Source organism: Stenotrophomonas sp. PI_27, from assembly GCF_027854495.1.
GTDB lineage: Bacteria > Pseudomonadota > Gammaproteobacteria > Xanthomonadales > Xanthomonadaceae > Stenotrophomonas > Stenotrophomonas pavanii.
Genome location: NZ_JAJNOF010000004.1, coordinates 55,248 through 112,649, shown reverse-complemented (window position 1 = coordinate 112,649; position 57,402 = coordinate 55,248). Strand labels below are relative to the sequence as shown.

Below are 57,402 nucleotides of genomic sequence, written 5' to 3'. Positions count from 1 at the left end.
CCGCACTGGTGCTGGAAAAGAAGGCCGTGGCGCTCAATCCGCGCGGCCAGCTCTACACGCCGAACAACATGGCCGAGCGGCTCTCGATGCGCAATTTCATGGAGGAGCTGCGCGGCGCCGGGGTACAGACCGGCGGACCGCCGCCGCTGGGGCCGCGTGACCGGCAGCTGTTCGCCGCCGAACTGGACCGCTGGCTGGCGCGTCGCCCCGGTCGCTGAGCGCCTGGCCGCCCTCGGGCGGCAGGCGCAGGCGGCGCCCGCTGCTGAAAACCCGCCGCGCCCCGTCCAACGGGTCGTCGAAGGCCAGGCCCTGCGCCAGCAGTTGCAGCGGCGCCTCGGCCGCGTCCGCAGGGCGTTGACGAAGCTGCGGGTACAGGTCGTCGCCCACGATCGGGGCGCCCAGCATCGCCATGTGCACGCGCAACTGATGCTTGCGGCCGGTTTCCGGCAGCAGGCGGTACCGCCAGATCGGGCCGTCGGCCTCGATCAGCTCGATCCGGCTGCGCGCGTTGGGCTCGCCGGGCCCTTCGGCCATGCGGAAGAAGGGCTCGCCCGGTACCACCCGGCTGTCGCGCTGCAACGGAAACGCGACCCCTGGCAGCGCCGGCGCCAGGGCCTCATAGGCCTTTTCGATGCGTCGCTCGCGGAACAGCCGCTGGTAGGCATCGCGCGACGCCCGCTGGGTCGAGAACAGCACCAGCCCGGCCGTCAGCCGGTCCAGCCGATGCAGCGGCACCAGATCGGTGTTGCCGGTGCGGGCCACCAGTCGCGCCAGCAGGGTCTCGCGCACATGCGCGCCGGCCGGCGTCACCGGCAGGAAGTGAGGCTTGTCGGCCACCAGCAGGTGCGCGTCCAGATGCACGATGGTCTCGGCGAAGGGAATCGACGGCTCGTCGGCCACCTCGCGGAAGTACTGGATCTCAAGGCCTACCTTCCACGGCGTATCCGGCGCAAGCACCCTGCCCTGCGCGTCCAGCACGCGGCCGCGCGCGAAGCGATCCTGCCATTGCGCGCGCGTGATGCGCGGGAAACGCGCACACAGGCCCTCCAGCAGGGTGGCCCAGGGGCCAGGCGGCAGCTGCAACCGGCTGGGCAAGCACATCGCATCCACTCCGACCACGGGGAAAGAGCACCAGAGTGCCACCGTTGACGGCCTGCAGACAGCCCAGCCACGGACACCCCTGCGGCAAACCTCTATCATTGTCGTCTTTAGTCCACGGATCCCCCATGGCTCTTACCGCCACCATCCGCAAGGCCGAACTGCAGATCAGCGACATGGATCGCGGCTATTACGCGACCCACAACCTGACCCTGGCCCAGCATCCGTCCGAAACCGACGAGCGCCTGATGGTGCGCCTGCTCGCCTTCGCGCTGAACGCCGGCGACCGCCTGGAATTCGGTCGCGGCCTGAGCACCGACGATGAGCCGGATCTGTGGGAACACGACTACACCGGCGACATCCTGCAGTGGATCGACCTGGGCCATCCGGACGAATCGCGCATCCGCAAGGCCAGCAACCGCAGCCGCCAGGTGCAGGTGGTCAACTACGGCGGCAATGCTTCGGAGATCTGGTGGAACAAGCAGGGCAAGGGCCTGGCACGTTTCGACAATCTCTCGGTGGTCGATCTGGACGGTGACTTCGTCGAGCGCTGGGGCCAGCAGATCCAGCGCGCCATGCGCTGGAGCGTGCTGATCCAGGACGGCGAGGTGCAGCTGCTGAACGATCAGAACCAGTTCGACGTGATCCCCAACTGGCGCAAGCGCGCCCAGGCATGAGTACGATCCGTTGCGACGTGGTGGTCATCGGTGCCGGCGCCGCCGGGCTGATGACCGCGATCACCGCCGGCCAGCGCGGCCGCCAGGTGCAGGTGATCGACCATGCCAACAAGGTCGGCAAGAAGATCCTGATGTCCGGCGGTGGTCGCTGCAACTTCACCAACACCGGCACCACACCGGCCAATTTCCTGTCGGCCAACCCGCACTTCTGCAAGTCGGCGCTGGCACGCTACACGCCCTGGCACTTCATCGAGCTGGTGCACAAGCACGGCATTGCCTATCACGAAAAGGAACTGGGGCAGCTGTTCTGCGATGTCTCGTCCAAGCAGATCGTGAAGATGCTGGTCGACGAATGCCAGGCGGCCGGCGTACAGATCCGGACCGACTGCAGCGTGCAGCGCATCGAGCACGGCAGCGATGGTTTCCGCGTGCACACCACGCAGGGCCTGTTCCATTGCGCCTCGCTGGTGGTTGCCACCGGCGGCCTGTCGATTCCCAGCATGGGCGCCACCGGCTTTGGTTATGAGGTGGCCCGCCAGTTCGGCCACCAGGTGCTGCCGACCCGCGCCGGGCTGGTCCCGCTGACGCTGAGCGGCAAGCACCAGGAGCGGCTGGCCGACCTCAGCGGCGTCGCACTGCCGGTCGAGGCGCGCTGCAACGGAAAGAGTTTCCAGAACTTCATGCTGCTGACCCACCGTGGCGTGAGCGGCCCGGCCATCCTGCAGATTTCGTCGTTCTGGCAGCCCGGCGATGCGCTGGAGCTGGACCTGTTGCCGGGCCAGGATGCGGGCGAGTGGCTGCGCCAGATGAAGCGCGAGCGGCCCGCCGCCGAGCTGCGCACCGTGCTGGGCGACGTGATGCCCAAGCGGCTGGCGCAGCGCCTGTGCGAGCACTGGCTGCCGGACCGCCCGGTGCGTCAGCTGGACGAGCCGGTGCTGCGCCAGGCCGCGCAGCTGCTGGGCGCGTTCCCGCTGGTGGCCAGCGGCACCGAAGGCTACCGCACTGCCGAGGTCACCCTGGGCGGCGTGGACACGGCCGAAGTGTCATCCTCGACCCTGGAGTCCAAGCGCGTGCCCGGCCTGCACTTCGTCGGCGAGGTGCTGGACGTGACCGGCTGGCTGGGCGGCTACAACTTCCAGTGGGCCTGGGCCAGCGGCCACGCTGCCGGCAGCGTGGTGTGAACCACATCGCCGTTCGATGCGTGCCGGGGGCGCGCGCATGGACGGTTCGCCGCGCATCGTGTATCTAGATTTGCAGATTGGGGAGCAGTGCATGCAGAACGCGAACGACATCACCATCCGCCTGCTGATTGTCGATGACAGCGGCGAAAACGCCGAAGCCATCGTCAGCACCCTGCGCAACAGCGGCATCGCGGTACGCCCGTGGCGCCCGCAGGATGCGGCAGAGCTGGCCCAGGTGCTGGCCAGCCAGGCCATCGACCTGGTGCTGGCCTCGCCCTCCCAGGGCATCCCGCTGCAGCTGGCCGCCCAGCACATCGCCGCCAGCGGCAAGGACATTCCACTGGTGCTGCTGGCCGAGCGCATCGACGAGGACGAGCTGGTGCAGGCCAGCAGCCACGGCATCCGTGCCCTGGCCCTGCGCCAGCGCCCCGAGCACCTGCTCGCCGTGGTCCGCGACCAATGGGTCGATCTGCAGGCGCGTCGCGGCCTGCGCCGGATCGAGGCGCAGATGCGCGAGACCGAGCGCCGCTGCGACGCACTGATCGCCTCCTCGCGCGACCCGATCGCCTACGTGCATGAAGGCATGCACATCCGTGCCAACGACGCTTACCTGGAGATGTTCGGTTACGAGCACTTCGACGACATCGAGGGCATCTCGCTGCTGGACATGGTCGCGGCCCAGCACGTGGAGGGCTTCAAGCAGCTGCTGAAGGGCCTCAGCCGTGGCGAGGCGCCGCCGCCGCAGTACCAGCTCGACGCGCGCCACCAGGATGGCAGTGCGTTCCCGGCGACGATGGAATTTGCCGCGGCCACCTACGAGGGCGAGTCCTGCCTGCAGGTGGTGCTCCGCCGCCGCATGGAGTTCGACCCCGAGCTGGCGCGCGAGGTCGAGGACCTGCGCCAGCGCGACCAGGTCACCGGCCTGCTCAATCGCCCGACCTTCATGCTGCAGCTGGAAAGCGCAGTGGCCCAGGCCGGGCGCAGCGAAGGCCAGTTCGGCCTGCTGCTGATCGAGCCGGACCACTACGCACGCCTGCTGCCGGACATCGGCCTGGCCTCGGCCGACACCCTGATCGGCGCCCTTGCCGGGCTGCTGGCCGACGTGGTCGGCGAGGACGCGCAGCTGGCCCGCTTCGGTGAACACAATTTTGCCGTGCTGCAGGCCGGGCCCTACGCGCAGACCGTGGCGCTGGCCGAGCGCATCCGCGAGGCCTACGCCGCGCATGTCTTCAGCATCGGCGCACGTTCGGCCACGGTAACGGTCAGCATCGGTGGCGTGCAGGTCGGCGAGAAGATCGCCAGCATCGGCCAGGTGCTGGCGCGCGCCAGCGAATGCACGCAGGCCGCCGCCGAGCTGGGCAATACCTGCCGCATCTTCGATCCGGCCGCTGCCGACCGGGTCGAGGAAGAGCGCGTGCTGCGCTGGGTCGCCCGCATCCGCGAGGCACTGGCCGGCGACGGCTTCCAGCTGCACTACCAGCCGGTGCTGAATCTGCAGGGCGAGCCGCTGGAGCTGTACGAGGCCTACCTGCGCCTGGAAAACAACGGCGAGCTGCTGAGCCCGACCGCGTTCCTGGGCATCGCCGAGGAACACGGGCTGCTGGCCGACATCAACCGCTGGGTGGTCTCGCAGGCGATCGCAGTGCTGGGTGAGCGCGCACGCGCGGGCCATGCCACCCAGGTGCTGGTGAAGGTCACGCCGGAATCGTTCGATGACCCGCAGATGATCGCCACCCTGCGCCGCGAGCTGCAGGCGCAGGGCGTGCCGGGCGAACGGCTGTGGCTGCATGCGCCGGAAGCCAAGGTATTCACCCACCTGCGCAGTGCGCAGCAGTTCCTCGCTGAAGTGGCACCACTGGGCTGCCGCATCGGCCTGGAGCAGTTCGGTTCGGGCCTGGACTCGTTCCAGCTGCTGGCCCACTTCCAGCCGCAGTTCCTCAAGCTGGACCGCGGCTTCACCAGCGATCTGGCCGCCACCCGCGAGAACATCGACCGCGTCAGCCAGATCACCGCGCGCGCGCAGGAAGCGGGCATCCGCACCATTGCCGAGTTCGTCAGCGATGCCAACTCGATGACCCTGTTGTTCAGTGCCGGCGTGGATTACGTGCAGGGCGACTTCGTCGGCCCGGCACTGCCGGAGATGGGCTTCGAGTTCGGGTGACCGAGGAAGCGCCGGCCGCTGGCCGGCAGCCTTTGGTACCCAGGGTTGCCGGCCAGCGGCCGGCACTACCCAAAGAAAAGGCCGGCGTTCGCCGGCCTTTTCGCTGATCAGGTCATGTCGACCAGGTTGTCGATCTTCACGTCCGGATCGACGTCGGCCTCGTAGTCGACGCCGTCCACGCCAAAGCCGAACAGGCGCAGGAAGTCGGCCTTGTAGCCGGCCAGGTCGCTGATCTCGTACAGGTTCTCGTTGGTCACCTGCGGCCACAGCGCAACAACCTTGCCCTGCACGTCCGCGGCCATTTCCTTGTAATCGGCGCGCAGGCGGCCCTCGTCATCGACCAGCGCAACGGTGTGGCCGTCGCCATCGACCAGGTCGTGGCGCAGGCGTTCGACCGCCGTGCCATCGGCCTTGCCGCCGTAAAGGATGTCGTACAGCACGTCGAGCTGCTCGATGCAGCCTTCGTGGGTGCCCTTCTCCTTCATCACCTTGAACAGCAGCGACAGGTACAGCGGCATCGTCGGAATCGCCGAGCTGGCCTGGGTCACCACGGCCTTCAGGACCGACACGCGCGCATCGCCGCCGATTTTCGCCAGCTTCTCGCGCAGGCCCAGCACCTTCGTATCCAGGTCCTTCTTGGCGGCGCCGATCGAGCCGTTCCAGTAGATCGCCTGGGTGATCTCTTCGCCCACGTAGGTGAAGGCCGTGGTGGTGCAGCCATTGGCCAGCACGCCCGCATCGGCGAGTGCGTCGATCCACATCTGCCAGTCCTCGCCGCCCATCACTGCGACGGTGCCGGCGATTTCTTCCGGAGTCGCCGGCTGCAGGGTGGTTTCGGTGATCACTTCCTTGTCGGTATCCAGGCCACGCAGGGTGATCGGTTCGCCGATCGGCTTCAGCGTGGAACTGATGATGTCGCCGGTCTTGGGGTGCTTGCGGCGAGGTGCGGCGAGGCTGTAAACGACCTGGTCGACCTGGCCCAGGTCGGCCTTGATCATCTCGATGGCCTTGGCCTTGACCTCATCGGAGAAGGCGTCGCCGTTGATGCTCTTGGCGTACAGGCCGGCTTCGTCAGCGTACTTGTGGAACGCGGCCGAGTTGTACCAGCCCGCAGTGCCCGGTTTGGTTTCGGTGCCCGGGCGTTCGAAGAAGATACCCAGCGTGGCGGCGCCGCTGCCGAACGCGGCAGTGATCCGTGCGGCCAGGCCATAGCCGGTGGAGGCACCGATCACCAGCACCCGCTTCGGGCCGTTCTGGATCGGCGGACGCGCGCGGATGTAGTCGATCTGCTGCTTGACCGCGGCCTCGCAGCCGGTCGGGTGGGTGGTGACGCAGATGAAGCCGCGGACGCGCGGTTTGATGACCATGGATACCTCGGGTTGGCAGATGCGGCGCACGGGGCGCTCAGCAGGAATATGGGCGCGCCTGCGCGCGCGAACCGCAGGATCGTAGTGCGCGGGGGACGATTGCACAACCGACGCTGGCGTAGGGTGGGGTTTGCTTTGCAGGGCTGCAAGCCCTGCACACAAAAAACCCCGCGTGCGCGGGGTTCTCTGTGTGCGGCATGCAGCAGATGCTTACGGGCGACGGGCCAGGGCCTCGACGTCCTTCGCCTTCGGCAGCAGGTCCTGCTTGCTGACGCGCAGGAAGCCGATCGTCAGCATCGGCACCGCGACCAGGATCGAGGACAGCACCACGATCACCGCACCGATCATGTGCGTCTCGGCCAAGCCTTCCATCGACGCACCGCCGTACAGGTACAGGGCAAGCGCCGACAGGAAGAACATCACCGCGGTGATCACCGTACGCGACAGCGTCTGGTTGATCGAACGGTTCAGCACCTCCATCGAGTCCACGCGCAGGCTGCGGAAGTTCTCGCGGACGCGGTCGAACACCACGATGATGTCGTTGATCGCAAAGCCCATCACCGACAGCAGGCCGGCCAGCACGGTCAGGTCGAACTCACGGCCCAGCAGGGACACGTAGGCGACCGTCACGATCAGGTCGAACATCGCCACGATGCTGGCGGTGACCGCGAACTTCCATTCGAAGCGCACCGCGATGTAGATCAGGAAGCCGGCCAGCATGAAGATGGTGGCGTACAGGCCGTTCTTCGCCAGGTCCTTGCCGATCTGCGGGCCGACGAATGCGGTACTCATCACCGTGGCCTGGTTGTCGGCGCTGGACAGCACCTTCACCACGGCCGCGGCGGTGGCCTTGTCCTCGGCAGCGGCATCACCGGTGCCCGGCGCATGCTCGCCGTGCGGCGCCAGGCGGATCAGCAGGTCGGTGTTGCCACCGACGCTCTGCACCTGGGCACCGTCGAACCCGTTCTGCTCCAGCTTGGCGCGGACCTGCTCGACGTCCACGGCCTTCTCGAAACGCGTTTCGATCAGGGTGCCGCCGGTGAAGTCCAGTGCGTAGTTGAAGCCCTTGATGCCGATGATGGCGACCGAGGCCAGGAACACCACGATGGTGACTGCCATGGCGACATGGCGCCAGCGCATGAAGTCGATCTTGGTGTCGTTCGGGAGGATGTGCAGCGGAAACAGTTTCATTGTGCGTGTCGTCCCGTCAGATGGCCACGTTCTGGAGCTTCTTGCGACGGCCGTAGATCAGCGTCGCCAGCGCACGCGACACGGTGATCGCAGTGAACATGGAGGCGAAAATACCGATGATCATGGTCAGCGCGAAGCCCTTCAGCGGACCGGTACCGAATGCGAACAGCGCCACACCGACGATCAGGCCGGTCAGGTTGGCGTCGAGGATGGTGCCCGAGGCACGCTCGTAACCGGTCACGATCGCGGTCTTGCCCGGCACGCCGGCGCGCAGTTCTTCACGGATACGCTCGTTGATCAGCACGTTGGCGTCCACCGACAGACCCACCGACAACGCCAGGCCGGCGAAGCCCGGCAGGGTCATGGTCGCGCCGAACAGCGACATCACCGCCACCACGATCAGCAGGTTGAACAGCATCGCCGCCGAGGTGATCACACCGAACATGCGGTAGTAGATGCTGAAGAACACCAGGGTGAACAGGAACGCGAACACCACCGCGCGCATGCCGTTCTTGACGTTCTCGGCGCCCAGGCTCGGGCCGACCACGCGCTCTTCGACGAAGTCCATCGGCGCGGCCAGCGAGCCGGACTTCAGCAGCTTGGCCAGGTCCTCGGCTTCCTTCTTCTGCAGGCCGGTGGTCTGGAAGTTCTTGCCGAACACGCCGTTGATGTTGGCCACCGAGATCACTTCCTCGTTGACCTTGAAGCCACGCACTTCCTGGCCGTCGACGACGGTCACGGTCGGCACGCGTTCGGTGTAGACCACCGCCATCGGCTTGTTCACGTTGGCGCTGGTGAAGTCGAACATGCGCTGGCCACCGACATTGTTCAGCGTCACGCTGACGGCCGGGGAGCCACTGTTCGAATCGGTCACCGCCTGCGCGCCGACCATCTGGTCACCGGTGACGATCACGCGCTTGTTCAGCAGGATCGGGCCGCGGCCGTCACGCTGCTGGTAGACCTTCGCTTCCGGCGGGATGCGGCCGGAATTGATGGCGTCCTGCGCATTGCCCTCGACCACCGCGCGGTACTCCAGGGTGGCGGTGGCGCCGATCATGCGCTTGGCTTCGGCGGTGTCCTGCACGCCCGGCAGCTGCACGACCACGCGGTCGGCACCCTGGCGCTGGATGATCGGCTCGGCCACGCCGAGCTGGTTCACGCGGTTGCGCAGGGTGTTGATGTTCTGCTCGATGGCGCCGTTGGCGATCTGCGTGATCTCGGTCTCCGGCACGGTGACCGTGATGCGGTTGCCGCTGACGTCATAGCCGAGCGTCGGCTGTGCCTTGACCAGGGCGGCACGGGCACGCTGCGCGGCGTCGTCACCGGCGGACGGGCTCAGGTTGGCCACGATGCTGTTGTCCGCACGGCGCTCCACCGACTGGTAGGCGATGCGGGCGTCACGCAAGGTGCTGCGCACGTCTTCGGTGTAGGCATCCAGGCGCTTGTCGAGGGCGGCCTTCTGGTCGACCTGCAGCACGAAGTGCACGCCACCCTGAAGGTCCAGGCCGAGCACCATCGGGCGACCGCCCAGCCGGGCCAGCCAGTCCGGCACGGTCGAGGCCAGGTTCAGGGCCACCGTGTACTTCTCGCCGACGGTGTCGCGCAGGGCATCGCTGGCCGCGGACTGCGACTTCAGGTCCGGCAGGCGGACGATCAGGCTTTCCCCTTCCTTTTCGGCACCGATGGCAGTGACACCGGCCTTCTTCAGGTCGGCCAGCACACGGTCGCGCAGCGCATCGTCGATCTGCCCGCCACGGTTGGCGGTGATCTGGATGGCCGGGTCCTTCTGGTAGATGTTGGGCAGCGCGTACAGCGCACTGAGCGCCAGTACGATCAGGATGACGACGTACTTCCAGCGTGGAAATTCGAGCATTGCTTGGGTCCCGCGCGGCGCCATCCCCGGCGCCGCGGTTGTGCTTCGGAAAGGGAGTGGCTTACTTGGCCGAATCCAGGGTGCCGGTCGGCAGCACGCTGCCGACAGCGCCTTTCTGCACGCGGATGCGCACGTTGTCGGCCACTTCGACGGTGATGAAGTGGTCGCCGATGTCGGTGACCTTGCCGGCGATGCCGCCGTTGGTCAGCACTTCGTCGCCGCGCTTGATCTTTTCCAGCATCGCCTTGTGCTCCTTCTGCCGCTTCATCTGCGGGCGGATCATCAGGAAGTACATGATGGCGATCAGGATGATCGGGAACAGCAGCGTGGTCAGGCCCATGCCCTGCGGTTGGCCGCCGGCGGCCTGGGCGTGGGCGGCGGGAATCAGGAAAGCAAGCAGGTTCATCGTTGGTCCTTTGGTTGGGCGGCGCCCCGGCACCATCAGGTGCCACGGTCGCGACCGCGGATCTGGGTCAGCCTTGAAGTATGCCACGGCCCCGGGCGTTCGTCCTTGGGCCGTTTGGCAGGGGGCGTCCGGGTTACAGCGGCGGGGCCACTGCCCCGCGTGCCGCGTAGAAGGACTCGCGGAAGGCCAGGAAGGTTCCCGCCTCGATCGCGGCCCGGATGTCGGCCATGAGCTTTTCGTAATAGAACAGGTTGTGCAGGGTGCCCAGCATCGGCGCCAGCATCTCGTTGCAACGGTCCAGGTGGCGCAGGTAGGACCGGGTGTAGCCGCCGGTGCAGGCCACGCAGCCGCAGCCCGGCTCGATCGGGTCCATGTCGCGCGCGTACTGCGAGTTGCGGATGCGGACGGTACCGAACGAGGTGAAATAGTGGCCGTTGCGGGCGTTGCGAGTCGGCATCACGCAGTCGAACATGTCCACGCCGCGGGCCACGCCTTCCACCAGGTCCTCCGGCCGGCCCACGCCCATCAGGTAGCGCGGGCGGTCGCCCGGCAGCTCCGGGTCCAGGTGGTCGAGCATGGCGTTGCGCTCGTGCTCCGGCTCGCCCACGGCCAGGCCGCCGATGGCGTAGCCGTCGAAGCCGATCGCCTGCAGGGCATCGGCCGAGCGGCTGCGCAGGTCGGTGTGCACGCCGCCCTGGACGATGCCGAACAGGGCCGCGTCGTTGCCCAGCTCGTCATGCGCGTTGCGGCTGCGCTGGGCCCAGCGCAGGCTCAGCTCCATCGAGCGGCGGGCGACGTCCTCGGTGGCCGGGTACGGGGTGCACTCGTCGAAGATCATCACGATGTCCGAATCGAGCACCTTCTGGATCTTCATGCTCTCTTCCGGCCCCAGGAACACGCGGGCGCCGTCGGTCGGCGAGGCGAAGGTCACGCCCTGCTCGGTGATCTTGCGGCGGTGGGCCAGCGAGAACACCTGGAAGCCGCCGGAATCGGTCAGGATGGGGCCATCCCAGCGGCAGAAGCCGTGCAGCCCGCCGTGGTCGGCGATGATGTCCAGGCCCGGGCGCAGGTACAGGTGGAAGGTGTTGCCGAGGATGATCTCGGCGCCCAGCGCGCGCACCTGGTCCGGCAGGATGCCCTTGACCGAGCCATAGGTCCCCACCGGCATGAACGCCGGCGTTTCCACCGTGCCACGCGGGAAGGTCAGGCGGCCACGGCGGGCACGGCCGTCGCGGGTCTTGAGCTGGAACTGCAGTCGGGACATGGAGCGGTCGTTCAGGCAAATAGTCGCCCATTGTCTCCCAAAACCGGGGCGGCCGCCCATTCAGGCCTGAACGGACCGGCTGTGGAGCCACGCCGTGCGTGGCTTTCCTCCCGGGTTCCGGCAGGTCCGCACCCACCGTGCGCACCCACCACAGGCAGATGCCGCAGGCGCCCTACCCCGCCTGCGGGAACAGCAGCATCGCGTCGCCATAGCTGAAGAAGCGGTAGCGCTGCCCGATCGCGTGCCGGTAAGCCTCGAACACGCGCTCCTTGCCGGCGAACGCGGAAATCATCATCAGCAGCGTGCTTTCCGGCAGGTGGAAGTTGGTCACCATCGCGTCGACGCTGCGGATGCGGTAACCCGGGGTGATGAAGATCTGCGTTTCACCCGCGAACGGCAGCAGCTCGCCATCGCGCATCGCGCTTTCCAGTGCGCGCACCACGGTGGTGCCGACGCCGATCACGCGGCCGCCGGCGGCGCGCGTGCGCCGCACCTGCTGGACCAGTTCGGCGCCGACGTTCAGCCACTCGCGGTGCATCACGTGGTCTTTCAGGTCATCGGCGCGCACCGGCTGGAAGGTGCCTGCGCCGACGTGCAGGGTGACGTGGCCGAACTCCACGCCCCTGTCCTTCAGTGCGGCCAACAGCGGTTCATCGAAGTGCAGGCCGGCGGTCGGTGCCGCCACAGCGCCGACTTCGCGCGCGAACACGGTCTGGTAGCGCTCGCGGTCGTCCACGCCCGGCTCGCGCTGGATGTACGGCGGCAGCGGCAGTCGGCCGGCGTGCAGCAGCCACTGCTCCAGGGATTCGGGCACATGGAACTGCAGCACATAGAACTCGCCGTCGCGGCCCAGTACTTCGGCTTCGCCACCGGCATCGAGCGCGATGCGGCTGCCGGCCTTGGGCGACTTGCTGGCACCGACCTGTGCACGCGCCTGCTGGCCGCCGAGCAGGCGTTCGATCAGGATTTCCACGCGGCCACCGCTGGCCTTCTGCCCGAACAGGCGCGCCGGGATCACCCGGGTGTCGTTGAACACCAGCAGGTCGCCCGGCTGCAGCAGCGACGGCAGGTCACGCACCTGCAGATCGGTGAAGGCCGCAGGGGCCGGCGGCACCAGCAGCAGGCGGCTGGCGGAACGTTCGGCCAGGGGAGCCTGCGCGATCAGCTCGGCCGGCAGGTCGTAGTGGAAATCGGACTTCTTCAAGGCAGTGGGCGGCAACAGGTCGACAATGGCGCGCATTGTACGTGCAGCGTCCGCGAGCCGGCGTGCTTCACGGCGAACGTCGCGCAAAATGCTGCTATGCAGCAGGTTTCTGCGGGGTTATCGCGCAAAAAAACAAGTGCTAGCATCGAGTTGGAAGTCCGCTGCACGAGCCTGCCCCCAAGCGCGCGTGATGACGCGCGTTTTGCTTTTGAAGACCCGTGCGACCCATCGTTTCAGGAGATCTGCAATGAGCTTCATCGAACGCCTCGCCCCCCTGCGCGACCAGCCCGGCACCCGCCTTACCACCGGCCTGGACGACGCGACCCTGACTGCCCTGTCCGCCCGCCACCCGCAGCTGGTCGCCGCAGTGGACGCCGCCGCCGAGGAATTCGCGCGCGTGCAGGCCGACCTGGGGCCGCTGCTGGCACAGGACGAACAGGCGCAGGTCGATGCGATGCAGGACGGCTTCGTCAACTTCTATGCCGACGATGCGGTGACCCCGTACGTGGCGCTGGCCGCGCGCGGCCCGTGGGTGGTCACCCTGAAGGGTGCCGTGCTGTACGACGCCGGCGGCTACGGCATGCTCGGCTTCGGGCATACCCCGGACGCCGTGCTGGAGGCGATGGCACGCCCGCAGGTGATGGCCAACATCATGACCCCCAGCCTGTCGCAGCAGCGCTTCATCACTGCGCTGCGCGCCGAGATCGGCCACCGCCGAGGCGGCTGCCCGTTCGCCCGCTTCATGTGCCTGAACTCCGGTTCCGAAGCAGTTGGCCTGGCCGCGCGCATCGCCGACGTCAATGCCAAGCTGCAGACCGACCCGGGCGCCCGGCATGCCGGTGCCACCATCAAGCGCGTGGTGGTCAAGGGCAGCTTCCATGGCCGCACCGACCGCCCGGCGCTGTACTCCGATTCCAGCCGCAAGAGCTACATGCAGCACCTGGCCAGCTACCGCGGCGAGGACTCGGTGATCACCGTGGCGCCGTACGATGAGGCCGGCCTGCGCAAGGTGTTCGAGGACGCTGCACGCAACCAGTGGTTCATCGAGGCGGTGTTCCTGGAGCCGGTGATGGGCGAAGGCGACCCGGGCCGTTCGGTGCCGCCGGCGTTCTATGCCGTGGCCCGCGAACTGACCCGTGCGCATGGCAGCCTGCTGCTGCTGGACTCGATCCAGGCCGGCCTGCGTGCGCATGGCGTGCTCTCGGTGGTCGATTACCCTGGCTTCGAAGGCCTGGACCCGCCGGACATGGAGACCTACTCCAAGGCGCTCAACGCCGCGCAGTACCCGCTGTCGGTGCTGGCAGTGACCGAACATGCCGCGCAGCTCTACCGCAAGGGCATCTATGGCAACACCATGACCAGCAACCCGCGTGCGCTGGACGTGGCCTGCGCCACCCTGGCGCAGCTGACCCCGCAGGTGCGTGCCAACATCGCCGAACGTGGCGCCGAGGCCGTGCGCAAGCTGGAGCAGCTGAAGACCGAACTGGGCGGGCTGATCACCAAGGTGCAGGGCACCGGCCTGCTGTTCTCCTGCGAGCTGGCGCCGCAGTTCAAGTGCTACGGCGCCAACTCCACCGAGGAATGGCTGCGCCAGCACGGCATCAACGTGATCCACGGTGGCGAGAATTCGCTGCGCTTCACCCCGCACTTCGGCATGGACAGCGAGGAGCTGGACCTGCTGGTGGGCATGGTCGGCCGCGCCCTGCGTGAAGGCCCGCGCCGCGAGCAGGCTGCGGCGGCGTAAGCACCCGCTTACGTTGAGCCGAAGGCAGCGGCAGGAGCCGCTGCCAACGTCGCTGGCGACGGCCCGAAGGGTGCCGGTCAGGACGACCGGCATAGCCATGCTCGACTCAGCCTTTGCCGCGATCTGAACGAAGCGCAGCCGAGCATGGCTCGGCGCTACAGAAGGGCTCATAATCCAAGGACACCCCGTCCCTGACCGCTCTGCGGTCGGCGACGGGGCGTTTTCGTTTCCGCACCAAGAGACAAGAACCCCCATGAAGTCGATCTGCGTCTACTGTGGTTCCAACGCTGGCAGCAAGCCGGCCTACACCGAACGCGCCATTGCCCTGGGCGATCGCATTGCCCGCGACGGCATGCGCCTGGTGTATGGCGGGGGCAACGTCGGCCTGATGGGCACCGTGGCCAATGCCGTGCTCGCCGCCGGCGGCGAGGTGACCGGCGTCATTCCGCGCCAGCTGGCCGATTGGGAAGTGGCCCATCGCGGCCTGACCGAACTGGAGATTGTCGGTTCGATGCATGAGCGCAAGTCGCGCATGTTCGATCTTGCCGACGGTTTCGTCGCCCTGCCCGGCGGCTTCGGCACCATGGAAGAAATCTTCGAGATGCTGACCTGGCGGCAGCTGGGCATCGGCAACAAGCCATGCGCATTCCTCGATGTGGAGGGCTTCTACGCCCCGCTGATCGGCATGATCGATCGCATGGTGGAAGAGCGCTTCTTGCATCCGGACCAGCGCCAGGACCTGTGGTACGGCTCGGACATCGAGGACATGCTGGCGTGGATGCAGAACTACCAGCCGGCCCAGGCCTCGAAGTGGATCGACGAGAAGCGTCGCTCCGCCCTGCGGTGAAGCAACGTCGCGCGGCGGCTCAGGCCACCGCGCGCGCCTTCGGTGCCGGGCGGCCCAACAGGTAGCCCTGGCCATAGTCGCAGCCGAGCTCGCGCAGCGTCTGCCGCTGCGCCTCGGTTTCGATGCCTTCGCCGATGGTTTCAATGCCCAGCGTGCGTGCCAGCGACAGCACGCCTTCGACCAGCGCACGCGTGCTCTGCACTTCCGGCCCATGCAGGCCGGCAATGAAACTCTGGTCGATCTTCAGCGTGCTGATCGGGAAACGGTGCAGGTAGGACAGCGCCGAGAAGCCGGTGCCGAAGTCGTCCAGCTGCACCTGGATGCCGCGCTCGCGAAGGCCCTGCAGGATGCGCAGCGTGTGCGGACCATCGTCCAGCAGCGCCACCTCGGTGATCTCCAGGCGCAGGCGACGCGGATCGGCACCACATGCGTCGAGCAGGCCGAACAAGCGGCCGCTGAACTCGGCCGAGCGGAAGTGGCGGGGCGACACGTTCACCGAGACATAGCTCTGCCCGCCTTCGGCCAGGCCGGCGATGACCTGCTCGTAGATCAGCCAGTCAACCTGTTCGATCAGGCCGCTTTCCTCGCCCAGCTCAAGGAATGCGCCCGGCAGCAGCAGGCCGCGGCGCTCATGCTGCCAGCGCAGCAGTGCCTCATGGCCCACCACTTCGCCATCGGACAGGCGCACGATCGGCTGATAGAACGGCACGAAATCGCGGTTGTTGATCGCACGGCGCAGGTCGGCTTCCAGGTCGAGGCTGCGCATGGCCTGCTCACGCATGTCCTCGTCGAAGATCGCGCAGCGGTCATGGCCCTGCGCCTTGGCCCGGTACATCGCCGCATCGGCGTCGCGCAGCAGTTCCTCGCCGGTGCGGTAACGCGGATTCCACAGCGCGATGCCCAGGCTGCCGGACGGGAACAGCTCGCGTCCGGCGATCCATATCGATTCCTGCAATGCCAGCAACAAGCGCTGGCCGAAATCCAGCGCCTGCGCCAACCCTTGCGGACAGTGCAGCAGCACCGCGAACTCGTCGCCCCCCAGCCGCGCGACCACGTCCTCCGGGCCGGCCATCGATACGATGCGCTTGGCCACTTCCACCAGCATGCGATCACCCGCAGCGTGGCCAATGCTGTCGTTGACCAGCTTGAAGCGGTCCAGGTCGAGGAACAGCACGGCGAACACCGGCCCTCCCTCACGCTTGGCCAGCGCCAGCGCATCCTGCAGGCGATCGAGCAGGTGCAGGCGGTTGGGCAGGCCGGTCAGCGCATCGTGCATGGCCTGATGGGTCAGGCGCTGCTCGGCCCGCAGGCGCTCGCCGATCTGCCCGAGCAGCTTTTCGTTGACCTCGGCCAGCTCGCGGGTACGTTCCTCCACGCGCTTTTCCAGCTCGGCATGCGCCGATCGCAGCCGCTGCTGGTCGCGCTGGCGCGCCAGGCCGGTTCCGATGTTCTGCGCGACGAAGGTCAGCAGGCGCTGGTCGTGCACGCTGAAGACGCTGTTCTCGCTGTAGCTCTGCACCACGATCGCGCCGACCACCTCGTCATCGCGCAGCAGCGGCACGCCCAGCCAGCAGTGCGAACGTGCGCCGGACTCGCGCACCTCGCCGCTGGCCAGCAGCGCATCGATCTGCGCGCGCGAAGCCAGCAGGGGCCGCCGGTTGCGCACGACGTACTCGGTCAGGCCGCGGCTGAAGGACCGCGGTGCACGGCTGGCGTTGTGCTCATCCACCGAATAGACGAAGTCCAGGCCGTTGCCGGCTTCGTTCACCAGCGCGATGTAGAAGTTGCGCGCATCCAGCAGGCGCCCGACCACACCGTGTACCTGCCCGTAGAACTGGGCCAGGCTGTCGGCCGACATCGCCATCTCGGCGATGTTGTACAGCGCAGTCTGCAGCTGCTCGGCGCGACGGCGCTCGGCCACTTCCTCCTGCAGGCTGTGGTTGGCGCGCTGCAGCTCCAGCGTGCGCCGCTCCACCTGCTGTTCCAGCCGGACCTGCGCCTGGCGCCGATCCATCGCGGTCTGCACGTGCTGGGCAACAAAGCCCAGCAGTGCCCGCTCGGCCTCGCCATAGCGGGCCGCAAGCTCATAGCTCTGCACGACGATGGCGCCGCATACCCGGCCATCGCGCAGCATCGGCACGCCCAGCCAGTCCAGGCTCTCCGGGCCGCGCTGCGGATCGTGCTCCTGCTCGACCACGCGCGCCAGCAGCTCGCGCGAGGGGCCGCTGAGCGGCTTGCCGTGACGCAGCAGGGCCACGGTCAGGCTGCGCGGCATTTCTTCGGCAGCATGGCTCTGCGCAGGATCGGCGACGAAGTCGTCGACCTGGTCGGCAAAGTACAGGAAGCGGATCTGGTCGCGGACATCGTCGTATTCGACGATGTAGCAGTTTTCCGCGTACATCAGCGTGCCAAGCACGCCGTGCACGTGGCGCAGCATCTCCGACATTTCCAGGTCGGCGCCGGCCAGATCGGCAATCTGGAACAGCGCCTGCTGCAACCGTTCGGCCTCTTCCAGCGCCTTGATCTGCCCGGCCTGGCGGCCACGCTGCAGGGCCAGTTCAATGGCCTGCCGCGCCAGCCCCCACCAGGCCGCCGATGGCACGGCGCCTTCCACCGACAACTGCAGGCGGGCGCCGTCATAGTCCCAGCCATGGCAGCCGTCACCGACGCCGGGCGAAGCGAACGCGCCGGCCGCCACGACCGCCGGCCAGCCCCCCTGGCCGCGCCCCAGCTGAGGGTCGTCCCAGCCAACGCGGACCACGGCCGAATCCGGCAGCAGCGCATGCAATGCGCGCACCAGCGCCGTGCTCAGCACGGCCTCGTATGGTGGCTCTTCCGCCGGTTCAACGTGCGTGGACAAATGACAATCTCTTGGCGCCGTCTGTGCGTCGCCTCCCCTGAGCCGCCGAGCATAGCGCGCCACCCGGGGGGCAATGGAAGCCCGTAAACCCCGAATCGTGCGCCCGTACGTTTTTCCTGCTGTCCGCAGCCGCTTCCACGCCATGAACCTCGCCCTGCCCGCCCCCGTCACCGGCTATGCGCCACCGCCCGCAGGCCTTACCCTGTACGCCGTGGAAGCCAGCGCACTGCCAACCGATGAAGCCTTGATGCTGGCCTGGGCCGGTGGTGACCTGCGCGCGTTCGAAAGCCTGTACGCCCGCCATCGCAAGCGCCTGTTCGGCTTCCTGCTGCGGCAGCTGCGCGACACCGCGCTGGCCGAGGAGATCTTCCAGGACGTCTGGCAGCGGGTGATCAGCGCGCGCGCCGGCTGGCAGCCTGAAGCCGCATTCAGCACCTGGCTGTTCCGCATCGCCCACAACCGGCTGAACGACCATTGGCGCGCGGCGCGCCATCGCCCTGCCGCACCGGCCGACGCCGACCTGCGCCTGGCCGCGATCGAGGATGGACAGACGCCGGAAGCAGAGCTTTCCGAATTCGAACAACGTCGCCGCATCCAGCGGGCGATGGAGCAATTGCCGCCCGAGCAGCGCGAAGTGCTGCAACTGCGGCTGGATCAGGAACTGAGCCTGGAGGAGATCGGCCAGATCACCGGCGTAGGCCGGGAAACCGTGAAATCGCGGCTGCGCTATGCGATGGACAAGCTGCGTGCGGGATTGAACGCATGAACCGAGACGAACCGCTGACGCCGGAAGAACGCGAGCTGGCGCGCCTGCTCGGCCGCCGCGCCGAACAGGGCCCACCGGCCGCGCTGGACGCGGCGATCCTGGCCGCCGCACGCGCTGCCGTGGACGCGCCGCCCGCCGATGCTGTTGCCTCGCCGGAGGCGCCACGCGCGCCGCGCCCGCGTCCGCGCTGGCCAGCCGTATTCGGCATCGCCGCCTCGATGGTCTTTGCCATCGGCATCGCCTGGCAGCTGCGCCCGGAGCCCCCGCCGGTTCCTGCGGCTGAAGCCGGGATCGCAGCACCCCCTGTGGCAGCCGATGACGCGGCCGCGACGCAGCGCGCGGACAGCCGTGCCGCCGATCAATCCACCGCTGCCGCTGTGGAACCCGCACCGGCGCAGGCAGCCCCGATGGCCGCGCCGTCTGCTGCACCGGCACCCGCAACGCCGGCCGTCGCGCACGCGCCAGAACCTGCACCGGCCCAGGCCGCCGACGCTCCAGCACCGCCCGCGCAACCAGCAGCGCGAGCCAAGGCGGCGGACGTCGCCGCCGATACCTCGTTTGCCGCGCCGCCTCACGCACCGGAGGCCGCACCGGCGCCGGCAGCGGCACCGCCCGCACCTGCCGCACCTGCCGCACCGGCGGCTTACCTGGTGCCTGCGCCGGTGTTGGCCCCAGCGCCGGAGGGCGCGCTGAAAGCTCGCAGCGCCGAAGCGGCTGTGGCCAGCGCTGCCGATGCCGAACGGGCCCAGTCACTGGATCGGGTCGAGGTCACCTCGATGAAGCAGCCGGCCCCGAGCCGCTCCGCACCGGGCGTCATGCGCCGCGGCAGCGACGCCGGACTCACTGCCGATGCCGTGCAGGCCGAAGTGGACGCCGATGCCAGGCTGCCCAGGCGGCAGTGGCTGCAGAAGATCCGCGCGCGCCGCGACGACGGCCAGCGCGACCTGGCCCGCGCCAGCCTGGAGCGCTATGTGCAGCAGTATCCGGAGGCCCGCCTGCCGCGCGACCTGCGTCCACTGCTGGACGACTGAAACGGGCGAGCACCTGTGGCAACCCCGTAGAATGGCGGGAATGCTCGATACCCTTGCCCAGCCGGTCAGCCACACGCTGGAAGTCAAACACAGCCGTTTCATTGCACACGCCGCGCCGATCGACGGTGCTGCGGCGGCACTGGCGTTCCTGCAGCAGGTGGCGGTCGCCGATGCGACCCACAACTGCTGGGCCTACCGCCACGGCCAGGACTACCGCTCCAGTGATGATGGTGAGCCCGCCGGTACGGCCGGGCGTCCGATCCTGGCCGCGATTGACGGCCAGGGCTTTGACCGGGTGATGGTGGTGGTGACGCGCTGGTTCGGCGGTATCAAGCTCGGCGCCGGCGGACTGGTGCGCGCCTACGGCGGCGCCGCTGCGGAGTGCCTGCGCATCGCGCCGCGCCTGCCGCTGGTGGCGATGGCCCGGCTGCAGCTGCTGGCCGGGTTCGAGGAGCTGGGGACCCTGCATGCCACCCTGCCCGCTTTCGGTGCCGAAAAGCGCGATGAACGGTTCGATGCCAATGGCGTGTGCCTGCGGATTGAATTGCCGGCAGATCAGGTCGACGCATTGAAAATCCGACTGCGCGACGCCACCCGTGATCGTATCCGCATACAGGACGACCACCAGGATGACTGACAAGGACGACGCCGCCGCCTCGCCCCCGCCGCTGCGCCGCCTCGGCAGCCTGCGCACGCTGTGGCCGTTCGTGCGCCGCCACAGTGGACTGTTCACCGCCTGGCTGCTGGCCCTGGCGGTATCGTCGGCGGCCACGCTGAGCCTGCCCCCCGCCGTGAAGCAGATGATCGACCATGGCTTCAGCAGTGGGGGCCAGATCAACCGTGCCTTCGCCCTGCTGATGCTGGTAGCGGTCGTGCTGGCACTGGCAACGGCCGCGCGGTTCTACTTCGTATCGCTGCTGGGCGAAAAGGTCGTCGCCGACCTGCGCAGCCGCCTGTACGCACACCTGATCCAGCTCGGCGCCGGCTTCCATGACCGCAGCCGCAGCGGCGAGCTGGTCTCGCGCCTGACCGCCGACAGCGAGCTGCTGCGCAGCGTAGTCGGCTCGACCATGTCGGTAGCCCTGCGCAGCAGCGTGACCGTGGTCGGCAGCCTGGCGATGCTGTTCGTCACCAGCCCGCGGCTGGCCGCGTGGTCACTGCTCGGCATCCCGCTGGCGGTGCTGCCGATCATCATCGGCGCGCGCAAGCTGCGCGCGGTTGCGCGCAGCAGCCAGGACCGCATCGCCGATGCCAACAGCCTGGCCAGCGAGACGCTGGGCGCGGTCCGCACGGTGCAGGCGCACGCACGCGAGCCCTACGAGCGCGGCCGCTTCGACAAGGCGCTGGGCGATGCCATCGGTGCCGCGCGCCGCCGCATCGGTGCGCAGTCGCTGGTCACCGCCAGCGCCATCCTGCTGGTGTTTGGCGCCATCGTCGGCGTGCTGTGGCTGGGCGCGCACGATGTCATCGACGGGCGCCTCAGCGCCGGTACGCTGGGCCAGTTCGTGCTGTACGCGCTGATCGGCGGCGGCTCGGTCGGCGCCCTGGCTGAAGTGTGGAACGAGCTGCAGCGTGCGGCCGGTGGCATGGGCCGCATCGGCGAACTGCTGCAGGAAGACATCGAGATCCGTGCGCCGGCGCAGCCGCATGCGCTGCCGCAACCGCTCCGGGGTGAAATCCGCTTCGACGAGGTGGTTTTCCACTATCCGCAGCGCCCGGACCAGGCCGCGCTGGACCACTTCAACCTGCATGTCCGCCCGGGTGAGACCGTGGCCCTGGTCGGCCCGTCGGGCGCCGGCAAGAGCACGGTGCTGTCGATGCTGCTGCGCTTCCACGACCCGGCCAGCGGCCGCATCTGCGTGGATGGCATCGACGTGCGCCAGGTCGACCCGGCCGAACTGCGCGCGCAGCTGGCGCTGGTGCCGCAGCAGCCGACGCTGTTCGCGGCCAGCGCACGCGACAACATCCGATACGGCCGCCTGCAGGCCAGCGACGCCGAGGTCGAGGCGGCCGCACGTGCGGCCGAGGCCGATGGTTTCCTGCGCGCATTGCCGCAGGGCTACGACAGTGAACTGGGTGAGCGCGGTGCCCGCCTGTCCGGCGGCCAGCAGCAACGCGTGGCAATTGCCCGCGCGCTGCTGAAGGATGCGCCGATCCTGTTGCTGGACGAGGCCACCAGTGCACTGGATGCGCAGAGCGAGCATGGCGTGCAACAGGCACTGGAGCGCCTGATGGCTGGCCGCACCACGCTGGTCATCGCCCATCGCCTGGCCACCGTGTTGAAGGCCGACCGCATCGTGGTGATGGACCAGGGCCGCATCGTGGCCGAAGGCACCCATTCGCAGCTGCTGGCCCAAGGCGGACTGTACGCTGAACTGGCACGCCTGCAGTTCATCGATTGATGACGGCCGGCTAACATCGGCCGGACCAAGCTGGCCTCGCGTCAGCAGCATCCGCTGAAGGAGGTCCACGATGTCGTTCCGTCAGTTCCCTGCCGTCGACAGCAATGGCGAAAGCCACATCATCATCGAGTTCAAGCCCGAGGCGAATGGCAGCGGGCACCATTCGGAAGCCACGCCGCGCTATGAACTGGATGATGGCCGTCATCTGGTGCGAAACGGCCGCGAGTTCACCACCAGCGGTGGTGAGCTGAGGCTGACGATCTAGCACTGCCACCCCGCCTGATGGGTGCCCACCTGGGTGGGCACTGGCTTTATCGCCCGCTCTGGTAGGTGTCGCCCCTGGTCGACACGCTTTTTGCCAAGGGCAGTCGAGCATGACTCGACCCTACAAAAAGCGTGATCAATTTTTGACCAACCATCTTGACAGCCTTGCCCGCCAAGGGCCGCGCGCGGTTATCCACATGTTTGCTCAGCATCCATCCACACCGCCTGTGGATGAATGTGGTCAGCCCAACACGCGGCCGATGCCGCTGGCATCCACCTCGGCGGCCGCCCGGGTGATCGCCCCCGGATCGCTGCCGGCCACGAACCCGAGGCGGAAGTGCACCTCGCCACCGGGCGTGCGCGAGGAATGGATCGACGCCAGGCTGACGCCATGCTGCTCGAACACGTTCAGCAGCGCACGCAGCGAGCCGGGCCGGTCTTCCGGCAGGTGCACCGACAGCGCGTTGCGCTCGGTCAGGTCAGCCAGCAGATACCCCACGCGTTCGAAGGTGTAGTTGCCGTCAGCCAGCGCCTGCTCGCCGAAGGCACTGCGATTGGCCGACAGCAGCTGCTCGCGGAATCCAGCCCGCGCGCTGTCATCGCCCTGCGCAACCTGCGCCCGCAGCGCCTGCAGCTGGCCGACCAGCCGTTCCAGCATCGGCGCCACGTAGGGATTGCCGAACTGGATGTCTTCGTAGATCGCCGGATTGAGCGACAGGATGCGCGCGATGATCGCGGTATCCAGTTCGAACGACGCCGACCGGTACGGCATCATCGCGGCCAGGTCGCCCAGCTGCGGCTGGTACTGCCGCAGCACGCCGGCCTGGGCCAGATGGGTGGCATGCACCATCGCCTGCACCAGCGCCATCATCTGGTCGTGGTGCTGCGGCGTGGCCCGCACGCACTCGGCCTGCAGCGCCGCGCACAGCGTGTCGACCCAGGGCTGCCAATGCTGAAGCCGGGCTTCGCAGACCACCATCACCCGGCCCTTCAGCGTCGGTGCTTTCGGCGGCGCGGTCATCGGATGCAGGCCGACCACTTCCGCCTGCGAGGCCAGCATCGCCTGCACCGGTGCTTCCTTCACCGAAGTCACGTCCAGCCACAGGCGGTCTTGCTCGCGCCCCGCCGACTGCTGCACGTACTGGGCGATCAGCGCGGGCGTGTGCCGGATCGGTGCCGAGAACACCAGCACATCGGCCTGCGCCAGCAGGTGTTCCGGCGTGTGCGAGCCCGGGTCCGCGGGATCATGGCCGATCACCTGCAGCTGCATGTGCTGCTGGAAGAAGCGGCTCAGCCAGCGCCCGTAGGCGCCAGCGCTGCCGATGATGCCGACCGTGCGCGGCGTGCGGGGATCCAGGCCGCTCATGCCACGCGTTCGGCGCGGAAGCGCGTTCCTTCGGCCAGCGCCGCCGGCGCGGCGGCGACCACGTCGAATTCCTCGAAGCCGTTGTCCAGGGTCGCCTCCAGCGCCGCGTGGGTGCCGGCGATCGCCCGCGAGATCGCCAGCTGCATCGATTCGCCGCGCAGCAGGAAGGACACCACCAGCGACATCAGCACATCCCCCGTACCGGCCACGTCCACCGGCAGCAGTGGCGAGGTCCAGCGCCAGGTCTCCTCGCGGCCAACGGCCAGGGTCACCAGTTCACCCGGGTTGCCGCCCACGCTGTGCGCGATCACCCAGTGCGGGCCACGATCCAGCAGCGTGCGCGCGGCGGCGATGGCATCGGTTTCGGCCAGCGCCGGCATGCCGGTCAGGCGATTCAGTTCGAAGGCATTGGGCGTCACCAGCCAGGCGTGCGGCAACAGGCGTTCGGCGAAGACCGCTTCCAGGCCGGGTTCCACATAGGGCCCGGTGTGGGTGTCGCCGATCACCGGATCCAGGCAGTAGCGCAACTGGGGGCAGGCCGGCAGGATCCCGTCCAGCCAGTCGGCGAAGGCGGCGCCGTTGGCGGTACTGCCGAAATAGCCGGACACCAGCATCTTGGCGCGCTGTGGCAGGCCACGCTCGTGGGTCCCGATCAACAGGTCGGCGAACCAGTCGACCGGCAGCACGCGGCCCCGCGTAGTGTCGTAGAACGGGGCATTGCTCAGCAGCACGGTCGGGATTTCCGCCACGCGCACGCCGAGTGCGCGCATCGGCGGTACAGCCGCGCTGTTGCCGGCATGGCCGTAGACAAGTTGCGACTGGACCGAGATGACATCGATCGGCGACGGCCCATCCGGCCGCTGGCGGCGGCCGTGGACCAGATGGTTATCAAGGGATTCGCTCATGGTCGCATTCTACGCCCAAGGGGGTTTTCGGCAGGGCTTGCAGCCCTGCACCTGCCGAAGCTGCAAGCAACGGCAACGGCAAAGGCGAGCTATCCGTGGGGTGGCGAGGCGGTGTGGGTGGTCAGGACACGCCGTAAACCCATCCATGGGGGCTCGATGGCGCCATCCATGGCGCCAACGGTCCTGCCCACCCACACCGCCCCGCCTCTGACAGATTCCCGCGACTGTTGGTGGGTGCCGACCGTTGGTCGGCACATCTGTGGGATACCGAAATAAATCGGGGTCAGATCCGTTTTTCTTCGGAAAACGGATCTGACCCCACGAGCTGTTCCGACAGATCGCGGAAAACTGTCGAAGGCGGGGTGGGTCCGGTTGCGGGGGCGTGAGCCGCATGGATGCGGCGACCGAGCCTACATGGACGTATTTACGGCGTCCCCCGGAACCGGACCCACCCCGCCAACCCACGGATAGCCAGCTTCTGCTGTTGACGTTGACGTTGCTTCGGCAGGTGCAGGGCTGCAAGCCCTGCAAAACCCAAACTCCTCAGTGAGCAGCAGGCCGCGACGGCGGCAGCCACGCCGCGACGATGCCCAGCAGCGGCAGGAACGCGGTCAGCTGATAGACGTACTCGATGCTGGTCTTGTCCGCCAACAGGCCGAGCACGGCCGCGCCCAGCCCGCCCATGCCGAATGCAAAGCCGAAGAACAGGCCGGACACCATGCCGATACGGTGCGGCATCATTTCCTGCGCGTACACCACGATGGCCGAGAATGCCGAGGACAACACGAAGCCGATCAGTACCGCCAGCACCGTGGTCCACAGCAGATCGGCATGCGGCAGCATCAGCGCAAACGGCGCCACGCCCAGGATCGAGGTCCAGATGATCGGCTTGCGGCCGATGCGGTCACCCAGCGGGCCACCCAGAAAGCCGCCGGCGGCGGATGCCACCAGGAACGCGAACAGGTGCAGCTGCGCCTGCGCCACCAGAATGCCGAAATGGTGGATCAGGTAGAAGGTGAAGTAGCTGCCGATGCTGGCCATGTAGAAGTACTTGCTGAAGATCAGCACCAGCAGGATCGCCAGCACCTTGGCCACGGTGCGCGGCGGATGGCGCGGGGCCATCGAGGCGGTGCTGGCCGGGCGCGGGGTGCCCAGGTGCAGCGCGTACCAGCGGCCGACATAGGTCAGCAGCGCGATGCCGATCAGCGCGGCGCCGGCAAACCACGATGCGGCATGCTGGCCATACGGCACGATCACTGCGGCCGCAATCAGCGGGCCCAGTGCGGTACCGAAGTTGCCGCCGACCTGGAACACCGACTGCGCGAAACCGTGCCGGCCACCCGAGGCCAGCCGGGCGATGCGCGAGGCCTCCGGGTGGAAGATCGCCGAGCCGATGCCGACCATGGCCGCGGCCATCAGCACCACCGCGTAGTTCGGTGCGAAACCAAGCAGCAGCATGCCGCACAGGGTCGAGGCCATGCCGATCGGCAGCGAGTACGGTGCCGGGCGGCGATCAGTGGCCATGCCGATCAGCGGCTGGAAGATCGAAGCGGTGAGCTGATAGGTCAGCGTGATCAGGCCGATCTGGGTGAAGCTGAGGTTGAAGCCGCCCTTGATCACCGGATAGATGGCCAGGATCAGCGACTGCATCATGTCGTTGACGACATGCGAGGTGGAGATGGCGGCCAGCACGCCGGGAGCTACCGGGCGCGAGGTCGTTGCGGGAGAAGCCAGGGTCGACATGGACGCAGTCAGGTTGGGGGCGAGCCCCGCATGCTACGGTTGCCCCCCCTCTCCCTTCTGCCGCGTTCAGGTCATGCCCTATCGCAAAAAGGACATCGCCGGCGACGTCGATCCGGCCGCGCCCTGGCGGGAGGTTCCCCTGCACCGTCCGGTCACCTATCGGGTCACCCATTACCCGGTGGGCACCCACATTCCCGGGCACAAGCACCAGCGCCACCAGCTGGTCTACGCCATCTCCGGACTGATGGTGGTGCGCTCGGAAGTCGGCCGCTGGGTGGTGCCCTCGAACCGCGCGATCTGGATGCCGGCCGGGATGGTGCACGCGGTGGACTGCATCGCCGCCGTGCACATGCGCAGCCTGTACATCGACCCGTCGTTTGCCCCGCACCTGCCGACCGAGCCGTTCGCGGTACAGGTGTCGCCCTTGCTGCGCGAGCTGCTGCAGGCCGCCACGCTGGTCAAGGGCGAGCACATCGAGGACAGCCGCGATGGCCGCGTGGTGCGCCTGCTGCTGGACGAACTGCACCGCATGGACGTGCTGCCGCTGCACCTGCCTGCGCCGAGCGACCCGCGCCTGCTGCGGATCTGCCAACACCTGCAGAAGCACCCCGGCGATGAAGCCACGCTGCAGGACTGGGCGCAGGCGCTGGAGGTGGACGTGAAAACCATCCAGCGCCACTTCGCCAGCGAGCTGGGCATGACCTTCGGGCAGTGGCGGCAGCAGGCGCGGCTGCTGGCTGCCCTGGAACGATTGGCGGTGGGCGACAAGGTCATCGATGTGGCGCTGGCGATGGGTTACGACAGCCCCAGCGCGTTCAGCAGCATGTTCAAGCGCCAGCTGGGGCAGACGCCTGCGGCATTTTTCCGATGATCGCAAACGAAAACGCCGGGCATGGCCCGGCGCTACCGCTCAACGCTTCCGTTGAAAAACTCAGGACGTCATCCGGTCCCAGAAGCCCTTCACGCCATCCATGAACGTCGCCGACTTCGGCGAATGCTTGCGTGCTTCCTCGCCGACGAAGGTGGCTTCGAACTGCTCCAGCAGCTTGCGCTGTTCGTTGGTGAGGTTGACCGGGGTCTCCACCACCACGCGGCAGTACAGATCGCCCTCGCTGCGGCTGCGCACCGAACGCACGCCCTTGCCGCGCAGGCGGAACAGCTTGCCGGTCTGGGTCTCGGCCGGGATGCGGATCTCTGCTTCGCCGCCGAGGGTAGCCACGCGCACGGTGTCGCCCAGTGCCGCCTGCGAGATGCGGATCGGCACTTCGCAGTGCAGATCGTCGCCATCGCGCTGGAAGATCGCATGCTCGCGCACCCGCACTTCCACGTACAGGTCACCCGGCGGCGTTCCTGCCGGGCCGGCTTCGCCTTCGCCCTGCAGGCGGATGCGGTCGCCGGTATCGACGCCGGCCGGCACCTTCACCGACAGCACCTTGTCTTCCTCGACGCGGCCGTTGCCATGGCAGGTCTTGCAGGGCTTGGCGATGATCTGGCCACGGCCGCCGCAGTTGTGGCAGGCCTGCTGCATGGCGAAGATGCCGCGCTGGATGCGCACCTGGCCGCGGCCATGGCACACGTTGCAGGTCTCGACCTTGCCGTCCTCGGAGCCACTGCCATCGCAGTCGCCGCACTCGGCCAGGGTCGGAATCTCGATCCGGCGCTCGACGCCGCGCACGGCTTCTTCCAGGTCCAGTTCCATCACGTAGCCGATGTCGGCACCGCGACGGGCCTGGCGTGGACCACCGCCGCCACCGCCAAAGATGTTGCCGAAGATATCGCCGAAGATATCGTTCATGTCCGGGCCACCCGGACCGCCGCCGCCCATGCCGTGCTCGAACGCGGCGTGGCCGTGGCTGTCGTACATGCGGCGCTTGTTGCCGTCGGACAGCACTTCGTAGGCTTCCTTGCACTCCTTGAAGGAGGCCTCGGCCGCCGCATCACCCGGGTTGCGGTCCGGATGGAACTTCATCGCGCAGCGACGGTAGGCCTTCTTCAGCTCTTCGTCGGTGGCGGTGCGGGCAACGCCCAGCACTTCGTAGTAATCGCGCTTGCTCATATCGTGAATCGGGTTCCGGAACGTCGGGATTCGTCAAAGCGGAAGAACGGAACCAGGTCCGCTCTTGCGTCGGGCGCCCCGACACGCCGGTGGGCGGTCAGGACCCTGATGCGACAACGGGACGCTGGCTGGCAGCGTCCCGCGTCGGTCCGGATCAGGACTTCTTGTCGTCCTTGACTTCGGTGAACTCGGCGTCGACCACGTCATCGTTGCCCTTGCCGGCATTGCCGGCATCGGCACCCGGGGCACCGCCCTGGTCGGCCGAAGCCGCAGCGAACAGCGACTGGCCGGCTTCTTCCAGCGCCTTCGACTTGGCTTCGATCTGCGCCTTGTCGTCACCCTTCATCGCGGTCTCCAGGTCGGCCAGGGCCGCCTCGACCTTGCCGATGACATCGCCGCCGACCTTGCTGCCGTGCTCGGTGATGGCGCTGCGGGTGCCGTGGATCAGGGCGTCGGCCTGGTTGCGAGCCTGCACCAGTTCCTGGAACTTCTTGTCTTCCTCGCGGTTGGCTTCCGCGTCGGCGACCATCCGCGCGATCTCTTCCTCGGACAGGCCCGAACCGGCCTTGATCTCGACCTTCTGTTCCTTGTTGGTCTTCTTGTCCTTGGCCGACACGTGCAGGATGCCGTTGGCGTCGATGTCGAAGGACACTTCCACCTGCGGCAGGCCGCGCGGAGCCGGCTCGATGCCGGACAGGTCGAACTTGGCCAGCGACTTGTTGTAGCGGGCCTGTTCGCGCTCGCCCTGCAGCACGTGCACGGTCACGGCCGACTGGTTGTCCTCGGCGGTGGAGAACACCTGCGAGGCCTTGGTCGGGATGGTGGTGTTCTTCTCGATGATCTTGGTGAACACGCCGCCCATGGTCTCGATGCCCAGCGACAGCGGGGTCACGTCCAGCAGCAGCACGTCCTTGACGTCGCCGCCCAGCACGCCGCCCTGGATCGCCGCACCCAGTGCCACGGCTTCGTCCGGGTTGACGTCCTTGCGCGGTTCCTTGCCGAAGAACTCGGTCACCGCCTGCTGCACCTTCGGCATGCGGGTCTGGCCGCCGACCAGGATCACCTCGCTGATGTCGCTCGAACGCAGGCCGGCATCGTTCAGGGCGACGCGGCACGGCTCGATCGACTTCTTGATCAGGTCGTCCACCAGTGCTTCCAGCTTGGCGCGGGTCAGCTTGATGTTCAGGTGCTTCGGACCCGAGGCGTCAGCGGTGACGTACGGCAGGTTCACTTCGGTCTGCTGGGCGCTGGACAGCTCGATCTTGGCGCGCTCGGCAGCGTCCTTCAGGCGCTGCAGGGCCAGCGGATCCTTGCGCAGGTCGATGCCCTGGTCCTTGTTGAACTCTTCAACCAGGTACTCGATGACGCGGTTGTCGAAGTCTTCGCCACCCAGGAAGGTGTCGCCGTTGGTGGCCAGCACTTCGAACTGCTTCTCGCCGTCGACGTTGGCGATCTCGATCACCGACACGTCGAAGGTGCCGCCGCCCAGGTCGTACACCACGATCTTGCGATCCTTGTTGTCGCCCTTGTCCAGGCCATAGGCCAGCGCGGCCGCGGTCGGCTCGTTGATGATGCGCTTGACGTCCAGGCCGGCGATGCGGCCGGCGTCCTTGGTGGCCTGGCGCTGGCTGTCGTTGAAGTAGGCCGGCACGGTGATGACCGCTTCGGTGACCTTCTCACCGAGGAAGTCCTCGGCGGTCTTCTTCATCTTTTCCAGCACCTTGGCCGAGATTTCCTGCGGCGCCATCTTCTTGCCGTCGCTGGTGGCCACCCAGGCATCGCCGTTGTCATGGGCCAGGATGCTGTACGGGACGTGGGCGATGTCCTTCTGCACCTCGCCGTCGGTGAACTTGCGGCCGATCAGGCGCTTCACCGCGTAGAAGGTGTTCTTCGGGTTGGTCACGGCCTGGCGCTTGGCCGAGGCACCGACCAGGACTTCGCCGTCCTTGGTGTAGGCGACGATCGACGGGGTGGTGCGATCGCCTTCCGAATTCTCGATGACGCGGGCCTTGCCGCCGTCCATGATCGCCACGCACGAGTTGGTGGTGCCGAGGTCGATACCAATGATCTTGCCCATGGGGGAGACTCCTGAGGATGCTAGTTGGGGTCAGTCCGGCCGTTCGGCCGGTGGATGAATACGATGTGGGGGAGGCTCGTGGAACATTCAAGCCATCCTCCGAACGCTGTGTTTCCGGTCATCCGGCGCGTTCAGCGTCGGGTCGGGTGGCGGTCTCTGTCCGCCGCCCGGCCCCGCGGGATCACTCGGCGGCCACCACCACCAGCGCCGGCCGCAGCAGGCGCTCGTTGAGCAGGTAGCCCTTCTGGAACACGGTCACCACGCTGCCCGGGGCGGCACCCGGGGTCGGGGCCTGGCTGATCGCCTGGTGGTGTTCCGGGTTGAACGGCTGGCCGATCGGGTCCAGCAGGACCAGGCCGTTGTCGGCAGCGACCTTGAGCAGCTGCTTGTAGGTCAGCTCCAGGCCTTCGCGCAGCGGGTGCGGGTCGTCGCCGGCGGCCTTCAGGCCGGCATCCAGGCTGTCGAACACGGGCAGCAGATCGCCCAGCAGCTTCTCGTTGGCGAACTTGCGGGCCTGTTCGATGTCACGGGCAACGCGCTTGCGCTGGTTCTCCAGGTCGGCGCGCTCACGCAGGGCATCGGCCTTGACCTGTTCGATTTCGGCGCGCAGGCGCTCGACTTCGTCGTTGACGCCGGCGGTGGCGGCCGCATCGGCGGCACTCTGCTGGGATTCGATATCTGGCTGTTCGTGGTTCATGTCTGGGTCCCTGGCGGTCAAACTCCGCCTCCAACCACCCTAGTGTGGGCGGGATGCTGCGTTTCAAGCGTCGGATGTTCCCGGCGTGCGCCCGGCCGGTGAAAAGGCCGCGCCGAGCACATCGGCCGTGGCCTGGACCAGCGGGATCACGCGGTCGTAGGCCATCCGCTTGGGACCGATCACCCCCAGCACGCCCAGCACCTGCCCGTTGGCGGTATAGGGGGCGGTCACCAGCGAGACGCCTTGGAGCGGCATCATCCCGGTCTCCTCGCCGATGAAGATGCGCACGCCCGGGGCCTGGATGGTCCGTTCCAGCAACTGCAGGATCTCGCGCTTGCTGGAGAACAGCTCGAACAGTTCACGCAGGCGCTCCAGGTCGGACAGGTCCTGCACCCCCATGAGCCGGGTCTGCCCGGCCACCAGCATGTCGTCAGCCGCCGGCTGCAGGGCCTGCTCGGCCAGTTCGATGCTGTGCGCCAGCAGCTGCTCCAGTTCGGAACGGGCGTCGTGCAGCTCCAGCAGCAGGCGGGTGCGGATCTCGGCCATCGGCAGGCCGGCGAAATGCGCATTGAGGTAGTTGGCGACCTGTTCCAGCTGGCCCGGCGCAAACTCCTGGCGGGTCTCGATGACCCGGTTCTGCACCTCGTTGTCGGCGAACACCAGGATCGCCAGCACCCGCCGTCCGTCCAGCGGCACGAAATCGATCTGGCGGAAGGCGAACTGCTCCCGCCGCGGCGCGCTGACCACGCCGACGAAGTGGCTCATCGCCGACAACAGTTCCGAAGCGCTGCCGAGCAGGGCCTGGGTACTGCCGCCACCGGCCAGTTCCTGGCGCAGGCGGGCCAATTCGCCCTCGCCCGGCGGCTGCATCTGCAGCAGGCTGTCGACGAACACCCGGTAGCCATGCGCGGTCGGGACGCGCCCGGCCGACGTGTGCGGCGAAGCCAGCAGGCCCAGGTCTTCCAGGTCGCCGAGGATGTTGCGGATGGTCGCCGGGCTGACCTCCAGGCCGGCCACGCGCGCCAGCGTCTGCGAGCCGACCGGCTCACCGTCCTGGATGTAACGCGCGATCAGCGTGCGCAGCAGATGGCGCGCACGCGGGGCAAGCTGGTCGGGAGAACCGTGCATGGAATCAACCTGTGAGACACGGACACTAGATAATGGCGGCGCATCACCTTGGCAAGTCATTGGACCTCCCGCGCCCGCGTGCTAGCGTTGCGCGGCTGCTGATACCCCCTTACCCATGCTCAGACATCTTTCGATCAAGGATTTTGCCGTCGTCCGCGCCACCGAACTGGAGTTCGGGCCAGGCATGACCGTGGTTTCAGGCGAGACCGGCGCCGGCAAGTCGCTGATGGTCGACGCGCTGGGCTTCCTGTCCGGCCTGCGCGCCGACAGCGGCGTGGTCCGCCACGGCGCCGCACGCGCCGAGCTGTCGGCCGAGTTCGTGCTGGACCAGCTGCAGGCCGCGCGCCAGTGGCTGGCCGACAACGAGCTGGACGACGAGGACCAATGCCAGCTGCGCCGCGTGATCCGCGCAGACGGTGGCTCGCGGGCCTGGATCAACGGCCGCCCGGTGACCCTGGCACAGCTGGCCGACCTGGCCTCGCGGCTGGTGGAGATCCACGGCCAGCATGAACAGCAGGCCCTGCTGGCACGCCCGTCGCAGCTGGCCCTGCTCGACGCCTACGCCGGCAACGAGGAAGAACGCCGCCAGGTGCGCCGCGCCGCCGCCGCCTGGCAGGCACTGGTCGATGAATCGCTGGCGCTGTCGCAACAGGGCGACGTCAGTGACCGGATCGGCTTCCTCGAGCACCAGCTGCGCGAACTCGACCGCGAGGACCTGGAACCGGAATCGATTGCCGCGCTGGGCGCCAGCCACCGCCGCCAGGCGCATGCCAGCGCCCTGCTGAGCGCCTGCCAGGCCGCCAGCAACCAGCTCAACGGCGATGACGGCAGCTCCGCGCTGGACCTGCTGCAGCAGGTGCGCCACGAGCTGTCGCGCCTGATCGAACATGACCCGCGGCTGGGCGAGGTGGACGGCCTGATCGAGAACGCCTCGATCCAGTTGCACGAGGCCCTGTCGCTGCTGGACCGCGTGCATGACGATCTCGACGCCGACCCGGAGCAGTTCGAGGAGAACGAGCGCCGCCTTGGCCGCCTGCACGACCTGGCCCGCAAGCACCGCGTGCCGATGGACGAGCTGGGCGCGCAGCGCGAGCGCATGCATGCCGAAGTGGAGCAGCTGCGCGGCGCCGACGAGCGCCTGCAGCGCCTGGCCGGCGAGATCGACAAGGCCGCCGCCGCCTGGCGCGCGCAGGCCGAACGGCTGACGGCCAGCCGCCGCAGTGCCGCCGCCGAGCTGTCGGCCACCACCACCGGCATCATCGCCGAGCTGGGCATGGGCGGCGGCCAGTTCCTGATCGAACTGGAGCCGCAGGATGCCGGCAAGCCCGATCCGCAGGGCGCCGAGCGCGTGGAATTCCTGGTCGCGGCCAACGCCGGCCAGCCACCCCGAGCCCTGCGCAAGGTGGCCTCCGGTGGCGAACTGTCGCGCATCTCGCTGGCCATCGAAGTGGCCGCGCTCGACCTGGACGCGGTGCCGACGATGGTGTTCGACGAAGTGGACTCCGGCATCGGTGGCGCGGTGGCGGACATCGTCGGCCAGAAGCTGCGCGCCCTTGGCGAGAAGCGCCAGGTCCTGTGCGTGACCCACCTGCCGCAGGTCGCCTCCAAGGGCCACGCCCACTACCGGGTCAGCAAGGCACCGGTGGAGGGCATGACCCAGAGCGCAGTGGAAAAGCTGGACAGCAAGGCCCGCGAGGAAGAACTGGCGCGCATGCTGGGGGGCGTGGAAGTGAGCAAGGAAGCGCGGGCCGCCGCACGCAAGCTGCTGCAGGTGTAACGCCGCCCGAGCCGGGCATAGGCCAGGCTTCCGCGCGGTAGTGCCGGCCGCTGGCCGGCAACCCAACACACGGGGACGAAGATCGGGAGGTTGCCGGCCAGCGGCCGGCATTACCCCCGTGGCTGTGTCAGGTCGACGTTTTCCACCAGAAAATCGAGGAAGGCGCGCACCCGCAGCGGCAGGTAGCCCCCCTGCCCCAGGAACACCGCGTGCACCTCTTCCAGGTCACCCGGATTGGCCTCTTCCAGCACCGGCAGCAGGCGCCCGGCGGCGATGTCGTCCTGCACCTGGAACGCGGCCAGGCGGGCCATGCCCAGCCCGCCCAGCACCAGCTGGCGCAGCGCGTCGCCGTTGCTGGCACGGGCACTGCCACTGGGCAGCACCATCCGCTCGCGCCCGTCCTGCAGCAGCGGCCAGCCCTGCATCGCGCGCGCATGACCGATGTCCAGCCGGTTGTGGGACTGCAGTTCCTCGGCGTTGCGCGGCATCCCATGCCGCTGCAGGTACGCCGGCGCGGCCACGATCATCATCCGCGTCGCGCCCAGCCGACGCGCGACCAAGCTGGAGCTTTTCAGCGGACCGGCCCTTACCGCCACGTCGGTGCGCTGCTCCAGCAGGTCGATCACTTCATCATTGAGAGTCAGGTCCACCCCCACCTGCGGGTTGCGCGCCAGGAACGCCGGCAGCAGCGGCAACAGGAAATGCTGGCCGAACGGCACGTTGGAGTTGACCCGCAGCCGCCCGCGCGGCTCGGCATGGGCGCTGGCGCAGCGCTCGGCTTCCTCGAGGTCAGCCAGCACGCGCAGGCCGCGCTCGTAGAACGCGCAGCCTTCCGGGGTCAGCTGCAGCTGGCGGGTGGAGCGCTGCAGCAGGCGCGTGCCGAGCCGCTGCTCCAGCCGTGCCACCAGCTTGCTTACCGCCGAGGGCGTCATGTCCAGGCTGCGGGCGGCGGCAGAAAAGCCACCGGTCTCGATCACCCGCACGAACACTTCCAGTTCGCCGGATCGGTTGATGTCGGGTCGCGCCATGGCGATGAATCCAGTTCACAGATGATTGTCCATGCGCAGTCTAGTTCACAGGTGAACCCGGAATCACCATGGCCGTCCCTTTCCTCCGGACCGACCGATGACCCGTTTGCGCCAGCTCACTGCCACCGTCCTGCTCGCCCTGTCCGGCGCGGCCGGCGCCTCGCCCACTGCGCACTGGGTCGCCAGCTGGCAGGCCAGCCCGCAACCGGTCTGGCGCGCGGATTTCCTGTTCCCGACGCTGGTCCCGACCACGCTGCACGACCAGACGTTCCGCCAGACCGCGCGCATCAGCCTGGGCGGTGCACGGTTGCGGGTGCGCCTGAGCAATGCCTACGGTACGCAGCCGCTGCGGATCGGCGCCGCCAGCGTCTCCGCACGCATGGACGGCGCCCCTCGGCCACTCAGCTTCGATGGCCAACCCGGCGTGCTGATCGGCCCCGGCCAGGAACGGCTGAGCGACCCGCTGGCGCTTGCCACCGACGACCGCCAGGCACTGCAGGTCAGTGTCTTCGTGCCGGGGCCGGCAGCGGTCCAGACGTTCCATTGGGACGGTCGCCAGACCAGCTGGATCGCCGCTGGCGACCAGAGCCGGGCCCAGGCGCTGCGCGCTGCCAGCAGCACCACCGCGCGCCTGCTCCTGGCCGGTATCGACGTCGAGGCCAACGCCAGCGCGCGCAGCGTGGTGGTGATCGGCGACTCGATCACCGATGGCGCCACGGCCAGCCTCGACCAGGACCAGCGCTGGACCGACCACCTGGCCGCGCGGCTGGCCCCGCGCGGGGTGGCGGTGGTCAATGCGGGCATTTCCGGCAATCGGCTGCTGAGCGAGGGCATGGGTGAGTCCGCCCTGGCCCGCTTCCAGCGCGATGCACTGGATCAACCCGGGGTAGCCAGCGTCATCGTGCTGATCGGCATCAACGACATCAGCTGGCCCGGCACCGCGTTCGCCCGGGGCCAGGCCCGACCGACGCTGGCCGAACTGCAGGCGGGCTATCGCACCCTGGCCGAACGTGCGCGCCACCGGGGCGTGCGTATCGTCGGCGCCACGTTGCCGCCGTTTGCCGGCGCCCTGCCCGGCACGCCACTGGACGATTACTACCATCCGGACAAGGATGCCCTGCGCCAGCAGCTCAACGCCTGGCTGCGCTCGGACAGCCCGTTCGACGCGGTGATCGACCTGGACGCGGCGCTGCGCGACCCGGCCGACCCGTCGCGGATGGCCGCCCCCTACGACTCCGGCGACCACCTCCACCCGGGGGATGCCGGCAACCGGGCGATGGCCGAGGCGGTGGACCTTGAGGTCCTGCTGGGTTGCAAGGGGTCCGACGCCGCGGAGCGCCCGGGGTCGGCCCCCTCTCCTGAAGGGAAAGGGCTCTGACCCCATCAACGAAAAACCCCGGGCAGGCCCGGGGTTTCGTCGCTGGCGGCTGGCCGGAACGGCTTACTTGCGCTTCTTGCGCACGTACAGCACCAGCGAGTGTTCTTCCAGCTCATAGCCGTGATCGGCCGCGATCTTGCGCTGCAGCTCCTCGATCTCATGGCTTTCGAATTCGATGATCTTGCCGCTGTCCACGTCGACCATATGGTCGTGGTGGCCACCACGGTCCAGCTCGTAAACGGCCTGGCCGCCCTCGAAATTGTGCTTGAGCACGAGGCCGGCGGCCTCGAACTGGGTCAGCACCCGGTAGACCGTCGCCAGGCCGATCTCGTCGCCATGCTCGAGCAGCTGGCGGTAGATGTCCTCGGCGGTCATGTGGTGCTGGTGGTGCTGGGCATTGCGCTGTTCGAGCAGCGCCAGGATCCGCATCCGCGGATGGGTCACCTTCAGGCCGACTTTACGCAGGTCGTGGGTTTCCATAGGTCTCCGTTCATTGGCGATTTAGCGCCAGCTGCCTCGGATTGGGTCGCGGTGGCACGCCGGGAGTGTATCATCGGTTTGATTTCCCCAACCGCCAGTCCCGATGCGCAATCTCCTGTTGGTCGCCGCCGTCGCCCTGTCCACCACCGGGTGCGGCATCATCTACAAGCAACCCATCTATCAGGGCAACCTGATCCGGGAAGATGCCGTGGCCAAGTTGCAGGTCGGGCAGAGCAAGCAGCAGGTCAGCGCGCTGCTGGGCACCCCGTCCATTCCCGACCCGTTCCACGCCCAACGCTGGGACTACACGTCCAGCCAGCGCGTGAACCGCCTGGGCCGCACCGAAGTGAAGAACTTCGTGGTCTTCTTCGAGAATGACACCGTGACCCGCTGGGAAGGCGACTACTTCCCGGGCAACGACAAGGCCCTGGCCCAGCAGACCGTGCGCCAGTTCGGCCGCAACCTGCCGAAGGACAAGAAGAAGAAGGGCCGCTGAGCCCCCTGCCCGTCCGCAACGACGGGTTGCCGGGATCAACCGCCGAGCGCGCGACGCCGGCGGTTGTCCTTTGGATCGGCCAGCAGCGGGCGCAGCAGTTCGATGCGGTCGCCATCCAGCAGCAGCTGCTGCGGACGCGCCAGGACGCCGTGCACGGCAGTGGCCGGACAATCGGCACTGCCTTCCAGCGCCGCAGCGGCAATGGCGTCGGCCACGGTGGCACCCTCCTCCAGTTTCAGTCGGCGCGACAGCACCCGCTGTGGCCAGGCCAGTACCACCTCGACCTCGATCATCGCTCAGGCCTCGTCGGCGACGCGGATGAAGTCGTTGACCATGCGGTCGGCCAAGCTCTGGAAGCCCAGCGCCAACGCAGGACCAAGCAGGCGCGAGCTGGGTTCGAACTCCAGGGTGAGAGTGACCTTGCAGGCGTCCTCGGCCAGCGCATGGAACTCCCAACGGCCGTGCAGCTGCTTGAACGGGCCATCGCGCAGCTGCATATCGATGCTGTACGGGCGCCGCAGCGTGTTTTCCGTCTGGAACCAGGTGCTGAACGAACCTAGGCCCAGGTCAAGGCGCGCCACCAGGCGGTCCTCGCCCTGCTCCAGGATCTGGGCAGCCGAGCACCAGCGGAAACGGCTCGGATAGGCCTGGACATCGTTGACCAGGTCGAACATGCGCGCGGCCGAATGTTCGACCAGGGCGCTGCGGCGGATAGTTGGCATGAATACAGGACGTTTCGGCAATCGACCGGGCGGGCCCGAATCGGAGACAATACGGAAATGAGCAAGAACAGCGGCAAGGATAAAGCAAAGAGCGCGACGGCCAACAAAACCATCGCGTTGAACAAGCGTGCCCGCCACGAATACCACATCGAAGAACGGTTCGAGGCCGGCCTGGCCCTGCAGGGCTGGGAGGTGAAGTCGATCCGCGCTGGCCGCGGCAACATCATCGACGCCTACGCCTACGTGAAGCGCGGTGAGATCTACCTGATCGGCGCACAGATCACCCCGTTGATCCAGGCCTCGACCCACGTGGTGGCTGAAGATCGCCGCGAGCGCAAGCTGCTGCTGCACCGTAGCGAGATCGACAAGCTGGTCGGCAAGGTCGAGCGCGATGGCTACACGATCGTGCCCACCGCGATGTACTGGAGCAAGAACAAGATCAAGCTCGAGATCGCGCTGGCCAAGGGCAAGCAGACCCACGACAAGCGCGATGCCGCCAAGGACCGCGACTGGGCGATCGAGAAGCAGCGCGTGATGCGTCGCGGCAACCGCGACGCATGACCGCCCGCATCGGCGCCCTGGTGACTGCCAGCGCCGATGAAACGCGCACGTTGTGCGCGCGCCTGCTGGCCTTCAACCAGGCCCACGGCGGCGATTCACTCGATGAGACTCCAGTCCGCCTGGCCTGGCATGACGAGCACGGCGCGCTGCGCGGTGGTGTGCTGGCCGACGTCTGCGCCGGCTGGCTGCAGGTACATGTGCTGTGGGTGGATCCGGAACTGCGCGGGCAAGGCATCGGCCAGCGCCTGCTGGCGGAAGCGGAAGCCGCCGCGCGCCAGCTTGGCGCCCGCAACGTGATGCTGGATACCTTCGACTGGCAGGCCGAATCTTTCTACCTGCGGCAGGGCTACACCGTCTATGGGCGGCTGCCCGATTGCCCACCCGGTCACGAGCGGATCTACCTGCGCAAGACGTTGTCGGGGTCGTAGTCGTGTCGGCGCTGGAGTTGCCTGCCGGTCACCCCGCCAGCACACCCTGCCCGCGCATGCGCGGTGCCAGCGCGGCGTGCATCACGGCCAGATGCATCACCACCGCCAGTTCCGGCGCATGCCGGTCATCGCCGGCGCGCCACCGCTGCGCCAGCTGGGCCGCGTCGGCCGGCAGCAGGGCCAGCAACTGGGCGTCATCCAGCGAATCGGCCGCGCCCTGGAGTTGCCGCGCCATCTGCCGCGACTGCCACACATGCACGCCGATGCTGAGGCTGGCCAGCGACATAAGGACCACGGCCAGCCCGTGCTCGAACCACTGCGACAGCACTTCCGGCCCCCACAGCAGGGCCGCCAATACTGCCAGGCCCGGCAGGCGCCAGCCCAGCCAATGGATGCGACCGCGCTGCGACCAGTGCACCACCACCGCACTGGCGACCAGTGCCGCGGCCGCGATGGCCGGCAGTTCGGTCAGCGTGGTGGCCGCAAGCAACACCGCCAGCACCGCCCAGACCCAACCGGGCGGCAACGCGCGCCGCTGGTAGTCGGCACCGACCGGCCCGATCAGTTGCCGCAGGCTGCGTTGTTGGCTTGCATCGGTCACCCACAGTCTCCGTGTCTGTCCTGGCCCGGATGGTCGCCGCCAGTGTGTCGCAAATTCGTGCCAATGACGTTACCAATCCGCTATGCCGCTGGCTCTACAACATGTTGTGGATTGCCACGGTGACTGTTCAGCTGTTTTGGCGTAGCATTGGCAGCGTTGGGCAGGCACTGGCCGTGGCGACACGAAACAGGCCTTGTACCTTGCAGAACTTGAAGAAACCGGGGGTGCATTGGTTTCGACGGGGGTTGTGAAGTCGCCTGGCGCATGCCGAGGGGGTAGCTTTCCTCGTAAATCCAGCTGCAAAACTCTAGTTGCCAACGACGACAACTACGCTCTGGCCGCTTAAGGCCTAAGCCTCGAAACCGCTTGTGTCCATGCTCGCGGTGTAGAGTCACTATCATGGAATCGCGCTGGACGGCTGCCTGTCAGTCCGGCACTAGAACACAACAGGCTGGTTCCCGGATGCGCTTTGCGCACCGTGCTGTTCGGGGACGAGATCCAACGGTGAGCTAAGCATGTAGTGCTGGGGATGGAGTGCCTTCGGACGGCGGTTCAATTCCGCCCACCTCCACCATACGAAGGTCCGAGAAGGACCATGAAAGGCCGGGAATCCCTTGCAACACAAGGCTCCCGGCCTTTTTTGTGTCCCGCGCGGTCCAGGTTAGTCTCTTGAAATGCGGCTCCCGGTGGCGGTAAGAATTGCGGTAACACGCCTACCGCCAAATCAGTTACCGCCATGCCGCGTACCGTCGCCCCTCTCACCGATATCGCCATCCGCAAGGCCAAGCCCGGCCCCAAGCCGACCAAGCTTCGGGACGGCGGCGGCTTGTACGTACAGCTCAACCCGGATGGTTCGCGTTGGTGGCGGTGGGACTACCGCCGGCCCGTGACCGGGAAGCGCAACACGCTCAGCTTGGGCACCTACCCCGAAGTCTCCTTGGCCGACGCACGCGGCCGCCAAGCTGAGGCTCGTCGGCTGCTGGCATCAGGCATCGACCCAGGCGAACACCGGAAGGCCGCCAAGGTCGCCGGAGTGGAAAAGGCCGCCAACAGCTTCGAGGTGGTGACCCGCGAATGGCTGGGCAAGCAGAAGTGGGTGGAGTCCTACCGCTGCAAGGTCGTCGCCTGGATGGACAACGACGTATTCCCGTGGATTGGCGGGCCTCCGGTTGCGGAATTGGCGGCCCCCGATTTCCTGCGCGTAGCCCGCCGTATTGAAGAACGCGGGGCCATCGAGTCAGCTCACCGGATCATGCAAAACTGCGGCCAGGTCATGCGGTACGCGGTCGCCACGGGACGGGCCGACCGGAATCCGGTGGCCGACCTGAGGGGTGCCCTGGCACCTCCTATGGAACGGCACCATGCCGCCATCACTGATCCACGCGAACTCGGCGGGCTGCTGCGGGCCATCGACGGCTATGCTGGCGATGCGAGCACCCGCGCCGCCCTCCGACTAGCACCGCTGATTTTCGTCCGTCCAGGCGAACTAAGCCATGCCGAGTGGTCGGAGATCGACTTGGATGCAGGCGAGTGGAACATCCCCGCGCACAAGATGAAGATGCGCGAGCCGCACCTCGTTCCGCTGTCCTCGCAGGCTGTGGCGATCCTCCGCGACCTGCAACCGCTGACGGGTCATCGCCAATACGTGTTCCCCGGTGGTCGTTCGCCCAAGCGACCGTTGAGCGATAACGCGCTCACCGCCGCGTTGCGTCGCATGGGTTTCGACAAGGAAACCATGACGGCCCACGGCTTCCGTGCCACTGCGCGCACGCTGTTGGACGAAGTGTTGGGGTGGCGGCCGGACTTGATCGAGCATCAGCTGGCCCACGCCGTCCGCGATCCGAATGGGCGCGCCTACAACCGGACAAGCCACCTTCCCGAGCGCCGAAAGATGATGCAGGCGTGGGCGGACTATCTAGACGCCCTGCGCGCTGACATGGGAAATGTAGTCGTCCCGTTCAAGCCGAAGGCCGCTTAGAAGCATATACCGAGGGCCACGCCACGTGACCCACACGCTCCAACAGCCGGCAAAGCCGGTTGGCGGACGGCGTCGGTAGTCGCGGCGGACCGCCTGTGGTTACTGACGCCGCGTGAAAACATGCTGATTAGGACTGGGCGTGGCGATGGTCGCCAGATGCCTGGCCTAGCGTCAAAGTGCCCTAGCGGCCAACACCAGCCTGTAGCGAGACCACAACACCACAGATCACTCAAGCAATGTTCTTTTGCCTGGCCCGCAGAGACGCTGCCCAGTTCTTCAAAGCCTGTATGTCCTGAAAGAGATCAGTAGGTGGTGGTGCCGCGCCATTCCTTCCGCTGGATGGATCGTGCGCGTCGACAATATCGCAGCACTTCTTGAATCCGGCGGCGAAAGCATCGCAGTCAGCCCCGCTGAGTGCGCTGACCTTCTTCAGTTCCTTGGCGTTGATGTAGTCCCTATGGCGCTGAATAACGCGGACGAAGGCGATGTCCTCGAGCCCGCGCTCCCATGTGGCGCGCAGCGAGTTGTAGAACTTTGCCACCTCGACCGCGTACTTTTCTTCCTCGTCCTTGTCATGCAGCAGCTTTGCCGCACGTGCCGCCTTCTCCAGCTTGTCGATGCGATCTTCGACGCTCTGGGCCTTCCAAGGCAGGCCGTCAGTGACCATGCCGGCGCCCGCGGCGCCTCGATTTAGCGTCGTAAGCCGCACTGCCCGCCCGGCATTCGTCGCGTGGTCATTTAGATCGTTAACGAACACCAAGTCATGCGTAAAGACGATGACTTGGCGGTTCTCCGCCTCTTCCACGAGACGCTTGGCCACCTGCCTACGGAAACGATGGTCCAACGAGGACACTGGGTCATCGAAGACCAGAGAAGATCGGTGCATTGCGGTGGCGAGCTCTGTCATGAAACCGGCCAGCGCCACGCAGGTCTTTTCTCCCTCGCTCAGGATTTCGTGGACTTTGGCATCCGGCTTGGCGACGAGGCGCACCTGGTACTGAGGAGAGCCATACTTGCCGCCAGAGCGAACTATTTCGACGCGAACCTTCGAGGCCGCAAGCCTAACAATCTCATTCTGAAACCGGTCCCGCAGCCGAGGCGTAATCACGGTGTCAGCAATGTCGTTGCCCATCTTGGTGATGGCGTTCGTCACCGTGTCGCCAGAACACTCGCCCAGAAACCGGACTGTCTTCAGCCGCTGGATTTCGTCAGTGACAGTCGGCAGCATGCCGGCGAGCAGTGCCCGATCGCTCAGCTCGGAGAAATCGGCTTCTATCCTCTTGCGTTCATCCGCGTCAGCGGACTTGCGCAGTTCGGCGGCGTAGCTGCGGATAGTGGTCTGAAGCTGGCCGAGGTCAGGCAGCGGCGACAGTGGAAAAGGTGGAAGCTGCAACTCGCCATTACCGCCGAGGACTTGGAGCAGAACGTGGCGCCTCAGTCGGGCTGCGGCGATGAAGCGGCGCGTCTGCTTCTGTAGTACACCATTCTGGAGTCCCAGCTCGTCAAGACTGGCCTTAACTGCCCGCGTGCCGATTGCCCCGGCAGCTATGGTCTGCCGCGCGGTTTGAGCTGCCCTCTCTGCCTCGCGCGCCATCTGTTCCGTGTCCTTCTGGACAAAATCCTCGAAGCGTGCCATCCGTGCACGTGCTTCGGCTTCCAATGGCTGCTGGCAAAGGATGCAATAAGCGTCTTCGGCCGACGGAGGGAACGGTTGGCCGGGGTATGCGATGTCCGTCGAGTAGCGTCGGGCGGAATCCCAAAGCGCCCGCCATGTTTCACCGCCGACGCCGGCAATGGGTTCGCCCGTGAAGGCCTTGTCCGCGGCAATACGTGCGGCATCCCGTTTCGACCGTGCGTCCCGGGCGAGGGCAGCGGCTGCCAGCAGCTCCTCATCTGCGGTTCTGGCTGCAACACTGTTCACCACGGCAATCAACCTCATGATGTTGTCAGCTTTAACAGTTTGCTCCGCCGACGCCTTCGTCGGATTCTTCAACAGGTCTTCGCGCAGACGCTCAAGACGGGCACTTTCGTCTACCGAGAGCGCTGCCAAGGCTTCGATCTTCTCTACGTCCGTGTTGTAATTCAGTGCAGTCAGGGCCTTTCCCACGGCCGTCGTGGCTTTCCAAGTGGGTGCAGCAAAGATCGGATTGCGAGCTTTCTCTAGCTGCTTCTGTTCAGCTGCGAGAGCATCCTTCACCGCCTGACAGGCTGCAGCAAGCTCATCCGGTACGTCCAGGCCAAAGGGCCGAAACGCAACTTCGTTCTTCTCGCGGATATGCACTGAGGCGCAATCGCTGTCGAACACGCTCACAGCAGACAGCGCTGCATGCGGAACAGCGCCGTTCTGCCACTGCCCCACCGGTTGCGGTACACCGCCGATTGCATACGCGATGTTCGCGCCGACGCATTTCGGGGGCTGATCAACATACACATTGGGTTCGATCTTTCCGGCATGCCTAGCACGGCATGCGCGTTTAAGGATGCGGGCATAGCCTGACTTGCCTGCACCGTTGTCACCGTAGATGATTGTGATTCCATTCGGCTCGAAGCTGAGGGTCTGGCCGGCTGCAAGGTTGTTCACGCCGGTCACGTCGGTGATCGACAGAAGTGATACCGCGGCGGTCTGATCGGGGTTGGCCGGAAGGTGGGCCTTCTCCAGCGGTACCGCTTTCAGCACGCCAGCGGGGGCACCTCTGGCTTGTTTGCAGAGGTCCACGAGTTCGCTAATGTCCGCGTCCGTCAGACGCCCGTTTGCAATGATGCGGCGCAGAGCGTCACGCTGCCAGAGTGGCCGTTTTTTTGACCAGTCCAGAATCGTTTCGAGGACGGTCTTCTGCGATGCGGCAGGATTATCCATTTCCTATTCCCCCTCTATGTATGCCTATCGTGCCCGTAAGCGACGAGTTTTCGCCACTAGTGATCTCACGAGAATTGATTTTTCTCTCCAATTCGTCGAATCAAAGAGCCTGCCAACGTCTGCTCGGGGCTGGAAACGGACGCTACACCATATGCCCCGCGGCCCGATCAGCCATTTCCTTTTCAACACCAGTGCCCCGTCCCGCCACAACCGATACAGATGTCCGGATCAGCCGGAATCCGTAACCGCCAGTGCGTGAAGGATGTCGCAGAGCAAATAGCCCAAGCAGCCAGCGGCGAACCAGCGGGCTGCCGGCCCCGAGCGATTCTTACCCACAGTACCGCAGGAGCGGTGTCCTGCCGCGACGCTCAATGTAGAGCAGTAGACGACCAAGGCCGACGACTGCACAGCGGTCGGACCGTCGGGCTATCCAGAAGCCGCCCTCCCCCGGCCCAGGCGGCAGGAATGCCAAAGTCCAAGGGGTAAAAGGAAGGCGAAAGTCCACGCTATACAGAATATCCACGATGTCGGCTCCTAACGTTTATGTCTACGGGCGGCTCTATCTGTCTTTTTCGCTGCCCCCCGATGGGAGGATGGCACCACAGGGATGGCTTGTGGCAACCCGTCCGCTAGACTTAACTTACTGACACGAAAGAACTTAATCCCACTTGCGGGATCAACTGCGTAAGCGGGACGAATTGCCAACGAGTGAAGCAGCCAGGGACACCCATGTCGCCCTCGAAGCCTTTTCGTCGAATCCTCCACTTCCACGAGCAACTGATGGTGCGCACCCGCTGGTATCCCATCGCGGTGGCCTTCGCGCTGGTGTGGGCGACGGCTATGGTCACCAAGTCCGCTCTGTAAGGAGACACATGGAAACCGCGACTACGCGCAAGGTTGGTACCCTACGGCGCATCTGTTGGCGGCATGAGCCATGAGGGCGAATCTGCTAGTTGCCTTTCTCGTGGCGGGAGTAACCCCCATCAACCCGCTTCTCGGGCTGTGGGCATACGGTCGCGGGCATGCTTGGGCGCTGCCGCTGTCGGCCCTATGGGGCTTGGGAGCACTGGCGGCGTTTTTCATCAACGCGGGCAGAAAGCACGGTGGCAGCCCGGAAGCACCCGACGGGCGTGACTAGGGTCTTAGCCAAGTGGATTTAGTCACTAAAGGTTCCCCTCTCGACTTCCGGCGCGATGTCGGCGTCGCTTGTGTTTGTGGTGAGATTGCTCTAGCCGCCATGAAAGCGGGCCACGTTGTCACTGTACTGAAGGCATGGTCCACGGACCTGTACAGCGGCCCTCCGCCCGTAGGTGCACGCGCCACAAGACCTTCCTGAGCCCCGCAGATGAGAAGGGGAGGCGCACCGGCGGTCCTTCATCTGCTTAGATATACGCAAATCGAACAGCGAGCACTCTCTTGCGCATTAGTCTCTCACCGACCGCTCTTTGCGCGCTGACTTCCGGCGCGGCTATCGACGCGACCGCGGGCTCCCTGAGCCATCATGCTAGTAGGGGCGGGCGACACCCGCGAGGCCTCTACAATCATGCAACTTCACGCCTCTGCGAGCGCATCACTCGCTACGCCACAGATGTCGAAGCATTGCTAAGACTCGACTACGAGGGGATCTCTAAGCCTGGCTCGGGCAACGATAGCTGGGCTGCCACCTCAGACGCATTGGAAGCACTGACCTACGCAGCTGCGGAGTATGACGACGACCTAAAGGCAATTGTCAGCAACTACTTTGCCACCAAGGAAGAAGCTGGGCGGGACGAGCGCGCCAAGTTTTTCCGGAGCACGATTAGGGGGGCTGCCAACTTGCTCAACCTCATGGCGAACAAGGCCAAGCACGAGCATGCGCGCGCTCGTCTCTACACTGCTGAAATCTCATTCCCCTACCAACCAATCTCGCTTCACGGCTTCTTTCTGGAGGGGATTACCGAAGATGGAGCAATAGGTCCCCATCCCGTTGTGCATGCCGTCCAGCCGGTCTATTCCTTGCCCAGCTTGGCTTGGATTGCGATACACATGATTGTCGAGACGGACAAGGCGCTGACGCATTTTCTCTCATGCCTTTCGCGCACGGAGTCCCCCAAGGCAGACACTTCGTGCTCCAACTTTCAGAAGGCGGTGAGTGCTTCGGCCCGGCTACCCGCCTACAGCTTCGGCGAGACATTTTACGAGTATCGCCTCATTGACACCGACCGCTCTGAGACTCCGCTGGATTCTGGGCTGACCGGTAGTCTCCTCACGGAATGGCCGCCCGGCTGGTTTAAGGTCATAGGAGCCCGAGTGAGCTATATCGGGGACGGTGCTTCGGTGAAGTACACAACGCCACCGGTCGCTAAGGTGAAGCTGATCCGCTACCCGGTGCCACGCCGCTAACTCGCATCCCCTCCAGTCGCGGCATCGCCTCCATAGGCGGTCGCCCCATACGGCACAGTACGTGACTGTGTCATGGGTTTAGTGGACATCATCGGGATAGGGACCGTAACGGTCCGCCCCGGCCCTCCATAGGCGGCACTGGATTTAGCCGTCATCATCGGGAGAACGGCGAGCGGCGCTGAACCCCGCTGTACGCTCAGCCTCGCCCCCCTCCGACCTCCTCACCACCACCAATTGACCCTGCGAGTGCTGGGCCTTCGGGCCTCGGCGGCTTTGCCGTGCGCTTTCGCCAGGGACCGAAGAAGCAGACTATGAAGAAGCAGACACCACCCCCGTACTACTTCACGGATCATGACGGCCGCCACTTGGTCCAGTTGCATGTCCACGGCAGCGACACCCCAACAGTCACCGAGGCGGTCGTATGGGACAACGCCAAGCGCCGCTATGGTCTTACCGGAAGCGTCTACATGAGCAGCGACGGCCAGGGACACCGGTACGTCGTAGCGACCATTCCTGGTAGCGGCTCGCACGCCCCGCTGGCGCGCCTTCTGCTGGGCCGACCGAGTGGCTACCGCGTGTGCTACGTGGATGGCAATTCCCTCAACCTAATGCCAGAGAATTTCCAACTGGTTGCACCATGGGCGGATGAACGCACTGCTGCTGAGGCATTGGCACTGCACCTCGCCAGTGCCCGACAGGATAGTGGGAGTTCCCAATCAAGGTCGGCGTGAGCTTCTATCCAGCACCGATGCCACCACGGGGTCAACGTTACTATCGACGGACCTCTACAGTAGTCCTCCGGTGAAGACCTGCGACACCAAGCGACGCTCGCTTCTCAAGCCCCGAAAGTGACAGAGGGGACTTGCGTCCCCTCCTTGGCAACTTACTCGTCGTCAGCCGAGTTTCCACATTCGAAGCCACACTCCGGCCCGAGGCTGTCATCGTAGTCGCCCTGGACGGAGACGATTTGCGCGTCCCCCTCGCGGCGTTGATCTTCTTCGAAGCAATCCGGGCAAACGTTCACCATCGGATAGTTCTCACTCGCCCTGTCACTCGACATGTCACCGTAGATGGTGCATGCCTTCCAGCCTGTCGTGTCCAAAGTCGTTCCCTCTGTTCGGCACTGGCTGATCGCCAGCGACGACATTCTGCCATCGGCGTGAGCGCCGCAACACGGCGGAGACCATCGACCAAGGAGGGGCTTGACAAGCCTGGTATCATAATAAGACCTAAGTATTACTATAGTGGGACTGTAGAGTTCTATTCACTGGTATTCACCACCAAGTAGAACTACAGTCCTCCTATGCACTCCTGGGGTGTTCCTTTGTCCTCCTTGGGTGCCAACTGCGGCGGTAATCCCAAAGCAGCCAGAACCCGATAGAAGCTCGAACGCATCCCCACCGCTAGGTTGTACCGGGCTTCCTCTTGTACGAGGCTTCTGGCGCAACTAGCGCGCTCCATACGGCGTCCACGGCCTACACCCATGCACGCCCGCAATTGCATGTCGTCTCTCTGAGCGTGTCCCTCACGACCTAGTCGCTGCTGCCACAAGTCGAGCAGCGATAGTCGGTCGCCCCCCCCCCCAACCCCTTTACGTCAATGCGCCGCGACCGGGAGGTCTCAGCGGCTTTGCCGTGGCCGAATCTTTTTTTGAAGGAGCTGAACTTGTTTGAGAACCTCCCAGGTGCCGACGAAAACACCGTCAGGCCCGCACCCCAGCAGCCCATCGTGCAAGCCGTGCGCGAGCGCAAGGAGCAGCGAGAGGCCGCGCAGCGCCGGAAGGATCAGACGACCGTATGGGACGGATGGGGCGCTGCCCAGGCAAAGGGCGGCATCGGCTTCATCGACCGCTTCATCACCGAGCTGGGCTACGAGCCGCAGCAGGGCTATCGCATTCCCGCAGACGCGCGCAAGCGCTGGGAGTCAATGGGCCTGCGCCCGGAGCAGTGGGAGCTGTTCGGCCGGGCCACGTCCGACGAGCACCTCTCCTATCTGGAATCCGTGGCCTTTATGAATCAGATGGCGGACGACGACCTGGCGCAGTTTGGCCTGGGCGGACAGATCGCCCTCGGCTTCACCGACCCGGTGGCAACCGGCCTCGATCTCGCCACGGGCGGCCTGGGGTACGCAGCCAAGGCCGGACGCCTCGCCAACGCGGTGCGCTCCGGTCTACAGGCTGCGGGCACCTCCGCGCTGATGTCGGCCGCAACCTCCACCTACGACCCCGAGCAAACGCTCGCAGACGGCGTACAGAGCGCAGCCCTGTCCTTCGCCTTCGCTGGTGCCCTCGGCGCTCGTCGAGGCGCGTTCTACGACGGCGAGGTAAACCCTGACGTGGTGAAGCGGCTGGCCGGTGACGACTCGCTGTCCGCCGCCCGCGTGGCAGGCACCGCCGCCAACGACCCCACGCCCGGCGTCCTCCCGCTGCGCAACGAGAGCGCATTCGAGCAGGAGTTCGCCGACAAGGCGCTGGTCAACGCGCACATCACGCCCCACTTCGCCACCGTCCGCCGCGACCTTGCTGCCCGCATGGGTAGCGCCAAGTCGCCGCTGGTGCGCGAGGCGGGCCGTCTGCTGTTCCGCGATGGTGTCGGGTACACCGATCGCTCCGTCGCGGTCCAGGAGTCCACCAGCGAGTTCGCCAAGCGCCACCTGGCCGTCATGGAGACGGAATGGCGGAGCGGAGTGAACGCCGCATGGGACGCCTACAAGCAACGGACGGGCACGCATTGGTGGAACTTCTCCGAGCGCGCCAAGTTCAACGAGGAGGTCGGCCGTGCCGTGCGCGGTGCGCCGGACGTGTCTGATGAAGCGAGGACCGCCGCAGCGGCCGTTGCCAAGGCTATGCAGGACGCGCTGCGACTGGCGAAGGAGAGTGGTCTTGAAGGCTTTGCGGAGCTGGCGCAGAACGGCAACTACCTGCCGCGCTACTGGAGCGGCAAGGGCTTCAAGCGCCTGTTCGGCGAAATGCAGCTCCACCAGGACGACGTGATCGACCAGCTCATCAAGCCCGCCATGCGTCGCGCATGGGAGGCCGCCGCCGACGAAGGCGACGAGATCGACGACGAGCTGCTCGGCGCGGTTGCACGCTCCTATCTCAAGCGCGCCCAAGCGAACTTCGAGGGCGACGGAATGGACCTGCTGGTCCGCCCGCTGGACAGCGATTCGGTCGAGGAGATCGGCAACATGCTGACCGAGGCGGGCGTCTCGCCCGTGCGGTCGCAAGAGCTGCTGTCCAAGCTGGAGCGCAAGACCCACGAGTCGGGCAAGCTCGACCGCGCGAAGAAGCGCATCGACCTCGACGAGACCTACTCCACCACCATCCGCAACGAAGCTGGAGAGGACGTGCAGGTCTCGATGGCTGACCTGTTCGACAACGACGTGGACTCGGTGATGACCCGCTACATGCGCGAGATCACCGGCTGGTCGGCACTGTCATCGAAGGCTGGCGTCAAGAACCGAGCACAGCTGGACCGCTTCGTGTCGCAGCTCACCATGGATGCCCGCAAGTCCGGGGACGACGTGAAGGGCATCGAGCGAATCATCGACATCGGCATCAAGTCCACCTTCGGCCGCAGCACGGAGCTTGACCCTACCAGCAGTGGAGCTAGATATGCCAGGTTCCTGCGCAACTACAACTTCGCCCGCGTAATGAACCAGGTGGGATTCTCGCTCTTTGCAGAGCTAGGCCCGGCTGTAGCTCATGGCGGCGTCCGCAACTTTGTCCGGTCTGGGTTTGCCGTGAAGTCCTTCCTAAAGCGCGGCGCTGACGGCAAGCTGTCCTCGCAGGAGGCGCGCGTGATGGAGCGGCTGTTCGCACCTGGCACCGACTGGCTGCGCAACCCACCGTTCCTGCGCCTGGACGAGGACGCGCTCGTGCCGCAGACGTTCAACGTCAAGCACGGCGAGAAGATCGACAACGCGATGAACATGGCGACGCACGTCACCTCGGTCGCATCCGGCATGGCCCCGATCAACACGATGCTCCAACGCATCGCCGGTCGCGCCACGCTGCTGCGGCTGCTGGACATGGCGAACGCCAAGAAGCTGTCGGACGCCGAAGTGGCCCGCCTGCGCACCTGGGGCCTCGACGAGAAGGCCCAGGCCGATGTGTTCGGCTACCTCAAAGGCAAGCGGCAGATCGAGCAGATCGACCCGGACAAGTTGCCGTTCCAGACGCGCGAGCGCATGGCGGCATTCCTGTTCCGCGTGACGCGACACCAGGTTCTCGAAGGCGACGCCTCGGACAGCATCGAGCTGATGCACTCCACCACCGGCCGCATCGTCACGCAGTTCCGCAGCTTCATGGTCAACAGCTACACCCGCCACTTCCTGAACTCCGTCCACCACTACGACGACTGGCGCACCTACGCGATGGTCACCCTGTCCGCCGCCGCTGCTGGCATGGGATGGGCAGCGCGGACGTACATCAACACCATCGGCAACGAGAAGCAGAGGAAGAAGCAGCTCACCCCTGAGAACTTTGCCCGGAACGCCGTTGCGCAATCCAGTTGGTCGAACATCGTACCGGCCGTGACGGATATGGTATGGGCCGACACGCTGGGCAACGCCCCCGTGTTCAGCGGTAACCGCTCGACCGGCCTGGAGAACGGCGTCATGGGCATCCCGTCCATCGACCTCCTGAACAAGGTCTACGGGGGCGGTCGGATCGCTGGGGCGCTCCTCGACCCTGACCAACACGTCACCGAACGGCAGGCGCGGGACCTCTGGCGCATCTGGTGGTTCAACAACATGACCGGTGTACGCAACATCGCCGATGCGGCACTCCGGGAGCTACCGGACCAACCGGACGGGACCGATGCAGACGAGAGCGGTCCGTAGGGCTAGACCGCCCCTGGGTCGAGTCGAAACGTTTGCCGCAAATTTTCGAGACGGTATCTAACTACTCGGAACCTCGCTATCACCCCCCGGCGGCCCCTCCGCCTATTAGCGGCACGCTGAGGCCAGCAGCCACCCCCACCCCACGGTGCTTGCAAGCCTGCCCCTCCGTACCGCCAAGGCGCGGGAGAAGCGCGCGCCACCTCCACCATCAACCACCACCACAGCCCGCCAGCGGTCGCCCCGCTGCGCGGGCTTTGTCGTTTGGAGAAGCCATGCACGACCAAAACACCAACGCCGCCACTCCCGTTCGCCTCTTGCCCATTGCCGAGGTCTGCCAGATCGTCGGACTAGGCGAGAGCACCGTATGGGAACGTACCCGCGCAGGCACGTTCCCAAAGCCGGTCAAGCTGTCGGAGCGGACAACCCGCTGGGTGTCCACCGAGGTTGAGCAATGGGTGGCCGAGGTCATCGCCAGGCGCGCCTAGCCGGCATTCGTTGGCGGTAACTTTGGCGGTAACAACCGAAGCCTTCCCTTCAAAGTTCCGCGCAAATCAGCCACTTGCGCCCCATTTTCTGTAGAGCCCACCCCAACGAACGGTTCGTCAAGGACCGGAGAAGCCCGGGAACCCCCGCATAACAAGGGTTCCCGGGCTTTTTTATGTCCCCGACTGGTTCGCGTCAGTTCGTTCTCACCGATGATTCGATCATCGGCGGCGGTTCTCCTCGTTCAGCACCTGGAGCATGTCGCCTGGCGACAGCGCTCCGCCTGTCCGCTCATTGCTCCCGCGTGAGCCGGAGGTTTCCGTCTGACGGGGTAGTCGAGCGGTAGGACTGTCGATCACCTGCAGCCAGCGTAAGGTTCTGCGAAGTGGAAATGTTCGCGCAGAGCCCACCACCGGTCGACAGCTTCAGGAAGTATGAGCCTGGAGCGACATAAAGGGTCGCAGCCTCGGACTGCCGCAGGGCGATGATCTTCACGTTGTTCAGCGAGATGTCGTGGCTGCAGCCCGATCCCAGAAATCCCTTGTCGCGGGCGACGTAAATGGTCGCCGTGCGCTCCGGCGAGGGCGATAGATAGGCGTTTTCGTAGATCCGGTCTGCAGGGACCGCTCTTGCCGTGGTATCGGTGACCGGAACGGTTGAGCAAGCGGAAACGGCTGAAGCAACGAGAACCACCGCGCAGAGCGCCAGCACTGGGTTACGCATCCTGTACCTCCCCTTATGGTGCAGAGATTCTAGCGTGACAGCCTTCTGAACGCCCCAGGAAACTGCAAACTACCTTGCGAGCTTCCGGAAACCCACGCTCGGCCTGGGTTTCCGGGCTTTTCCATTGCCCGTTTGAGTGGCCAGCCGATACTGCGCATGGCACCCATCGCATCACCGCCGTTGATGATCGTGGCGCCCTTCAATGCCAGGGCGACGCCAGGAGCCTCGACCGAGTCGTAACCGCGATGCCCGAACGGCACGGCGATCCGGAGATCCCAGAGGCAGCGTCGGCCCGAACGGATGCACCCGCTGGCCTGGCCTAGAGCCAGCGCCGTACACGCCTGCAGAAGGCTGCATAAGCGTCGGGGAAGCGCGCCGACAACATGCGTTCCTCGGGCAGGATCTGAAGGCGTGTGATGTATACGACAAACAGGGGTACCGCCAACAGCGCGCGCAGATCCTGCAGGTAGAGCATGGCGCCGAGCAGGACCAGCGCCTGCCCCAGGTACATGGGATTGCGCGTATGCCGGTACACGCCGTGCGTGACCAGTGCGCTGGCCGCCTGCGGCCGCAGAGGATTGACCGTGGTACCGGCGCGGCGGAACGCCAGCTTCGGCAGCAGATTCAGCGCCACGCCCGTGGCTGCCACTGCCGCCGGCACCAGCACCGGAAACGCCATGGGCCAGGTCCACGGGCTTCCCCAGGCACTGGCGGCAAGACCTGCCATCGCGCATGCCAGCATCACCAGTGGTGGGGGAATCCGGGTTTCCAGCCACGTCATCGGCGTTGCCTGTCGGCGTCCATTCATTTCAGTGTCACACACCGGTGCCTCAATCGCCCAGCGGTGAATGCGTCCGTCGGTCGAGGCGACCGCCCGGGATATTCCGCTTTGACAGACCGCCCGCTAGAGTGGCGCCACCGCGCAGGAGGATCGCATGGCTACCACGGGCTTGGGCTTGATCGGCCGCACGACCCTCATCATCACCGTGCTGCTCACCCTGGGCGGCTGCGCGACGCTGCGCCAGTTCGGGCCGTCGGTGCAGGTCGCTTCGGTCACGCCCGGCCAGTACATCGCGCTCAAGCGCGGTGACATCCTCACCTCCGGCAAGCTCAGCGCGGCGACCACCGAGACCCTGCGCGTGGCCGGGCTCGATGAGGGGGCCTGTGCCAAGCCCGGCCTGCCCTGCATCGAGGCGATGGAAGGCAGCATCGTGGTGCGCGAGGAAGACAAGCGCTCCAGCCTGGCCGAGCTGTGGCTGCAGTATGCGATGACCCTGCCGGCGCCGAAGCGCGAATACTCCGCGTCAGGCCGGGCCAAGACTGCAATCACCGAGCTGGATGCCGACTTCCAGCCGCGCCTGGACGCGTGGATGCAGGTCGCGCGCCAGGCCTATGCCTATCTGTTCTTCACCGAGCGCACCGCCAACCAGCGGGGGTTCGAGGACCGCCAGACCCAGGTGCGCGACTACTACAACCTGGCGGTGCAGGAGGCTTCGGTGCAGCTGTACGATGCCTATGCCACCGGGCGCGTGCACAACACGGCCAACCACCTCCGGCTGGGCCGCTGGACCTTCGTGCTGGCCCCTTCAGACGAAGCATCGGCGCTGGACCAGCGCACCCCCAGCGAGCTGGTACCCGCCGCCTCGCTGTCGTTCACCGGCACGCTGCGCAGCGTGCATCGCCGCGATGGCTTCGGTGCCGAGCTGGTGGCGGTGATGGACGACCCGGCCGGCAGCACGACCACTCCGCCTCCGGCGGCGGCGCAGGCGGCGCAGGCAGGACGTTCTGCCACGCAGAGGTGGAGCGAGATGCCTTCGCCATCGATGACGGTGCTGCTGCGCTTCTCGGGAAAGAACCTGTGGGAAGTGCTGCATGACGACGAGCCGGAACTGGAGATCCACGATCCCTACCAGGTCTCGGAAGTGACCCTGCACGGCCAGCAGGTGCCGCTGGCAGCCAATTTCACCGCCGGCTACGCGCTGTGGCTGGCCCGCTCCAACTTCAGCCGCCAGTCGTTGCGCACGCTGTTCGGTGGCAAGGGCGGCATCGACACGCCGCATCTGTACATGATGCAGCCCTACGACCCGAACCGTCGCGTGCTGCTGATGATCCATGGCCTGGCCAGCAGTCCGGAAGCGTGGGTCAACGTGGCCAACGAACTGCTGCGCGACGACGAGATCCGCCAGGCGTTCCAGGTCTGGCAGTTCTATTACCCCACCAACATGCCCATTGCGATGAGCCACGATGCGATGCGCCACACGCTGGCCGAGGTGTTCAGGCACTTCGACCCCAGCGGCAAGGCGCAGGCCTCGCATGACATGGTCCTGGTCGGGCACAGCATGGGGGGAGTGATCGCACGGTTGATGGTCTCCTCCTCGGGTGACCACCTGGTCGATACCCTGCTGGCCACCGCGCAGATGACGCCTGCCCAGCGCGAGCTGCTGCGCACCAAGGGCGCGCCGGTGCTGACCTTCCTGCCGGAGCCGGAAGTATCGCGGGTGGTGTTCATCGCCACCCCGCATCGCGGCACCGACGTGGCCGGCACCCGCCTCGGCCGCTGGATCGGCCGCCTGGTCCGGCTGCCGCTGACCGTGCTGGAAGACGTGGCGACGCTGGCCAACGACGGCCAGATCGACCGCACCGATGGCAAGCACGGCTACCAGATGAACAGCATCCAGAATCTGGACAAGGATGACCCGTTCGTCCGGGCCGTAACCGACCTGCCGATGTCTCCCAGGGTGCACTACCACTCCATCATCGCCCGCGCCAAGGCCGACGGCCCGCTGGAAAAGACCGATGACGGGCTGGTGCCCTACTGGAGCTCGCACCTGCCGCATGCGGATTCGGAGAAGGTGATCGTGTCCGGGCACAGCGTGCAGGAAGCCACGCCGGCCATCGTTGAACTGCGCAGGATCCTGCATGAGGACATGCAGCAGCACCGGACGCCGCTGAAGTAGCAGGGCCCGATTGAGGGGAATCCCTCATCGTGGCTGCGCGCGCGGCCTTTTATGCTGGGTCCACTTTCCCCCACGGAGGTCCGCATGCACACGCAAGAGCCCAGCCGCCAGCCCAGCCCCGATCCGGCCGAGCGCGATGCCTTCTTCCCGTCGCCGTACTCGCTGTCGCAGTTCACATCGCCACAGAGCAACCTGTCCGGGGCCGAGTATCCGGATGCACGCCGCGACGGCCGCTGGAAGGTGCTGATGATCGCTGCCGATGAGCGTTACCTGCCGACCGCCAATGGCCACCTGTTCTCCACCGGCAACCACCCCGTGGAAACCTTGCTGCCGATGTACCACCTGGACAAGGCCGGCTTCGGGATCGACGTGGCAACGCTGTCCGGGAACCCCGTCAAGTTCGAATGGTGGGCCTTCCCGCGCGAGGACCGCGAGATCGGCGGACTGTACGAACGCTACGAGGCGCGCTTCCGCCAGCCGTTGCAGCTGGACGCGGTGGTGGCCGGCCTGGGAGCCGATTCGGACTATGCCGCCGTGTTCATTCCCGGTGGCCATGGCGCACTGATCGGCCTTCCGGAGAGCGCAGCAGTGAAGGCCGCGCTGCACTGGGCCATGGCCGCGCAGCGCCACATCATCACCCTTTGCCATGGACCGGCGGCGCTGCTGGCGGCGGGCGTCAACGAAGCTGAAGGCGGCTCGCTGTTCCGTGGCTACCGCATCTGCGCGTTCCCCGACGCGATGGACCGGCAGACGCCGGAGATCGGCTACATGCCGGGGCAGCTGCGTTGGTTCTTCGGTGAGCGGCTGGCGCAGCAGGGCGTGCAGATCGTCAATGAGGGCATCGATGGCAGCGTGCTGCAGGATCGGCTGCTGCTGACCGGCGACAGTCCGCTGGCGGGCAACGCGCTGGGCAAGCTGGCCGCGCGTACGCTGCTGGACGCGTTGGCCGGGCGCTGAGCCAGTGCCCGCGCTGGTGTCCGCGTTGCTGGAACTGGAACAGGCGCGCTCACTGGCCGCGGTGGGCGGCGTGCTGCGCCGCGCCGCCTCACCCTTGGGCTACGACCGCCTGCTGGTGTTAGCCACCGGCACCGGCCTGGAACGCGGCGCACAGCGCGTGTACTGGATCGAAGGGGACTGGTTCGACGACGGCAGCGCTACCGGGCTCGCCCGCTACCTCCACGCCTGCCCGGTCAACCGCCATGTACTGGACAGCACGGCGCCGTTCTTCTGGAGCAAGCGCCAGGGCGTGCGCGGCGAACGCTATCTGGTGGTGAAGCAGCCGCGCGGCGACGGCCTGCATGGGCTGCAGGTTCCGGTGTTCGGCCAAACCGGTCTGGAAGGTGCGGTCAGCTTCGCCGGCACCTCGATTGATGCGTCCGCCAGCGCGCGCGTGCTGCTGGA

47 protein-coding genes, 1 other RNA gene and 1 pseudogene (2 of these 49 running past the window's edge) are annotated in these 57,402 nt (G+C 66.5%); 26 read left to right on the top strand and 23 right to left on the bottom strand.

The annotated features are described in order from the left end of the window. On the top strand, window positions 1–218 hold the end of the coding sequence (locus LRM18_RS06575; protein WP_057493784.1) for a YaiI/YqxD family protein. The gene continues 271 nt to the left of window position 1, outside the view; 218 of the gene's 489 nt are visible here — the last part of the coding sequence; the start codon falls outside the window, past its left edge; it ends in the stop codon at window positions 216–218. A 40-nt stretch (window positions 219–258) separates the two neighbouring features. On the opposite strand, the pseudogene LRM18_RS06570 reads toward LRM18_RS06575, so the two are convergent. Further along, window positions 259–1,101, bottom strand: a pseudogene (locus LRM18_RS06570) (pseudouridine synthase); the annotation flags it as partial. Between the two features lie 125 nt (window positions 1,102–1,226). Between LRM18_RS06570 and LRM18_RS06565 the strand changes: the two are divergent. The 3 genes from LRM18_RS06565 (at window position 1,227) to LRM18_RS06555 (ending at window position 5,117) form a co-directional block, all read left to right on the top strand. Next, window positions 1,227–1,775, top strand: coding sequence for a YaeQ family protein (locus LRM18_RS06565; RefSeq protein WP_049464421.1), 549 nt, complete (start codon window positions 1,227–1,229; stop codon window positions 1,773–1,775). Further along, window positions 1,772–2,956: an NAD(P)/FAD-dependent oxidoreductase gene (locus tag LRM18_RS06560; protein WP_049464420.1), complete on the top strand. Its 1,185-nt coding sequence runs from the start codon at window positions 1,772–1,774 to the stop codon at window positions 2,954–2,956. The genes LRM18_RS06565 and LRM18_RS06560 overlap by 4 nt, the downstream gene beginning before the upstream one ends. 91 nt (window positions 2,957–3,047) lie before the next feature. After that, window positions 3,048–5,117, top strand: coding sequence for an EAL domain-containing protein (locus tag LRM18_RS06555; RefSeq protein WP_053463571.1), 2,070 nt, complete (start codon window positions 3,048–3,050; stop codon window positions 5,115–5,117). 107 nt (window positions 5,118–5,224) lie between these two features. Here LRM18_RS06555 and fabV read toward each other — a convergent pair whose 3' ends face one another. The 6 genes from fabV to queA all read right to left on the bottom strand — a co-directional run bounded on the left by fabV (window position 5,225) and on the right by queA (window position 12,458). Continuing rightward, entirely contained in the window at window positions 5,225–6,484 is a 1,260-nt protein-coding gene (fabV, locus tag LRM18_RS06550; RefSeq protein WP_270952686.1) for an enoyl-ACP reductase FabV, read from the bottom strand. Between the two features lie 210 nt (window positions 6,485–6,694). Beyond that, window positions 6,695–7,675 (bottom strand): protein translocase subunit SecF, encoded by a 981-nt coding sequence (secF, locus tag LRM18_RS06545; protein ID WP_014646828.1) that lies wholly within the window; start codon window positions 7,673–7,675, stop codon window positions 6,695–6,697. Between the two features lie 16 nt (window positions 7,676–7,691). After that, on the bottom strand, window positions 7,692–9,548 hold the full coding sequence (gene secD, locus LRM18_RS06540) for a protein translocase subunit SecD (RefSeq protein WP_014646827.1): 1,857 nt from the start codon (window positions 9,546–9,548) through the stop codon (window positions 7,692–7,694). Between the two features lie 61 nt (window positions 9,549–9,609). Next, window positions 9,610–9,954, bottom strand: a complete 345-nt coding sequence (yajC, locus tag LRM18_RS06535; protein ID WP_005416201.1) for a preprotein translocase subunit YajC — start codon at window positions 9,952–9,954, stop codon at window positions 9,610–9,612. 133 nt (window positions 9,955–10,087) lie between these two features. Beyond that, window positions 10,088–11,218: a tRNA guanosine(34) transglycosylase Tgt gene (gene tgt, locus LRM18_RS06530; protein ID WP_049464416.1), complete on the bottom strand. Its 1,131-nt coding sequence runs from the start codon at window positions 11,216–11,218 to the stop codon at window positions 10,088–10,090. A gap of 172 nt (window positions 11,219–11,390) precedes the next feature. Then, window positions 11,391–12,458, bottom strand: coding sequence for a tRNA preQ1(34) S-adenosylmethionine ribosyltransferase-isomerase QueA (gene queA, locus LRM18_RS06525; RefSeq protein ID WP_270952677.1), 1,068 nt, complete (start codon window positions 12,456–12,458; stop codon window positions 11,391–11,393). A 211-nt stretch (window positions 12,459–12,669) separates the two neighbouring features. Here queA and LRM18_RS06520 point away from each other — a divergent pair, with 211 nt between their 5' ends. Together LRM18_RS06520 and LRM18_RS06515 are read left to right on the top strand one after the other, a co-directional pair. Next, on the top strand, window positions 12,670–14,166 hold the full coding sequence (locus LRM18_RS06520) for an aminotransferase class III-fold pyridoxal phosphate-dependent enzyme (protein WP_270952675.1): 1,497 nt from the start codon (window positions 12,670–12,672) through the stop codon (window positions 14,164–14,166). A gap of 253 nt (window positions 14,167–14,419) precedes the next feature. Next, on the top strand, window positions 14,420–15,013 hold the full coding sequence (locus LRM18_RS06515; RefSeq protein ID WP_049464410.1) for a TIGR00730 family Rossman fold protein: 594 nt from the start codon (window positions 14,420–14,422) through the stop codon (window positions 15,011–15,013). Between the two features lie 19 nt (window positions 15,014–15,032). On the opposite strand, the gene LRM18_RS06510 is transcribed toward LRM18_RS06515, so the two are convergent. Further along, window positions 15,033–17,873: an EAL domain-containing protein gene (locus LRM18_RS06510; RefSeq protein WP_270952672.1), complete on the bottom strand. Its 2,841-nt coding sequence runs from the start codon at window positions 17,871–17,873 to the stop codon at window positions 15,033–15,035. Between the two features lie 247 nt (window positions 17,874–18,120). On the opposite strand from LRM18_RS06510, the gene LRM18_RS06505 reads away from it, so the two are divergent. The 5 genes from LRM18_RS06505 (at window position 18,121) to LRM18_RS06485 (ending at window position 22,337) form a co-directional block, all read left to right on the top strand. Then, window positions 18,121–18,639, top strand: coding sequence for an RNA polymerase sigma factor (locus LRM18_RS06505; protein WP_231353173.1), 519 nt, complete (start codon window positions 18,121–18,123; stop codon window positions 18,637–18,639). Continuing rightward, complete coding sequence (locus LRM18_RS06500; RefSeq protein ID WP_270952670.1) at window positions 18,636–19,670, top strand: hypothetical protein; 1,035 nt, start codon at window positions 18,636–18,638, stop codon at window positions 19,668–19,670. The genes LRM18_RS06505 and LRM18_RS06500 overlap by 4 nt, the downstream gene beginning before the upstream one ends. 40 nt (window positions 19,671–19,710) lie before the next feature. Beyond that, window positions 19,711–20,307, top strand: a complete 597-nt coding sequence (locus tag LRM18_RS06495; protein WP_057493792.1) for a YigZ family protein — start codon at window positions 19,711–19,713, stop codon at window positions 20,305–20,307. After that, on the top strand, window positions 20,300–22,072 hold the full coding sequence (locus LRM18_RS06490) for an ABC transporter transmembrane domain-containing protein (protein ID WP_164688062.1): 1,773 nt from the start codon (window positions 20,300–20,302) through the stop codon (window positions 22,070–22,072). Before LRM18_RS06495 ends, LRM18_RS06490 begins: the two co-directional genes overlap by 8 nt. Before the next feature lie 70 nt (window positions 22,073–22,142). Beyond that, window positions 22,143–22,337: a hypothetical protein gene (locus LRM18_RS06485; protein ID WP_049466425.1), complete on the top strand. Its 195-nt coding sequence runs from the start codon at window positions 22,143–22,145 to the stop codon at window positions 22,335–22,337. Between the two features lie 240 nt (window positions 22,338–22,577). Here the strand turns inward: LRM18_RS06485 and LRM18_RS06480 are convergent, their stop codons facing one another. The 3 genes from LRM18_RS06480 to LRM18_RS06470 all read right to left on the bottom strand — a co-directional run bounded on the left by LRM18_RS06480 (window position 22,578) and on the right by LRM18_RS06470 (window position 26,350). Beyond that, window positions 22,578–23,702 carry a prephenate dehydrogenase gene (locus LRM18_RS06480; protein ID WP_270952664.1) on the bottom strand — a complete coding sequence of 375 codons (1,125 nt, stop codon included), beginning with the start codon at window positions 23,700–23,702 and terminating at the stop codon, window positions 22,578–22,580. Beyond that, window positions 23,699–24,607: a pyridoxal kinase gene (gene pdxY / locus LRM18_RS06475; protein ID WP_064238233.1), complete on the bottom strand. Its 909-nt coding sequence runs from the start codon at window positions 24,605–24,607 to the stop codon at window positions 23,699–23,701. Before pdxY ends, LRM18_RS06480 begins: the two co-directional genes overlap by 4 nt. 543 nt (window positions 24,608–25,150) lie before the next feature. Next, window positions 25,151–26,350 carry an MFS transporter gene (locus tag LRM18_RS06470; RefSeq protein ID WP_270952661.1) on the bottom strand — a complete coding sequence of 400 codons (1,200 nt, stop codon included), beginning with the start codon at window positions 26,348–26,350 and terminating at the stop codon, window positions 25,151–25,153. Window positions 26,351–26,423: 73 nt separating this feature from the next. Here LRM18_RS06470 and LRM18_RS06465 point away from each other — a divergent pair, with 73 nt between their 5' ends. Continuing rightward, a complete protein-coding gene (locus LRM18_RS06465) occupies window positions 26,424–27,221 on the top strand; it encodes a helix-turn-helix transcriptional regulator (protein WP_270952659.1) in 798 nt (265 codons plus the stop codon). 60 nt (window positions 27,222–27,281) lie between these two features. On the opposite strand, the gene dnaJ is transcribed toward LRM18_RS06465, so the two are convergent. From dnaJ to hrcA, 4 genes are all read right to left on the bottom strand, one after another. Next, complete coding sequence (gene dnaJ / locus LRM18_RS06460; RefSeq protein WP_049470284.1) at window positions 27,282–28,406, bottom strand: molecular chaperone DnaJ; 1,125 nt, start codon at window positions 28,404–28,406, stop codon at window positions 27,282–27,284. Window positions 28,407–28,560: 154 nt separating this feature from the next. After that, complete coding sequence (gene dnaK, locus LRM18_RS06455; RefSeq protein ID WP_053463283.1) at window positions 28,561–30,483, bottom strand: molecular chaperone DnaK; 1,923 nt, start codon at window positions 30,481–30,483, stop codon at window positions 28,561–28,563. Window positions 30,484–30,664: 181 nt separating this feature from the next. After that, window positions 30,665–31,180 (bottom strand): nucleotide exchange factor GrpE, encoded by a 516-nt coding sequence (gene grpE / locus LRM18_RS06450; RefSeq protein WP_019661244.1) that lies wholly within the window; start codon window positions 31,178–31,180, stop codon window positions 30,665–30,667. Window positions 31,181–31,243: 63 nt separating this feature from the next. After that, window positions 31,244–32,308 carry a heat-inducible transcriptional repressor HrcA gene (gene hrcA / locus LRM18_RS06445; protein ID WP_053463285.1) on the bottom strand — a complete coding sequence of 355 codons (1,065 nt, stop codon included), beginning with the start codon at window positions 32,306–32,308 and terminating at the stop codon, window positions 31,244–31,246. Window positions 32,309–32,423: 115 nt separating this feature from the next. Between hrcA and recN the strand changes: the two genes are divergently transcribed. Then, on the top strand, window positions 32,424–34,085 hold the full coding sequence (gene recN / locus LRM18_RS06440) for a DNA repair protein RecN (RefSeq protein ID WP_053463286.1): 1,662 nt from the start codon (window positions 32,424–32,426) through the stop codon (window positions 34,083–34,085). A 110-nt stretch (window positions 34,086–34,195) separates the two neighbouring features. Here the strand turns inward: recN and LRM18_RS06435 are convergent, their stop codons facing one another. Next, window positions 34,196–35,113, bottom strand: a complete 918-nt coding sequence (locus LRM18_RS06435; protein WP_270952653.1) for a LysR family transcriptional regulator — start codon at window positions 35,111–35,113, stop codon at window positions 34,196–34,198. A 97-nt stretch (window positions 35,114–35,210) separates the two neighbouring features. On the opposite strand from LRM18_RS06435, the gene LRM18_RS06430 reads away from it, so the two are divergent. Beyond that, window positions 35,211–36,491 (top strand): SGNH/GDSL hydrolase family protein, encoded by a 1,281-nt coding sequence (locus LRM18_RS06430; RefSeq protein ID WP_270952651.1) that lies wholly within the window; start codon window positions 35,211–35,213, stop codon window positions 36,489–36,491. 63 nt (window positions 36,492–36,554) lie between these two features. Here the strand turns inward: LRM18_RS06430 and fur are convergent, their stop codons facing one another. Continuing rightward, window positions 36,555–36,971: a ferric iron uptake transcriptional regulator gene (gene fur / locus LRM18_RS06425; RefSeq protein ID WP_014646807.1), complete on the bottom strand. Its 417-nt coding sequence runs from the start codon at window positions 36,969–36,971 to the stop codon at window positions 36,555–36,557. A gap of 103 nt (window positions 36,972–37,074) precedes the next feature. On the opposite strand from fur, the gene bamE reads away from it, so the two are divergent. Then, the gene (gene bamE / locus LRM18_RS06420) at window positions 37,075–37,467 is read left to right on the top strand and encodes an outer membrane protein assembly factor BamE (RefSeq protein WP_049470299.1); all 393 of its coding nucleotides are present in this window, start codon (window positions 37,075–37,077) and stop codon (window positions 37,465–37,467) included. Between the two features lie 35 nt (window positions 37,468–37,502). Here bamE and LRM18_RS06415 read toward each other — a convergent pair whose 3' ends face one another. Both LRM18_RS06415 and LRM18_RS06410 read right to left on the bottom strand, forming a co-directional pair. Beyond that, window positions 37,503–37,760, bottom strand: a complete 258-nt coding sequence (locus tag LRM18_RS06415) for an RnfH family protein (protein ID WP_064238225.1) — start codon at window positions 37,758–37,760, stop codon at window positions 37,503–37,505. A 3-nt stretch (window positions 37,761–37,763) separates the two neighbouring features. Continuing rightward, a complete protein-coding gene (locus LRM18_RS06410) occupies window positions 37,764–38,189 on the bottom strand; it encodes a type II toxin-antitoxin system RatA family toxin (RefSeq protein WP_053463290.1) in 426 nt (141 codons plus the stop codon). A gap of 57 nt (window positions 38,190–38,246) precedes the next feature. Between LRM18_RS06410 and smpB the strand changes: the two genes are divergently transcribed. Further along, window positions 38,247–38,750 carry an SsrA-binding protein SmpB gene (gene smpB, locus LRM18_RS06405; protein WP_049470305.1) on the top strand — a complete coding sequence of 168 codons (504 nt, stop codon included), beginning with the start codon at window positions 38,247–38,249 and terminating at the stop codon, window positions 38,748–38,750. Continuing rightward, on the top strand, window positions 38,747–39,178 hold the full coding sequence (locus LRM18_RS06400) for a GNAT family N-acetyltransferase (RefSeq protein ID WP_103282849.1): 432 nt from the start codon (window positions 38,747–38,749) through the stop codon (window positions 39,176–39,178). Before smpB ends, LRM18_RS06400 begins: the two co-directional genes overlap by 4 nt. A gap of 28 nt (window positions 39,179–39,206) precedes the next feature. Here LRM18_RS06400 and LRM18_RS06395 read toward each other — a convergent pair whose 3' ends face one another. Beyond that, window positions 39,207–39,779, bottom strand: coding sequence for a hypothetical protein (locus LRM18_RS06395; protein WP_103282850.1), 573 nt, complete (start codon window positions 39,777–39,779; stop codon window positions 39,207–39,209). Between the two features lie 220 nt (window positions 39,780–39,999). Here LRM18_RS06395 and ssrA point away from each other — a divergent pair. Together ssrA and LRM18_RS06385 are read left to right on the top strand one after the other, a co-directional pair. Continuing rightward, window positions 40,000–40,353: a transfer-messenger RNA gene (gene ssrA / locus LRM18_RS06390) on the top strand. Between the two features lie 162 nt (window positions 40,354–40,515). Beyond that, window positions 40,516–41,757 carry an integrase arm-type DNA-binding domain-containing protein gene (locus LRM18_RS06385; protein WP_270952640.1) on the top strand — a complete coding sequence of 414 codons (1,242 nt, stop codon included), beginning with the start codon at window positions 40,516–40,518 and terminating at the stop codon, window positions 41,755–41,757. Window positions 41,758–41,986: 229 nt separating this feature from the next. Here LRM18_RS06385 and LRM18_RS06380 read toward each other — a convergent pair whose 3' ends face one another. Beyond that, the gene (locus tag LRM18_RS06380; RefSeq protein ID WP_270952638.1) at window positions 41,987–44,614 is read right to left on the bottom strand and encodes an AAA family ATPase; all 2,628 of its coding nucleotides are present in this window, start codon (window positions 44,612–44,614) and stop codon (window positions 41,987–41,989) included. Window positions 44,615–46,288: 1,674 nt separating this feature from the next. Between LRM18_RS06380 and LRM18_RS06375 the strand changes: the two genes are divergently transcribed. The 4 genes from LRM18_RS06375 (at window position 46,289) to LRM18_RS06360 (ending at window position 52,323) form a co-directional block, all read left to right on the top strand. After that, complete coding sequence (locus LRM18_RS06375) at window positions 46,289–46,996, top strand: hypothetical protein (RefSeq protein WP_197634403.1); 708 nt, start codon at window positions 46,289–46,291, stop codon at window positions 46,994–46,996. A gap of 311 nt (window positions 46,997–47,307) precedes the next feature. Then, window positions 47,308–47,727, top strand: a complete 420-nt coding sequence (locus LRM18_RS06370) for a hypothetical protein (protein ID WP_188241262.1) — start codon at window positions 47,308–47,310, stop codon at window positions 47,725–47,727. 934 nt (window positions 47,728–48,661) lie between these two features. Continuing rightward, on the top strand, window positions 48,662–51,838 hold the full coding sequence (locus LRM18_RS06365; RefSeq protein ID WP_270952633.1) for a hypothetical protein: 3,177 nt from the start codon (window positions 48,662–48,664) through the stop codon (window positions 51,836–51,838). Between the two features lie 272 nt (window positions 51,839–52,110). Further along, window positions 52,111–52,323, top strand: coding sequence for an AlpA family transcriptional regulator (locus LRM18_RS06360; RefSeq protein WP_021203963.1), 213 nt, complete (start codon window positions 52,111–52,113; stop codon window positions 52,321–52,323). Window positions 52,324–52,612: 289 nt separating this feature from the next. Here the strand turns inward: LRM18_RS06360 and LRM18_RS06355 are convergent, their stop codons facing one another. Continuing rightward, on the bottom strand, window positions 52,613–53,044 hold the full coding sequence (locus LRM18_RS06355; RefSeq protein WP_187756631.1) for a hypothetical protein: 432 nt from the start codon (window positions 53,042–53,044) through the stop codon (window positions 52,613–52,615). Window positions 53,045–53,363: 319 nt separating this feature from the next. Next, window positions 53,364–53,825 (bottom strand): isoprenylcysteine carboxylmethyltransferase family protein, encoded by a 462-nt coding sequence (locus LRM18_RS06350; RefSeq protein ID WP_049470313.1) that lies wholly within the window; start codon window positions 53,823–53,825, stop codon window positions 53,364–53,366. 154 nt (window positions 53,826–53,979) lie between these two features. Between LRM18_RS06350 and LRM18_RS06345 the strand changes: the two genes are divergently transcribed. The 3 genes from LRM18_RS06345 to LRM18_RS06335 form a co-directional block, all read left to right on the top strand. Further along, the gene (locus LRM18_RS06345) at window positions 53,980–56,001 is read left to right on the top strand and encodes an alpha/beta fold hydrolase (protein WP_270952625.1); all 2,022 of its coding nucleotides are present in this window, start codon (window positions 53,980–53,982) and stop codon (window positions 55,999–56,001) included. An 84-nt stretch (window positions 56,002–56,085) separates the two neighbouring features. Further along, window positions 56,086–56,958, top strand: coding sequence for a glyoxalase III HchA (hchA, locus tag LRM18_RS06340; protein WP_270952623.1), 873 nt, complete (start codon window positions 56,086–56,088; stop codon window positions 56,956–56,958). A gap of 4 nt (window positions 56,959–56,962) precedes the next feature. Continuing rightward, window positions 56,963–57,402: the 5' portion of a PA1136 family autoinducer-binding transcriptional regulator gene (locus tag LRM18_RS06335; RefSeq protein WP_270952621.1), read on the top strand. Its footprint extends 265 nt past the window's final position; 440 of the gene's 705 nt are visible here — the first part of the coding sequence; it begins with the start codon at window positions 56,963–56,965; its stop codon lies beyond the right edge, outside the window.

Bases quoted from the DNA above. Each gene is read 5' to 3' on its own strand.
- tgt (WP_049464416.1), bottom strand. From the start codon at position 11,218: ATGTCCCGACTGCAGTTCCAGCTCAAGACCCGCGACGGCCGTGCCCGC.
- grpE (WP_019661244.1), bottom strand. From the start codon at position 31,180: ATGAACCACGAACAGCCAGATATCGAATCCCAGCAGAGTGCCGCCGAT.
- LRM18_RS06400 (WP_103282849.1), top strand. From the start codon at position 38,747: ATGACCGCCCGCATCGGCGCCCTGGTGACTGCCAGCGCCGATGAAACG.
- LRM18_RS06485 (WP_049466425.1), top strand. From the start codon at position 22,143: ATGTCGTTCCGTCAGTTCCCTGCCGTCGACAGCAATGGCGAAAGCCAC.
- LRM18_RS06385 (WP_270952640.1), top strand. From the start codon at position 40,516: ATGCCGCGTACCGTCGCCCCTCTCACCGATATCGCCATCCGCAAGGCC.
- LRM18_RS06430 (WP_270952651.1), top strand. From the start codon at position 35,211: ATGACCCGTTTGCGCCAGCTCACTGCCACCGTCCTGCTCGCCCTGTCC.
- LRM18_RS06560 (WP_049464420.1), top strand. From the start codon at position 1,772: ATGAGTACGATCCGTTGCGACGTGGTGGTCATCGGTGCCGGCGCCGCC.
- LRM18_RS06355 (WP_187756631.1), bottom strand. From the start codon at position 53,044: ATGCGTAACCCAGTGCTGGCGCTCTGCGCGGTGGTTCTCGTTGCTTCA.
- LRM18_RS06555 (WP_053463571.1), top strand. From the start codon at position 3,048: ATGCAGAACGCGAACGACATCACCATCCGCCTGCTGATTGTCGATGAC.
- fur (WP_014646807.1), bottom strand. From the start codon at position 36,971: ATGGAAACCCACGACCTGCGTAAAGTCGGCCTGAAGGTGACCCATCCG.
- LRM18_RS06515 (WP_049464410.1), top strand. From the start codon at position 14,420: ATGAAGTCGATCTGCGTCTACTGTGGTTCCAACGCTGGCAGCAAGCCG.
- hrcA (WP_053463285.1), bottom strand. From the start codon at position 32,308: ATGCACGGTTCTCCCGACCAGCTTGCCCCGCGTGCGCGCCATCTGCTG.
- LRM18_RS06495 (WP_057493792.1), top strand. From the start codon at position 19,711: ATGCTCGATACCCTTGCCCAGCCGGTCAGCCACACGCTGGAAGTCAAA.
- recN (WP_053463286.1), top strand. From the start codon at position 32,424: ATGCTCAGACATCTTTCGATCAAGGATTTTGCCGTCGTCCGCGCCACC.
- LRM18_RS06465 (WP_270952659.1), top strand. From the start codon at position 26,424: ATGCCCTATCGCAAAAAGGACATCGCCGGCGACGTCGATCCGGCCGCG.
- LRM18_RS06500 (WP_270952670.1), top strand. From the start codon at position 18,636: ATGAACCGAGACGAACCGCTGACGCCGGAAGAACGCGAGCTGGCGCGC.
- LRM18_RS06435 (WP_270952653.1), bottom strand. From the start codon at position 35,113: ATGGCGCGACCCGACATCAACCGATCCGGCGAACTGGAAGTGTTCGTG.
- LRM18_RS06415 (WP_064238225.1), bottom strand. From the start codon at position 37,760: ATGATCGAGGTCGAGGTGGTACTGGCCTGGCCACAGCGGGTGCTGTCG.
- fabV (WP_270952686.1), bottom strand. From the start codon at position 6,484: ATGGTCATCAAACCGCGCGTCCGCGGCTTCATCTGCGTCACCACCCAC.
- hchA (WP_270952623.1), top strand. From the start codon at position 56,086: ATGCACACGCAAGAGCCCAGCCGCCAGCCCAGCCCCGATCCGGCCGAG.
- LRM18_RS06565 (WP_049464421.1), top strand. From the start codon at position 1,227: ATGGCTCTTACCGCCACCATCCGCAAGGCCGAACTGCAGATCAGCGAC.
- LRM18_RS06360 (WP_021203963.1), top strand. From the start codon at position 52,111: ATGCACGACCAAAACACCAACGCCGCCACTCCCGTTCGCCTCTTGCCC.
- LRM18_RS06480 (WP_270952664.1), bottom strand. From the start codon at position 23,702: ATGAGCGGCCTGGATCCCCGCACGCCGCGCACGGTCGGCATCATCGGC.
- pdxY (WP_064238233.1), bottom strand. From the start codon at position 24,607: ATGAGCGAATCCCTTGATAACCATCTGGTCCACGGCCGCCGCCAGCGG.
- LRM18_RS06380 (WP_270952638.1), bottom strand. From the start codon at position 44,614: ATGGATAATCCTGCCGCATCGCAGAAGACCGTCCTCGAAACGATTCTG.
- LRM18_RS06345 (WP_270952625.1), top strand. From the start codon at position 53,980: ATGGCTACCACGGGCTTGGGCTTGATCGGCCGCACGACCCTCATCATC.
- LRM18_RS06520 (WP_270952675.1), top strand. From the start codon at position 12,670: ATGAGCTTCATCGAACGCCTCGCCCCCCTGCGCGACCAGCCCGGCACC.
- secF (WP_014646828.1), bottom strand. From the start codon at position 7,675: ATGAAACTGTTTCCGCTGCACATCCTCCCGAACGACACCAAGATCGAC.
- LRM18_RS06370 (WP_188241262.1), top strand. From the start codon at position 47,308: ATGAAGAAGCAGACACCACCCCCGTACTACTTCACGGATCATGACGGC.
- LRM18_RS06490 (WP_164688062.1), top strand. From the start codon at position 20,300: ATGACTGACAAGGACGACGCCGCCGCCTCGCCCCCGCCGCTGCGCCGC.
- bamE (WP_049470299.1), top strand. From the start codon at position 37,075: ATGCGCAATCTCCTGTTGGTCGCCGCCGTCGCCCTGTCCACCACCGGG.
- dnaJ (WP_049470284.1), bottom strand. From the start codon at position 28,406: ATGAGCAAGCGCGATTACTACGAAGTGCTGGGCGTTGCCCGCACCGCC.
- LRM18_RS06350 (WP_049470313.1), bottom strand. From the start codon at position 53,825: ATGACGTGGCTGGAAACCCGGATTCCCCCACCACTGGTGATGCTGGCA.
- LRM18_RS06505 (WP_231353173.1), top strand. From the start codon at position 18,121: ATGCTGGCCTGGGCCGGTGGTGACCTGCGCGCGTTCGAAAGCCTGTAC.
- smpB (WP_049470305.1), top strand. From the start codon at position 38,247: ATGAGCAAGAACAGCGGCAAGGATAAAGCAAAGAGCGCGACGGCCAAC.
- yajC (WP_005416201.1), bottom strand. From the start codon at position 9,954: ATGAACCTGCTTGCTTTCCTGATTCCCGCCGCCCACGCCCAGGCCGCC.
- queA (WP_270952677.1), bottom strand. From the start codon at position 12,458: ATGCGCGCCATTGTCGACCTGTTGCCGCCCACTGCCTTGAAGAAGTCC.
- LRM18_RS06470 (WP_270952661.1), bottom strand. From the start codon at position 26,350: ATGTCGACCCTGGCTTCTCCCGCAACGACCTCGCGCCCGGTAGCTCCC.
- dnaK (WP_053463283.1), bottom strand. From the start codon at position 30,483: ATGGGCAAGATCATTGGTATCGACCTCGGCACCACCAACTCGTGCGTG.
- secD (WP_014646827.1), bottom strand. From the start codon at position 9,548: ATGCTCGAATTTCCACGCTGGAAGTACGTCGTCATCCTGATCGTACTG.
- LRM18_RS06410 (WP_053463290.1), bottom strand. From the start codon at position 38,189: ATGCCAACTATCCGCCGCAGCGCCCTGGTCGAACATTCGGCCGCGCGC.